The organism is Micromonospora noduli, assembly GCF_003264365.1.
In the GTDB taxonomy this organism is placed as follows: domain Bacteria; phylum Actinomycetota; class Actinomycetes; order Mycobacteriales; family Micromonosporaceae; genus Micromonospora; species Micromonospora noduli.
Genome location: NZ_PYAK01000017.1, coordinates 57,672 through 112,621, shown reverse-complemented (window position 1 = coordinate 112,621; position 54,950 = coordinate 57,672). Strand labels below are relative to the sequence as shown.

Sequence of the window (54,950 nt, the reverse complement as noted above, 5' to 3'; positions counted from 1 at the left end):
GGATGTAGCTCTGGAGAACTGGGAGGTCGGGCACAGATGGTGTAGCTGTCGACGGCGGCTCGTCGGCAAGAACCTCCATCGAGGCTTCATCATCCTCATCTGGGTGGTTGAAGACCCAAACGTCGTCCTCGGCGAGTTCGGCGAGGGGCTGCCACGCTTGTTGGGGGATTCGAACAAACTGGCTTAACGCGTCTCGCGGGTCGAGTCGCTTCACGTGGCTGGCTGCAGGACCTCTGTCCGTGTCGGTCAGATCGAAGGTCACCCTTTCCCCTTCGGCAAGGGTGACACGGACCCCTGACGGGCCGAGAATATCGGCATAGTGAACGAAAACGTTCTGCTTCGACTCATCGTCGAGGATCTTCCCATACCCCTTGAGGTGGTCGAACTGGGTGACCACACCGGCTCGGCGGTCCGCCGGGAACGACAAGGCTGTTACGTTCAAGCCCCGATTGGCGGTGGCAACCTTAACTTGGACATGCTCGCCGGTAACAAGACATCGATATCCCGTGCCAGGGATAACGGTCACATGGATGAAGGCAGTATCGCCGGAGGGGACAATCCTCACCTTGCCGAATCCGCGGTCATTGTTCCACCACTCAACCACGGCTGGTTGCGACTCCTCAGCCGTGCGTTGACGGGGTACCGGTGTAGCCTGCCCGAGGTCTTGCCTCGGTAGCCCGTCTTCCGCCCCGGATAGACCCAGGCGACGCGGTGGCATATTGCGGGGAGTAGGGCTGGTGCCGGGCTGCTCGGTCATTCTTGAACTACTCCTCAGGCCTCGATGGTTGCCATGCAGATCTGTGCGCAACGTGACGCGCTCACTCTCTCGTGGGGCCCCGGGATCGTGGGCACCACCGCTTCCGCTGCTGGCGGCCGGCTTCCCGGTGGGCGATGTGCACGGCCATTTGCTGCAACTCGTCGGTCGTTGTGCGCTCCCCGAGTTGTCGTAGGTGGACGGTCAGCCTACGACCGGACGCCAGACCGCTGCCTTACGTAGCCGGCTGCCGCAAGGTAGTCCCTCCGCAGATAAGCCGTTGGGATTGACTCCTAAGTCCTAACTGAAGTGACCTCGACGATGCGGCTGACGGAAGCGCGCGCGGCATTGCATCGAAGGCTGGCTAACACCTTCGGCCTACGGGGGAACAAGCTCGGCCGCCCTCGCTCGTCGGCTGCCGCCCCAGCCGACCCCGGACCGCCATACGGAGGCGACGCCGAGGGAGCCGAGCATCCCGACGTAGGCGTCTCCGAGGGGTTCCGAGAAGAGGGCTAGCAGACCGGGTGGGTTGCTCGGTTCGTAGAAGAAGTGGCGGTACTCGATTAGCTGCCCTTGCGCCGCCCTTGCAGCTCCAGATACGTCGCCGTTGTACACCATCTTGACCTCAGCTAGCCAGACTCGACCAGTACGGGTCAGCTCCATGTCGCGGGGGTGAACAGTGGTGACGGCAGTCCAACCTTCGCGCATCATCGCCGTGCCGTACGTCTCTAGCAGCGACTCGTGGTCCCGCGACTTCACCAGCTCTCGCGCCCGAATCTGTGCGCGGTGAGGGGTAGAGCTCTTCGGACTGAAGTGGCCACCAGAGCTGGTGGGCAACTCGACGAGCTGTGGGCGAACGTGCTTCGGAAGGCGCCCCATCGTTGCTACCTCCGCCTGGCCCAAGGAGGACAAACCCCACGGGTCGCCTCGCTGAGTGGGCAGCAGAACACCAGACTTCTTGAGCCTGTCGTAGAGCGAGTCAACGTTGTTCTTCCAGGCCGGTTCGTTCCCTGGCCGGCCAACTCTCGGTGCCCGGTCTTCGGCAGTGAACTCGGCCCCGAAGAGGTCCTCGACCCGCTGGTGTACCTCAGCCCGTCGCCCCTTGCCCCCCAGGTGCTGCAATGCCAGCAGGAGCCACTCGCGAAGTCTCTTCCCGTTGGTCTCGGCCACGCGATGATTCTGGCTTGGGTAGTTGGTGAGATGGAAGACGATGCCTCTGCCTGCCGCCTAGCAGACACTTTGTCGCGAAGCTCCGAGTTGACACTATTAGGGAGCCCTCTGCTGAGGGTGTCGAGGGGACGATCGGTCCTTCCGATTGGTGCGCTTTGTTGCTGCGGCCAAGGGAGCGTCCTCATGCGCTCCGTTCACGTCTTGTCTCCCACATGAACTCGCCGATGATCCGGATCAGCTTCTCTGCGCGGGCGTCATCGCCCATCGCGGCACCGGACAGCTTGCCGACCGCCGACTCTAGGTCGAACGCGGCATCAACGATCGACTCCCGCAGGTCCCGTGAGTCGAGGAATTGGTCCTTCGCATTGTTGTCCTGGCTGGAAACCGCGTCCCTCCCGGTCGTCGAGCTGGACTCACCCGCGATGGTCCGCCGCGTCCTCGACAGCCTCTGCGTACGCCTCGACGGCAAGCCCGCGGCTGCCTCCACCGTCCAGCGGAAGCGGGCGACCTTCTACAACGTGCTCGGGTACGCCGTCGAGCTGGAGCTGATCGCTTCCAACCCGGTCGACCGGGTTCAGTGGACTGCGCCCGAGGTCGCGCAATCGATCGACCGGCGGGTCGTGGCGAACCCAACCCAGGTCGCCACGCTGCTGGAGGCGGTGAAATCTCTCGGCAAACGCGCCGACAAGGTCACCGCGTTCTTCGGCTGCCTCTACTACGCGGGGATGCGTCCCTCGGAAGCCGCAGACCTATGGCGGGAGGACTGCGACCTTGCCGGCCGGTGCGCCGACTGCGGGGCCGACTTCGACGACCTGGCGGCGGTGAAGCCTTCCCGGTCCTGCGAACACGAGAAGATCGAATATCTCTGGGGTCGCCTGGTGCTCGCCGGTACCTCGTCGCGCGCCGGGTCGCACTGGACTGACGACGGCGGCCCCCACGAGCGGCGCGGACTCAAGCACCGGGGGAGGGCTGAGACTCGTATGGTCCCGATCCCGCCCCGGCTCGTCGAGCTGCTGTGCGCGCACGTCGAGAATCACGGGGTGGGGCCGGACGGGCGGTTCTTCCGGGGCCTGCACGGTGGGCCGCTCTCCGAGTCCGTCTACGACCGTTGGTGGAAGCTCGCCCGAGAGAAGGCGCTGACCGAATCGCAGGCTGCCTCGCCACTCGTCCGCCGGCCGTACGACCTGCGGCACGCGGCAGCCTCGCTCTGGCTGAATGCCGGCGTCCCGCCGACCGAGGTAGCCCGGCGCCTGGGCCACGGCGTCGCCGTGCTCCTCCGCGTCTACGCCAACTGCATCGACGGTGGCGACGACACCATGAACGACAAGATCGGCGACGCCCTCGCATGAACCCCTGCCAGTCAGGAAGTAGCCTCTCCGACCGGTCCGGGGTCGCTCTCGACCAGCTGTCGGGCTTCCGCAGCCACCTCTGCGTTCAACGCCGTCATGTCGGTGTCGATGAACTGGGCGAGTTCGTAGGAGTCATCGAGGCGCACCAACTCGCGAGCAATCGGGTTCCCCTCAGAGGTGATGTACCTGTATGCCCAACTCGTCAGGTCCGATGGGGTGATCGTTCCGGCCAGGAGCCGTCGTGCCATGACGCGGACCGCAGCCTCTTCGCCCTCCCTGCTTCCTTCCTGGCAGTAGGCCAGGGAAAGCTCTACCAGCGCGTCACGGAGCCAGCGGCGCAGCTCGTCACTCTCATCACCGAAGGTGGGCGAAATGCCGGCCAGGATGCGGAGGGTCGGGCTGTCTACGCCTGCGACGAGGCAGTCACAGGCGGCATCGATTACGTCAGTTGCAGGGAGGGAACCGACGCTCCAGAGGATGGCGGCGTCCTGGAGGTGAGCGAGCGTGTCCTTGCTGAGCATCGGTACATGGTCCGCCGCCAAGCCAGCGTTGTCTCCGCCATATCCGTCTGCTGTGAATCGACCTGGCGTCCCAGGGGATGATGTCGGCCATGGCCTCACCCGCACCGGACCGCACCCCGCCGGCCGGCGACCACTTCATCAAGATTTGGTTCAAGTTTGTGCCGCGGGAAGGTTGGCTTCCCTACGACACCGAGGGCCTGTGGGGTGTCGCTGCGGGCACGGACACGGCTCGCATTTGCAACGCTCCGTTCCTTCAAGACGGCGTTGCTGAGGGCGACCTGGTGCGCTTCACCGTGAGTCCGGACGGACTTTGCTGGGCAACCGGGCGGGTCGAGGCGTCGGGCAACTGCACCGTAAGAGTCCTGCCGGAGCCCCGTGGCCCACTCGGACCAAGCGCCCAAGCTGTCTACGACCGCCTGGCACCCTTCGGCATCGGCGGCGAGACGTTCAGCAAGGAACTCCCTCTCGTTGCTTTCACCGTGCCAGCGAGTGCAGATCTCTCCGGGATCAAGGCGACTTTGCAACGAGGCGAGGCGGATGGCTGGTGGAGCTTCGAGGTCGGCTGCGCGACCGACGACTGGGGAGCAGCCTGAACACGGGGCGTCGTCCTGGCGCCGTTGCCGTGGGCGTGGGCACATGGTGGGCGGCTGATCGGTCGGGGTCGCTGCGGCGGTGAGAAGGAGCAGCTCAGAGGCGCTGACCGGTGCAAGATCACTGACGCCCTGTAAATCCGTCGCGAAAGCTTCAGAGGTTCGAATCCTCTACCCGCCACCAGGTGCGGACACGGCCCCTGACCAGCAGAGATGCTGATCAGGGGCCGTTGTCCTTTGTCTGGCCGCCAACTCATCCGCGGCGGCGGCGACACCATGAACGACAAGATCGGCCACGCACTCGATGAGCGACCTCCTTTCAGCTGCTGATCTTGGCTGTGGTGTCGAAGGCGAGATGGCGAGCTTCGGCGATGACGTCTGCGTCGACGTCAGCTGTCGTTGTGCTGGTGTACGGGTGCTCTCAAGCCAACGTCGCAGGTCGTCACCCTCGTTGCCCTTGGTTGGCGAGATGCCGGCGAGAGGATCGCGAGGGTCGGACCGTGCACACCTGCGATCAGGCAGTCGCATGCGGCCGAGATCGCGCCGGCCGCCGTGCTCGGTCCGGGCGTTGCGGTGATCCTGTCGGTGGGTCTGCCACCAGGTTGGCGCTCGAGCTCGTGGCGGAGTTGACCTACGCCGGAGCGCGCTCCATCTGTCGCCGCCGATGTCAAGTGCGATGTTAGCTGCGCATCCACTGCTCGTGATCAGCGCCCATGTTGCTGTCCGCCCACTGAAATGAACCCGACGAAGGGCTGGCGGGATGGCGAGGAGCCGGTATGGTGGTCGATGGCCGGATTGGAGGCGCGGGTTCGTCGCCGGCTGTTGAGGTGTTGCTGACGGTGACCGTCGGAGAATGTGACGAGTGCCTACAGCTGGCCCCGAATTGCGGTGAAGGTCGTATTCAACGCTGCGTGAAGCGGTGAACCACCCCGCAAGCTTGTGATCTGGTCCGGTGCGTTGGGGGCCGTAGGCCGAACGGCGAGAAGTAACAGACGGTGGGGCCAGTAGGGCGGCCACCACTTCTCTGGCTGCCCGCGCTGTGGCACGATCGTGGAACCTCCATCAACGCTGTACATCTCCCGACAGGAGCGATCATGTCTGGTCGAAGGCTAGGCCGACTCGGTGGGTCTCTCCTCCTTGTTCTCGCTGCCGCCGCCATCGTTGCCTTCCCCGCCGGCCTCTTCGACGGCAGTGCCAGCGGAGCTCAGGCCATCGATCTCATCTGGACTGTCGTTCCGGAGAACACTGTCTTCGGCAGTGGTCGCTGACTGGTTCAGCTCATCCCCACTCAAGGGCGGTAACCGCAGGCGCCGTAGGGAGCGGTATGGCTCCGCGTGATCGATCGCGACGCCGTTCGGCGGATCGTGCCTGGTTCATCACCGCGCCGCTGGTGTTCTTCGCAGCGATCTGTTCCATGGTCACAGGGCTGGTGTCCTCCCAGCCCTTCGGTGAATGGCTTCTCGCGCTCCTGTTGTTGGTCGCCATGGCCGCCGTGGGCATGCCGGTCCTCAACTTTGTCGTCCGGCGGCAGTCGTTCGGCATGACCCTGACCGAGATTCCGCTGGTACTAGCGCTCTTTCTGCTGCCACCGCTGACCGTCGTCGCCATCTACACGGTGGCGTCCATGCTCACGCAGACGCGGCACCGGTTCGCGCCCGTCAAGTTCTGGTTCAACGTGGCCAAGGCGGCCGCCGGGACCTCTCTCGCCGTCCTCCTCCTTCAGGCGCTACCGCCCTCGAAGGAGGTGGACGACCCCGGTACCTGGCTGAGTCTTTTCGCGGCCGTGACCGCGGTGATCCTCGTCAGCCTTGCGGGCATCGTCGGCGTGCATACCCTCCTACAGGGCTGGCCGGCGGGACGGGACTCTCTTCGCACCGCACGCCCCGCCCTGCTCACTGCGGCGATCAACGTCTCGCTCGGTTTGATCATTCTGATCGCCGTCACGACCACCTGGTGGTCGTTGGTGCTGCTGATTGCACTCGGTGTGGCCCTGGTTCTGGTCTACCGCTCCTACGCGGAGTTCTTCCGGCAACACCGGACGCTGGCCGCGATGTACGACCTGACCCGCGCAATCGGGGAGCGCGGTCAGGACGGGACGCTCGTCGATGCTCTCCTGGGTCGGGTCAGGGCCCTGATGCAGGCCGAGTACGCGACTCTGTGGCTGCCCGCCCTGGGCCGCCACCCTGAGGTGTTACTCACCGCCAGGGTTGACGATCCGGGTCTGCTCGACGTCGTACGGACGCCGGCTTCCCTCCGCCAGCGAGCCGCTGGTGAGGGGCGGACCATCGCGGTGGGGCGCGCCTTCGACGAAGAGTCGAACGAGCGCCAGGCCCTGAGCCACGGCAAGATCAAGGATGTCATCGTCGTGCCGCTCCGGTCCGGCCAGGCGGTCATCGGCACCCTGGAGGTCGCCAACCGCCTCAGCGACGTCGGCCATTTCACCCGTGGTGACATCCCCATCTTCGAGACCGTGGCAGCGCACGCGGCCGTGGCCCTGGAGAATTCGCGGCTGGTCGACCGGCTCCGGCACGACGCGCACCACGACACGTTGACCCGACTGCCCAACCGGCGGCGGATCACCGGAGCGTTGGACGAGTCGGTCAAGATCCGCGCACCGGGCGAGGTGGTGGCGCTGCTGCTCTTCGACGTCGACGGGCTGCGCCAGGTCAACGAGTCCCTGGGGCACGCGGCCGGGGACAAGGTCCTCACCGAGGTCGCCAATCGGTTGCGGGCCAGTGCGCCGTCGTCGGCTCTGGTTGGCCGTGCAGGCGGGGACGAGTTCCTGGTGACGCTGCGGTTGGAGAGCGCTGAGGCGGCGCTCGAGTTGGCCGCCCAACTGCGCGACCAGATCCGCGACGAGATGGTCTTCGACGCGCTCACCCTCGACGTGGACACCGCCGTCGGGGTGGCCGTACACCCGGATCATGGCAGCGACGCGGCGACCCTGCTGCTCCGGGTCGACCTCGCCGCCACCGCGGCCAAGTCGGTGCCGGGCAGCGTGCAGCTGTTCAATCCCGCGCTGGAGTCCCGTTCGCTGCGCCGGTTGGGTCTGGCCGGCGACCTGCGCCGAGCACTGGACCAGGACGAGCTGGAGGTCTACTTCCAGCCCAAGGTGACCCTGCGGGACCGGCGCCTGGTGGGTGTGGAGTGTCTGGCCCGATGGGAGCACCCGGCGCACGGCACGGTAGCGCCCGAAGACTTCGTGGCGGTGGCCGAGCACACCGGCCAGTTGAGCCGGCTCACCGAGGTGGTCCTCCGGGAGGGCCTTCGGCGCAGCCGGGACTGGGCGCTGGCCGACCAACCGCTGCCCATCGCGGTCAACCTTTCGGCTCGTACGCTCATCGACCAGCACTTCCCGGACCGGGTCCAGGAGTTGTTGACCGAGTACAAGGTGCCGGCGCAGCGCCTCACCCTGGAGATCACCGAGTCGGGGGTGCTGGACGGCACGGACCGGCCGATCCCCACCCTGCAACGGCTGCGGGATCTCGGCGTACGGCTGTCGGTGGACGACTTCGGCACGGGTGACTCGTCCCTGGCGCACCTGCGCCGGCTGCCGGTGCACGAGGTGAAGGTGGACCGCTCCTTCGTGCAGGGCATGGCGACCGACCCGGGGGACCTGGCGATCGTCAACGCGGTGGTCACCCTCTCCCAGCAGTTCGGTCTGGCGGTGGTGGCCGAGGGGGTGGAGAGCGAGCTGACCCTGGAGCTTCTCCAGGACATCGGTTGTGAGATCGGGCAGGGCTTCCTGTTCAGCAGGCCGCTGCCGTACGAGCGGCTGGCTGCCTGGTTCGGTGCCCAGGTCGAGCCGGAGACGGTCGCCAACGGGGAGCTTCCGCGCCTGCGTGTCGTGCCCTGAGCAGGGCGCGGACGATCACCGGGGATCCGATTTCACCTGTCGAGCCGGGCCGTGTACTCTTACTCCTGCGCGCCCCACGGGGAGATCGCGCAGGCCCCCTTAGCTCAGTCGGCAGAGCGTCTCCATGGTAAGGAGAAGGTCTACGGTTCGATTCCGTAAGGGGGCTCGAGGGTTCAGCTGGACCCATCGCAGCGGTGTAGCTCAGATGGTAGAGCAAGCGGCTCATAATCGCTGTGTCGCCGGTTCAAGTCCGGCCACCGCTACTCTCGTCTTCCGGGCTCGTTGCCGGTGGTCGTAAGAAAATGGGCGCTTCTGGCGCCCACTTTGCATGTCCGCGCTGTCAGCGTCTAGGCTGGCGCGTCGTAGTTGTTTCCGTTAGCGAGGAAGGCACTCCGCCGTGGCGAAGGCTACCGATGTCCGGCCGAAGATCACTTTGGCGTGTGTGGAGTGCAAGGAGCGCAACTACATCACGCGCAAGAACCGGCGCAACGACCCCGACCGCATCGAGCTGAAGAAGTTCTGCCCGCGTGACGGTCGGCACACGGTCCACCGCGAGACCCGCTGACTGCTGGCCGGCCTCAGGGCCGGCCGTTGTCGAAGCTTTCCGATCGCCGATCTGACCGGTTTGGTGCGGCTCCGCCGCCGCCTACCGATCAGGTCGGCGATTGGGCTTTCCGTGTAGGTTCGCGGCATGCCTCTGGACCCTTCCTTCGTCGGCCGGACGTATCCGCCGACCGCCCCCTACCAGGTGGGCCGAGAAAAGATCCGCGAGTTTGCCAGTGCCATCGGCGCCACCGACCCGGCTCACCACGACCCGGAGGCCGCGCGGGCGCTGGGCCACCCCGACGTGGTGGCCCCGCCGACGTTTCCGGTGATCGTGACGATGGCCGCGAGCAGCCAGATCATCGAGGACCCGGCCCTGGGTGTCGACTACAGCCGCCTGGTGCACGGCGACCAGCGGTTCGCGTACACCCGGCCGGTGGTCGCCGGCGACGAGCTGGTCTGCACCAACACCATCGAGGACGTCAGCACCAGGGGTGGGCACGGCTTCCTGACCACGCGTACCGACGTGAGCACCGTCGGCGGGGAACCCGTGGTCGCGGTCTGGGCCAGGTATGTCATTCGCGGGGAGGCGTGAGATGGAGTTGCCAGCACAGACGTTTCAGGTGACCCGCGCGGACCTGGTCCGCTACGCCGGCGCCTCGGGTGACTTCAACCCGATCCACTGGAGCGACCGGGTGGCCACGAAGGTGGGCCTGCCCGGGGTGATCGCCCACGGCATGTTCACCATGGCGCTGGTCGGGCGGGCGGTCACCGGGTGGGCCGGGTCGCCGGACGCGGTGGTCGAGTACGGCGTGCGTTTCACCCGTCCGGTGGTGGTCCCCGACGACGACCAGGGGACCGAGATCGAGGTGACCGCGCGGGTCCGCGAGGTGACCGAGGACGGTCTCACCCGACTCGAGGTGACCGCCACCTGCCTGGGTGAGAAGGTGCTGTCACAGGCGCGGGCAACCATCCGGACGGCACGCTGAACCGGGCCCGCCACGCGTGGCGGAGAGACCGGTTGGGAAAGTCGGGCGGCTACCCGTACACTGGTCCGCCGTGGGGCAAGTGACCCCTGCTCGGTCGTCTGTGGCCGCGTGGGGCGAGTGTTGCCACATAGGGGTGTAGCTCAATTGGCAGAGCAGCGGTCTCCAAAACCGCAGGCTGCAGGTTCAAGTCCTGTCACCCCTGCGCCTCAGGCCTGACCGTTCCCGTGGGTCGCGCCGCCAGCTTGGCGGCGTCCGGCCCGTGGTGGTGGCATCGGCGGGGTGGCTCCGAGGCAATCGGGGCCCTCCGGGTGATCCACCGGCCGCGGCCCGTCGCGGGACGGTTGGGTCCGGCCGGCGTGACCAGCGCCGCGTACGCCACTCGGCGTGCGACCCCAGATTCCGCGACGGAGGGCGAAGTGGCCGACAACAAGCGGCGCGACGACGACGGCGACGATCGTCTGGACGACGAGGTCGTCGACGACGTGGCCGACGACGACGCCTCCGGCGCGGACGAGCCGGTTTCCCGGGGGGGCACCGCCACGCGGTCCCGTGCCCGGGCGGAGTCGGCGGACAGCCGGCCGACCACGCGGTCGGAAACGGGTCGGGTGGGCGTCTTCGGCCGCATCGCCCGGTTCTTCCGCGAGGTCGTAGCTGAACTGCGTAAGGTCATCTGGCCGACCCGCAAGGAGTTGCTGACCTACACCGCCGTGGTGGTGGCGTTCGTCGCGGTGATGCTGACGATCGTGGGTGTGCTGGACTTCGGCTTCGCCAAGGTCGTGTTGTTTGTCTTTGGCAACTCGGACTGACCGGCTGCCTCCAGCCATAGTGACGGAAGTGAGCGAGCGTGCCTGAGTACGACGAGACCGCCGGACCGGTGGACGAGCAGTCCACGGTCGCGACGGCGGCTGGTGACGAGTCGGTCGAGGCCGCCAGCGAGCCGGAGTTCCCTACGACCGAGCCCGCACCGGACGAGGACTACGACCCCGTCGCGGAGCTGAGGCAGAAGCTTCGCTACGCGCCGGGCGACTGGTACGTGGTGCACTCGTACGCCGGCTACGAGAACAAGGTCAAGACCAACCTCGAGACCCGGATCACGAGCCTCGACATGGAGGACTTCATCTACCAGGTCGAGGTGCCGACCCGGGAAGAGGTCGAGGTCAAGAACGGTAAGCGTTCGCAGATCCAGGCCAAGGTCTTCCCGGGCTACATCCTGGTCCGGATGGAGTTGACCGCCGAGTCCTACTCCTGTGTCCGGAACACCCCGGGTGTGACCGGCTTCGTCGGCGCGACCGACCGGGCAGACCGGCCCGCTCCGCTCTCGCTCGACGAGGTGCTGAAGTGGCTGGCGCCGGCGGTCGAGACCGAGCAGAAGAAGGCGAAGCCGGAGATCAAGGTCCTCGACTTCGAGGTGGGCGACTCCGTCACCGTCACCGACGGCGCGTTCGCGTCGCTGCCGGCCACGATCAGCGAGATCAACGCCGACCAGCAGAAGCTCAAGGTGCTGGTGTCGATCTTCGGTCGTGAGACTCCGGTGGAGCTCAACTTCAACCAGGTCGCCAAGATCTGATTGGTCGTCGGCGGCGGGCCCGGCCCGCCGCCGACGTCGGCGTACGCGCTCTCGCTCGACCTCGGCGGACGAGTGGGCTGCGGCCTGCGCTACTCTTGAATGTCGCCGCTGTCGCACCGCGCTGACCGTGCGCGCCCGAGGGCGGCGACAGCCGCATTTTCCCAGCTCCAAGCCCCAGGAAGTGACATGCCTCCGAAGAAGAAGCTCGTCAAGACGTTCACGCTTCAGTTGCCGGCGGGCCAGGCCACGCCGGCGCCGCCGGTCGGCCCCGCGCTCGGCCAGCACGGCGTGAACATCATGGAGTTCTGCAAGTCCTACAACGCGCAGACCGAGTCTCAGCGGGGCGACATCGTCCCCGCCGAGATCAGCGTGTTCGAGGACCGGTCCTTCACGTTCGTGCTGAAGACCCCGCCCGCTGCCCGGCTGCTGATCAAGGCTGCCGGTGTGCAGAAGGGTTCGGGTGTTCCGCAGTCCGAGAAGGTCGGCTCGGTCAGCCGCGCCCAGCTGCGTGAGATCGCCGAGAAGAAGATGGCCGACCTCAACGCCAACGACATCGCCCAGGCCGAGAAGATCATCGCCGGCACCGCCCGGTCGATGGGCATCACCGTCAACGACTGACGTCGGCCCCGGCCTTCGACCCAAACCGTGGGAGGGCTCGCGCCGAGCGGCCCGCCAGAGACCACAGGAGTAATCAGCAATGCAGCGCAGCAAGAGCTACCGCAAGGCCGCCGATGTCATCGACCGGTCGAAGCTCTACACCCCCACCGAGGCCGTGAAGCTGGCCAAGGAGACCACCAACGTCAAGTTCGACGCCACGGTCGAGGTCGCCATGCGCCTCGGCGTCGACCCCCGCAAGGCGGACCAGATGGTCCGCGGCGTGGTCAACCTGCCGCACGGCACCGGTAAGACCGCCCGCGTGATCGTGTTCGCCAGCGGCGCGAAGGCCGAAGAGGCCGCCGCCGCGGGTGCGGACGAGGTGGGCACCGATGAGCTGGTCGCCCGCATCCAGGGTGGTTGGCTCGACTTCGACGCGGCGATCGCCACGCCGGACCAGATGGCCAAGATCGGCCGGATCGCGCGGATCCTGGGCCCGCGCGGTCTCATGCCGAACCCGAAGACCGGCACGGTGACCATGGACGTCACCAAGGCGGTGCAGGACATCAAGGGCGGCAAGATCACCTTCCGGGTGGACAAGCACTCCAACCTGCACCTGATCATCGGCAAGGCCTCCTTCACGGAGACCCAGCTGGTGGACAACTACGCTGCGGTGCTCGACGAGGTGCTGCGTGCCAAGCCGTCCGCGGCCAAGGGCAAGTACCTGCGCAAGGTCATCCTGACCACCACGATGGGCCCGGGCGTCCCGGTCGACCCGAACCTGGTGAAGAACCTTCGGGAGGACCAGGCCGACGCCTGAGTCGACAGATCGCTCCGCCGGGGCGCCGCCACGACAGTGGCGGCGCCCCGGCGCGTTCCAGGTGTGGCAGGCTCGACGCCATGCGGCTGGAGAACGTCTGGTTGCGGTACCACCGGCGGGGGCCGTGGGTGCTGCAGGGCATCGACGTGCGGATCGGTCCCGGCGAGGTGGCGATCGTGCTGGGCCGCAACGGGGTGGGCAAGTCGACACTGCTCCAGGTGGCCGCGGGGGTCCTCCGCCCGGGCCGGGGCCGGGTCACCGACCGGCCGGCACGGGTGGGTTGGGTGCCGGAGCGTTTCCCCGCGGACCAACCGTTCACGGTGACCCGCTATCTGACCGGGATGGCCCGGGTGGCGGGGCTGGGCAGGGCTGCGGCCGACGAGGCGGTGACCTCCTGGACGGACCGGCTCGGGCTGGCCGCCTTCCGCTCGGTCCGGTTGCCGGAGCTGTCCAAGGGCACCGCGCAGAAGGTCGGCCTCGCCCAGGCGCTGCTGCGCCCACCGGGCCTGCTGGTGCTCGACGAGCCGTGGGAGGGGCTGGACGCCGCCACCCGTGAGTTGGTGCCCGAGCTGATCGCCGAGGTGCTCGCCGTCGACGGGTCCGTCCTGGTCAGCGACCACCGCGGCGAGACGGTCCGGCTTCCGGCCGCGCGCCGCTGGTTGGTGGCCGACGGCTCGCTCTCCGAGGAGACGTCGTCGACGGACGAGACGATCGCGGTGGTCGAGGTCGCGGTGCCGGCCGCGCGGGTCGCCGGCACCGTCGCCCGGTTGCGCGCCGAGGGCCACCAGGTGCTGCGGGTACGCTCCGACGCCTCCACCGCCGTATCCCAGGCCCTACCCGTCGAGCCGCCCCGGTCGGCCGGTGCCGCCCGACCCGCCGAGCCGCCGCTCGGGATGGCCGGGGAGCTGACAGCGGAGCAGCCGGAGGCCGCTGACGACGCGGTCGAGTCGGCAGCGGGGGAGACCCGGTGAGCGCCCTGGTCCGGATGCGGCTGGCTGGTTTCCTGCGAACCGGCCGGGCGTTGGCGCCGTTGCTCGCCGGCCTGATCACGCTCGGCACCCTGTACGGCGGTGGCCGGGCCCAGCCCGCGGAGGCGTACGGGGTCTCCGCGGTGGTGCTCTTCCCGGTGCTCGCCTGGCAGACCAAGATCCTGTTGGACGTCGAGCCGGACGTGCAACGTCGGCTGGCGCAGGTGACGGTCGGGGTGGCGCGGGAGCGGTCGGCCGGGCTGCTCGCCGCCGCGGTGGCGGCGCTGGTGACGGTGGCCGTCGCGCTGCTCTTTCCGTGGCTGGTCGGCGGGGTGTCCGGCCCGGTCGACCCGGGGGACCGGTCGATTCCGGTCGGGCTCGCCCTGGGATTGTGGGCACACCTGCTGGTCGTACCCGCTGCGGTTGCTCTTGGGGCGCTGGCCAGTCGGGCGTCGGTCGGTGGCGCCGGGTACGGCGTCGCGGTGCTGGCCCTCGGTGGGGTCGGCGCGGTGGTGTTCGGCCTGACCGGCTCGGTGGCTCCCTGGCTGGCACCGCCGATCATGGCGGCCGCTCGCACCACCGCCGGCGACGCGGCCGCGCTGACCCTGCTGGGGCTGAGCGGGTGGGCGCTGGCCTGGAGCGCCGCTGTCGTCGGCGGCTACCTGTGGCGCCGGCGGGCCCAGGGCTGACCGGCACCGGTACGGGTGACGTGGCTCACCGGGCGCGATTTGGTGCTGCTGGTCGGGGCGCGTACTCTTCAACCGTCATCCGTGTTCTCATGGATGAGGAACCACCCAGAGACCGCTGGTCACCGTGCTTCGGTACGGTCGAAGGTCCCGCGACAACGGGCGACCCGCGTAGGGCGGCAAGCGTAACTCGGCAGTGAGCATGGTCCGCCGACCATGACGATCCGCCGGCCCTCGCCCCGTGCGCCCTGCGCCGGGGCTTTTTCGTTGTCGCGCTGCCTCCGCCCCCGTTCCGGCTTCGGCCGAGATGGGGACCAGCCTCGAGTAACGAGAGAGGAGGGACATGGCGGACAAGCCGATCCGGGCCGACAAGGCCACGGCCGTCGCTGAGCTGACCGAGAGCTTCCGCAGCTCGGGCGCCACCGTGCTGACCGAGTACCGCGGTCTGACGGTTTCCCAGCTCACCCAGCTTCGGCGCTCGCTCGGCGCCGATACCAGCTACACGGTCGCGAAGAACACGCTGGCCAAGCGTGCTGCGACGGACGCGGGCATCACCGGCCTCGACGAGCTGTTCACCGGTCCTACCGCGCTGACTTTCGTTTCGGGCGACGTCGTCGAGGCGGCGAAGGGGCTTCGCGACTTCGCGAAGGCCAACCCGAAGCTCGTCATCAAGGGCGGTGTCTTCGAGGGCAAGGCCATCACCGCGGCCGAGGTCACGAAGCTCGCCGACCTGGAGTCCCGCGAGGTGCTGCTGGCCAAGCTGGCCGGCGCGATGAAGGGCAACCTGAGCAAGGCCGCGGCCCTGTTCCAGGCCCCGCTGTCGAAGACCGCCCGTCTGGCGGCTGCACTGCAGGACAAGCGCGAGAAGGAGGGCGCCGAGGCGGCCTGAGGCCCCCACGGCGCACCAGTTCTTACTTAACAGAATCAGGAAAGGACGCCAGATATGGCGAAGCTCAGCACCGACGAGCTGCTCGACGCGTTCAAGGAGATGACGCTGATCGAGCTCTCTGAGTTCGTGAAGCAGTTCGAGACGACCTTCGAGGTCACCGCTGCCGCTCCGGTCGCGATCGCCCAGGGTGGCGGCGGCGGCGGCGCTGCGGCCGAGGCCGAGCCGGAGCAGGACGAGTTCGACGTCATCCTCGAGGCTGACGGTGGCAAGAAGATCCAGGTCATCAAGGTCGTGCGTGAGCTGACCGGCCTGGGCCTCAAGGAGGCCAAGGACGCGGTCGAGTCCGCGCCGAAGGCCATCCTGGAGAAGGTCAACAAGGAGACCGCCGACAAGGCGAAGGCCAAGCTCGAGGGTGAGGGCGCCAAGGTCACCCTCAAGTGACCTGACGTTCCACCAACGCGTACCCGGCTCGTGAGCTGGGACACCATCGCGTCACGGCGGGCGGTGATCCGACACGGATCACCGCCCGCCGTGTTGGTGGATCTGGCTGCGACAGGTCCTGAGCTGGGCTCCAACCATGGGTACCCTTGACCCGAACGAGCGTGGCGGGTCGCCCTCCAGTGGGAAACAAGGGACAACCCGGATACCGGCCCTTGACGCGGCCCGGGGCTGCCAGGCACGCTGACACCAGCAAGACACCGCGCTTGCGACGGCCACGACGTGGGTATGACAGCGACGGCACCATCGGCCGCTGTAACCCGAGCGGCCCAGTGGGGAGTTGCGTTCTGAGCGGCCCGGCAGACCCCGGTTGACGGGGGCCGAGGCGCGCTCCGCAAACAACCTGCGGGGTGGGCTGGACAGCGGTTAGCCTCTCGGCTACACTGCTAGTTTGCGCTGCCTTCCGACTTGACCCCTGCTCGGAAATGTCCGTTTACGGATATTTCTGGTGGGGTCATTGGAGTGCACGCGTACCAGCCGTTCTGCAGCACCGGTCCTCGGAAGGACGCATCTTGGCAGCTTCCCGCCCTGCGAAGACCAGTCGTACGTCGAGCGCATTCGCTCCCCGCCGAGTTTCATTCGGCAGGATCACCGAACACCTCGAGGTCCCCAACCTCCTTGCCATTCAGAACGAGTCCTTCGACTGGCTCGTCGGCAACGAGGCTTGGCAGGGCCGGTCGGCGGACGACCCGCACGCACGATCGGGTCTCGCGGAGATCCTTGAAGAGATCAGTCCCATTGAGGACTTCTCCGGCACCATGTCGCTCTCCTTCTCAGCGCCGCGCTTCGACGAGGTCAAGGCCTCGATCGAGGAGTGCAAGGAGAAGGACCTGACCTACTGCGCTCCGCTCTTCGTGACCGCGGAGTTCACCAACAACACCACTGGCGAGATCAAGAGCCAGACGGTGTTCATGGGTGACTTCCCGATGATGACGCCCAAGGGCACCTTCGTCATCAACGGCACCGAGCGCGTCGTGGTCAGCCAGCTCGTCCGGTCTCCGGGCGTGTACTTCGACAAGCAGCCGGACAAGACCTCCGACCGCGACCTCTCCAGCGTCAAGGTCATCCCGAGTCGGGGTGCCTGGCTGGAGTTCGACATCGATAAGCGCGACACGGTCGGTGTACGTATCGACCGCAAGCGTCGGCAGGCCGTCACCGTCCTGCTCAAGGCCATCGGATGGTCGGCCGAGCGGATCCGTGAGAAGTTCGGCTGGTCCGAGCTGATGATGACCACGCTCGAGAAGGACCACATCGCCGGCGCCGACGAGGCTCTGCTCGACATCTACCGCAAGCTGCGCCCTGGCGAGCCGCCGACGCGCGAGAACGCCCAGACCCTGCTCGACAACCTCTTCTTCAACCCGAAGAGGTACGACGTCGCCAAGGTCGGGCGCTACAAGTTCAACAAGAAGCTCGAAGTTGGCGTGCCGATCACCACCGGCACGCTGACCGAGGACGACATCGTCGCCACCGTGGAGTACCTGTGCCGGCTGCACGCCGGTGAGGACGGCTACGAGGCCGACGACATCGACCACTTCGGCAACCGGCGCCTCCGTACCGTGGGCGAGCTGATCCAGAACCAGGTTCGGGTCGGCCTGTCCCGGATGGAGCGGGTCGTCCGCGAGCGGATGACCACGCAGGACGTCGAGGCGATCACCCCGCAGACCCTGATCAACATCCGCCCGGTGGTGGCGGCGATCAAGGAGTTCTTCGGGACGTCCCAGCTGTCCCAGTTCATGGACCAGACCAACCCGCTGGCGGGCCTGACCCACCGGCGTCGGCTGAGCGCGCTCGGCCCGGGTGGTCTGTCCCGGGAGCGGGCCGGCTTCGAGGTCCGCGACGTGCACCCGTCCCACTACGGCCGGATGTGCCCGATCGAGACGCCGGAAGGCCCGAACATCGGCCTGATCGGCGCGCTGTCCACCTTCGCCCGGGTCAACCCGTTCGGCTTCATCGAGACGCCGTACCGGAAGGTCGTCGAGGGTCGGGTCACCGACCAGATCGACTACCTGACCGCGGACGAGGAGGACCGGTTCGTCAAGGCCCAGGCCAACGCGCGCCTGAAGGCTGACGGCACGTTCGCCGAGGACCGGGTGCTCTGCCGTCGTAAGGGCGGCGAGACCGAGGACGTCGTCCCCGGTGCCGTCGACTACATGGACGTCTCGCCCCGGCAGATGACCTCGGTCGCGACCGCCATGATCCCGTTCCTTGAGCACGACGACGCCAACCGGGCACTGATGGGCGCGAACATGCAGCGCCAGGCGGTGCCGCTGGTCAAGGCCGAGGCGCCGCTCGTGGGTACGGGCATGGAGTACCGGGCCGCGGTCGACGCTGGCGACGTGGTGGTCGCCGAGGTCGGCGGTGTGATCGAGGATCTCTGCGCCGACTACGTCACCATCCACCAGGATGACGGCCACCGCCGGACGTACCTGCTGCACAAGTTCCGCCGCTCCAACGCCGGCTCCTGCGTCAACCAGAAGCCGGTCGTCTTCGAGGGCGACCGCGTCGAGGCCGGTCAGGTCATCGCCGACGGTCCGTGCACCGACGAGGGCGAGATGGCACTCGGACGCAACCTGCTGGTGGCGTTCATGTGCTGGGAGGGCCACAACTACGAGGACGCGATCATCCTGTCGCAGCGCCTCGTGCAGCAGGACGTGCTCACCTCGATCCACATCGAGGAGCACGAGGTCGACGCCCGGGACACCAAGCTCGGTCCGGAGGAGATCACCCGCGACATCCCGAACGTCAGCGAGGAAATGCTCGCTGACCTCGACGAGCGCGGCATCATCCGGATCGGCGCCGAGGTCGTCCCCGGTGACATCCTGGTCGGCAAGGTCACGCCCAAGGGTGAGACCGAGCTGACCCCGGAGGAGCGTCTGCTCCGCGCGATCTTCGGTGAGAAGGCGCGTGAGGTTCGGGACACCTCGCTGAAGGTGCCGCACGGCGAGACCGGCACGGTCATCGGTGTGCGTACGTTCTCCCGCGAGGACGGCGACGAGTTGCCGCCGGGTGTCAACGAGCTGGTCCGGGTCTACGTCGCCCAGAAGCGCAAGATCCAGGACGGCGACAAGCTCGCCGGCCGGCACGGCAACAAGGGTGTCATCTCGAAGATCCTGCCGATCGAGGACATGCCGTTCCTTGAGGACGGCACCCCGGTCGACATCGTGCTCAACCCGCTCGGCGTGCCGAGCCGGATGAACATCGGCCAGGTGCTGGAGACCCACCTTGGTTGGGTCGCCAAGACCGGTTGGAAGGTCGAGGGTGACGACGCCGACTGGAAGCGTCAGCTGCGCTCGATCGACGCGCACGAGTCCGAGGGCGACACCAACGTGGCCACCCCGGTCTTCGACGGTGCCCGCGAGGAGGAGATCTCCGGTCTGCTCGAGTCGACCCTGCCCAACCGGGACGGCAAGCAGCTGATCGGTCGTACCGGCAAGGCGCAGCTGTTCGATGGTCGTTCCGGTGAGCCGCTGCCGGACCCGATCGCTGTCGGCTACGTCTACATCCTGAAGCTCAACCACCTGGTCGACGACAAGATCCACGCTCGTTCGACCGGCCCGTACTCGATGATCACGCAGCAGCCGCTGGGTGGTAAGGCGCAGTTCGGTGGTCAGCGTTTCGGTGAGATGGAGTGCTGGGCGATGCAGGCGTACGGCGCTGCCTACGCCCTGCAGGAGCTGCTCACGATCAAGTCCGACGACGTGCTCGGCCGAGTGAAGGTCTACGAGGCCATCGTCAAGGGCGAGAACATCCCGGAGCCGGGCATCCCGGAGTCGTTCAAGGTGCTGCTCAAGGAGCTGCAGTCGCTGTGCCTCAACGTTGAGGTGCTCTCCAGCGACGGTGTGGCCCTGGAAATGCGCGAGACCGACGACGAGGTGTTCCGGGCCGCTGAGGAGCTGGGCATCGACCTGTCCCGGCGCGAGCCGAGCTCGGTCGAAGAGGTCTGAGGTGAGCGGTCGGGGGCCGGCTCGCCGGCCCCCGACCCCACCCGAGAATTAGCAGTACAGACGACGACATAGGGGACATAGTGCTCGACGTCAACTTCTTCGACGAGCTGCGCATTGGTCTCGCCACCGCCGACGACATCCGTCAGTGGTCGCACGGCGAGGTCAAGAAGCCTGAGACGATCAACTACCGCACCCTGAAGCCGGAAAAGGACGGGCTCTTCTGCGAGAAGATCTTCGGTCCGCAGCGGGACTGGGAGTGCTACTGCGGTAAGTACAAGCGCGTCCGGTTCAAGGGCATCATCTGTGAGCGCTGCGGCGTCGAGGTGACTCGCTCCAAGGTCCGTCGTGAGCGGATGGGGCACATCGAGCTCGCCGCTCCGGTGACCCACATCTGGTACTTCAAGGGCGTTCCGAGCCGGCTGGGTTACCTGCTGGACCTCGCTCCCAAGGACCTCGAAAAGATCATTTACTTCGCCTCGTACGTCGTGACGAGCGTTGACGCCGAGTCGCGTCACCGTGACCTCTCGACGATCGAGAACGAGATCCTGGCCGAGAAGCGGCAGTCCGAGAACAGCCGCGACTCGGAGATCGAGAAGCGGGCCGCCAAGCTCGAGGCCGACCTGGCCGAGCTGGAGGCCGAGGGTGCCAAGGCGGACGTCCGGCGCAAGGTCAAGGAGGGCGGAGAGCGCGAGATGCGCCAGATCCGCGACCGGGCCCAGCGCGAGATCGACCGCCTGGACGAGGTGCTGGACACCTTCCGCAAGCTGGAGCCGAAGCAGCTGGTCACCGACGAGCTGCTCTACCGCGAGCTGCGCGACCGGTTCGGTGAGTACTTCACCGGTTCCATGGGCGCCGAGGCGATCAAGGCGCTGGTCCAGAACATGGACCTCGACGCCGAGGCCGAGAGCCTGCGGGAGACCATCCGGTCCGGCAAGGGCCAGCGGAAGATCCGGGCGCTCAAGCGACTCAAGGTCGTCGCGGCGTTCCTGAACACCCGCAACTCGCCGCTCGGCATGGTGCTGGACTGCGTCCCGGTCATCCCGCCGGACCTGCGCCCGATGGTGCAGCTCGACGGTGGCCGCTTCGCGACCTCCGACCTGAACGACCTGTACCGCCGCGTGATCAACCGGAACAACCGCCTCAAGCGGCTGATCGACCTCGGCGCGCCCGAGATCATCGTCAACAACGAGAAGCGGATGCTCCAGGAGGCCGTCGACGCGCTGTTCGACAACGGCCGTCGCGGCCGGCCGGTCACCGGCCCGGGTAACCGCCCGCTCAAGTCGCTGTCCGACATGCTCAAGGGCAAGCAGGGCCGGTTCCGCCAGAACCTGCTGGGCAAGCGCGTCGACTACTCCGGCCGTTCGGTCATCGTGGTCGGCCCGAAGCTCAAGCTGCACCAGTGCGGTCTGCCCAAGCAGATGGCGCTGGAGCTGTTCAAGCCCTTCGTGATGAAGCGGCTGGTCGACCTCAACCACGCACAGAACATCAAGTCCGCCAAGCGGATGGTCGAGCGTCAGCGCCCGGTCGTGTGGGACGTGCTGGAAGAGGTCATCGGCGAGCACCCGGTGCTGCTCAACCGGGCGCCGACCCTGCACCGCCTGGGCATCCAGGCCTTCGAGCCGCAGCTGGTCGAGGGCAAGGCGATCCAGATCCACCCGCTGGTCTGCACCGCGTTCAACGCCGACTTCGATGGTGACCAGATGGCGGTGCACGTGCCGCTGTCCGCCGAGGCTCAGGCCGAGGCGCGGATCCTGATGCTGTCGTCGAACAACATCCTCAAGCCGGCCGACGGTAAGCCGGTCACCATGCCTACCCAGGACATGGTCATCGGTCTGTACCACCTCACCCACCTCACCGCCGGTGAGAAGGGCGAGGGCCGGGCGTTCAGCTCGGACGCCGAGGCGCGGATGGCCTTCGACAACGGCGAGCTGCACCTGCAGGCGCCGGTGAAGATCCGCCTGCGTGGCGTGGTCGGTGTCGACAACGGCAACGGCTCCGAGGCGTGGAGCGCCCCGGAGGGCTGGGTCGAGGGTGACCCGCTGACCGTGGAGACCACGCTGGGTCGGGTGCTGTTCAACGAGACGCTGCCGCAGGGCTACCGCTTCGTGAACTACGAGATCCGCAAGGGGCAGCTCTCCGCGATCGTCAACGACCTCGCCGAGCGCTTCCCCAAGGTGGCGCTGGCCGCCACCCTGGACGGGCTCAAGGAGGCCGGTTTCCACTGGGCCACCTGGTCCGGCGTGACGATCGGCATGGAGGACGTCATCGCTCCGCCGCGCAAGGCGGAGATCCTGGCGAAGTACGAGAAGGACGCCGACCAGATCGACAAGCAGTACCAGCGTGGTCTGATGACCGCCGAGGAGCGTCGCGGCGAGCTCATCGAGATCTGGACCAAGGCGACCAACGAGGTCGCCAAGGAGATGGACACCGCGCTGCCGCAGGAGAACCCGCTGTGGAAGATGATCAACTCGGGTGCTCGCGGTAACCTGCTCCAGCTCCGGCAGATCGCGGCGATCCGTGGTCTGGTGGCCAACCCCAAGGGCGAGATCATCCCGCGGCCGATCAAGGCCAGCTACCGGGAGGGTCTGTCCGTGCTGGAGTACTTCATCTCCACGCACGGTGCCCGTAAGGGTCTCGCCGACACCGCGCTTCGTACCGCCGACTCGGGTTACCTGACCCGTCGTCTGGTGGACGTCTCGCAGGACGTCATCATCCGCGAAGAGGACTGCGGCACCGACCGGGCGATCCCGATGCAGATCGGCGAGAAGCTGGACGGCAAGCTCGTCGTCCACACCCACGCCGAGACCAGCGTGCACGCCCGGACCCTCGCGGACGACATCAAGGGGCCGGACGGCACCGTGGTCGCCGAGCGCGGTCAGGACATCAACTCCATCGGGGTCGACAAGATCGTCGCCGCTGGTGTGGAGACCGTCCGGGTGCGCAGCGTGCTCACCTGCGAGTCGAAGCTGGGCGTCTGCGCGGCCTGCTACGGCCGGTCGCTGCCGACCGGTAAGTCGGTCGACATCGGCGAGGCGGTCGGCATCATCGCCGCCCAGTCCATCGGTGAGCCCGGTACGCAGCTGACGATGCGTACCTTCCACACCGGTGGTGTCGCGGGTGAGGACATCACCCAGGGTCTGCCGCGTGTTCAGGAAATCTTCGAGGCTCGGGTCCCGAAGGGTAAGGCGCCCATCGCTGACACCCCCGGTCGGATCCGGATCGAGGATGGCGAGCGCTCGCGCAAGATCATCGTGGTGCCGGACGACGGCAGCGAAGAGATCGTCTACGACAAGATCTCGAAGCGGGTCAAGCTCCGTACCCACGACGGCGGTCACGTCGCGGTCGGCGAGAAGCTGACCGAGGGCACCATCGACCCGCACGAGCTGCTGCGGATCATGGGTCCGCGGGCGGTCCAGGTCCACCTGACCAGTGAGGTCCAGGAGGTCTACCGCTCGCAGGGTGTGCTCATCCACGACAAGCACATCGAGATCATCATCCGCCAGATGCTAAAGCGGGTGACGGTCATCGACTCCGGCTCGACCGAGTTCCTGCCGGGTGTGCTCGTCGACCGGGCGCTGTTCGAGTCGGAGAACCGCCGGCTCGTCTCGGAGGGCGGCGAGCCCGCCGCTGGTCGTCCGGTGCTGATGGGTATCACCAAGGCCTCGCTGGCCACCGACTCCTGGCTCTCGGCGGCCTCCTTCCAGGAGACCACCCGGGTGCTGACCGACGCTGCGATCAACTCGCGCAGCGACTCGCTGGTCGGCCTCAAGGAGAACGTGATCATCGGAAAGCTCATCCCGGCCGGTACGGGCATCAGCAAGTACCGCAACGTCCGGGTGGAGCCGACCGAGGAGGCCAAGGCCAAGGTCTACTCGATGACCGGTTACCCGGAGACCGACTACGGGTTCGGGCCGGCCAGCGGGCAGGCCGTGCCGCTGGACGACTTCGACTTCGGGTCGTACCGCTAAGCACCAGTCACACGACGAGGCCCCCGGTGAAAGCCGGGGGCCTCGTCGTGTCCGTGCCCACCCACCCCCGGGCCGGGTTCGGCATGATGGGGGGATGATGACCGCACCCGGGCAGGTGTCCGTCGCCCAGCAGGGCGTGCGCCACCCGCTGGACCCGGACCCGGCCCGAGCCACGAAGGCACGGGCGGTCTTCGCGCTGGGCCTGCTCGGCATGCTGACCGGGCTGTTCATCGGTGGCGTGGTGCCGGCCACTGTGGCCCTGCAACTGGCCCGGCAGGCGCGCCGCGAGGCGTACGCCTCGGGGGGTTTCCTGACCGGCGGCGCCTGGCTGCGACGGGGGGAGTGGATGGCCTGGACCGGCCTGGTGCTGGTCGCGGTCAGCGTGGTGGCCGCGGTGGTCATCGGGGTGGTCCGGTTGGCCGGTGCCCCGTTCGGCCACGACTACCCGGCGAACATGGACTGAGCCACCGGTGGCCGCGCCCGGCGCGGGCGGCGGTGCTCGCGGCGGTAGCCTGGCCGGTGTCCACCGTGTGGCGGTGGCGGCCTTTCGACAGGAGGACCTCGTGACGGAACCGGCGCGGCCCCCTGCGGACGAACCGGCCGGCCCGCCGGACCCGTCGGCTCCGCCATCTCCGCCGAGTGACTGGGCGCGACCCGGTCCGAACGGCGAGCCGCACCCACCGGTGTCCACCCCGGGCCCGCCGTCCCCTGCGGCGCCGCCCCCCGGTTCGGGCCCGAACGGCTGGGGCACGACCGCGACGCCCGGCTCCGACCAGCCGTACCCGGTCTCCAGCGCACCGACCTCGACGCCGCAGGGCTGGGGCCCGCCCACCTCCGGGCCGGGCGTGCCGCCGGGCTGGGGCCCGCCAGCGGCTGGACCGGGAGTGCCGTACGGCTGGGGGCCGCCCTCGTCTGGGCCGACTGTGCCGCCTGGGTGGGGTCCGTCGTCGTCTGGGCCGAGTGTGCCGCCCGGGTGGGGTCCACCCTCTTCTGGGCAGCCTGCGCCGTACGGCTGGGGTCCGCCGTCGTCCGGGCCCGGGGCGCCGCCCGGGTGGGGTCCGCCGCCGCCGGGGCACGGCCCCGGGTGGGGTGGCATGCCCGGGCGTTCGGTACCGCCGCCCACCGACGACCAACGCCGGCCGCCGAAGCGGGTGGAGGCGGTTTCGGGTACGCCGTTCGGCGTGGTGCACCTGGACGTGGCACCGGTCACCTCCGGCCTGGCCATCGGGGCGCTGGTGGCGGGCATCGCGTCACTTCTGGTCTCACTGCTGGTGATCTGCTTCGGAGTGGCTTTCAAGAACGACGGCGGGGCCTGGGCCTCCGGGGCGTTCGCCGCGCTGGGTGTGCTGGCCGGCGGGGCGGCGGTCGTCATCGGGCTGCTCGCACGGAGGCAGATCCGGCGGCCGACCGCGCCCTCCGCGGTCCAGTTCACCGGCCGCGGGTTGGCGATGGCCGGGATCAGCTGCGGCGCGGCGGGGGCTCTGCTCAGCCTGCTGGGCCTGGGTCTTGCCCTGCTCCTCGCCCTGACGTGAGGGTCTTCACCGATAGATCCGGCACCTGACGGGGGTTTTCCGCGGAAGGCTTCCGGTCACCCCGGGGGCGATGGGTGCTTCTGCGGGGAAGCCGGTACACTTGTATTCGTAGGTGCCCATCGCGGGCGACAGGGCAGGACGAGATCCGGCCGGCGGGTGTGAGACAGTCGCCGGGCCATTCCGTTTTGACCTGGGCGGTTGTGGTAGGTACTCTTTCCCCTTGTGCCCGGGCATGCCCGGGCAACTCGTGCGTGCGCTGTTTCCGGCTAACGGGCGGCGGCACGACAAGCCAAAGATCCGGGGCGGGGCGACCCGCGCGCCGGTGACAAAACCCGGTACGAACGCGAGAGCGTCGCAACGGGGCCGTGACGAGGGCGACACGCCCGACCGCGGGTGCCGGGGTCTCCGCAAGGCGACCCTGGTCGGAATGTAGGAGAGCCGGTCATCAGGCCGGCTAACGAGCAGACGGCGCGGCCGCGGATGCGGCCGAAGGGAGCGGAGAAACCCGGTGCCCACGATCCAGCAGCTGGTCCGAAAGGGCCGCCAGGCGAAGACGACCAAGACCAAGACCCCGGCGCTGAAGGGTTCCCCTCAGCGGCGCGGCGTGTGCACCCGCGTGTACACCACCACCCCGAAGAAGCCGAACTCGGCGCTGCGCAAGGTCGCTCGCGTGAAGCTCAGCAGCCAGATCGAGGTGACCGCCTACATCCCCGGCGTCGGTCACAACCTGCAGGAGCACTCGATCGTGCTCGTTCGCGGCGGCCGGGTGAAGGACCTCCCCGGCGTGCGTTACAAGATCGTTCGCGGCTCGCTGGACACCCAGGGTGTCCGCAACCGCAAGCAGGCGCGCAGCCGTTACGGCGCGAAGAAGGAGAAGAGCTGACATGCCGCGTAAGGGACCCGCTCCGCGGCGGCCACTGGTCGCTGACCCGGTGTACAACTCGCCGCTGGTCACCCAGCTGGTGAACAAGATCCTGCTCCGCGGCAAGCGTCAGCTCGCCGAGTCCATCGTGTACGCGGCCCTCGAGGGCTGCCGCGAGAAGTCCGGCACCGACCCGGTCGTCACCCTCAAGCGGGCGATGGACAACGTCAAGCCGACCCTCGAGGTGCGCAGCCGTCGTGTCGGTGGCGCCACCTACCAGGTTCCGGTCGAGGTCCGCCCGACCCGGGCGACCACCCTGGGCCTGCGCTGGCTGGTCACGTACTCCCGCGCCCGGCGCGAGAAGACCATGGTCGAGCGGCTGATGAACGAGCTGCTGGACGCGAGCAACGGCCTCGGTGCCGCCGTCAAGCGGCGCGAGGACACGCACAAGATGGCCGAGTCGAACAAGGCCTTCGCGCACTACCGCTGGTAACACCCTGGTTCCGGCGCCTTCGGGCGCCGGAACCGCCACCAGTTGAGTCGAGACGACGATAAGTAGGGATTGAAGTGGCCGCCGCAGACGCGCTCGCCAAGGTACGCAACATCGGCATCATGGCGCACATCGATGCCGGTAAGACCACGACCACCGAGCGAATCCTGTTCTACACCGGCATCACGTACAAGATCGGTGAGGTCCACGAGGGCGCTGCCGTCATGGACTGGATGGAGCAGGAGCAGGAGCGTGGTATCACCATCACCTCCGCTGCTACCAAGTGTGAGTGGAAAGACCACACGATCCAGATCATCGACACGCCTGGCCACGTCGACTTCACGGTCGAGGTCGAGCGGTCGCTGCGGGTCCTGGATGGTGCGGTCGCGGTTTACGACGGTGTCGCCGGCGTGGAACCGCAGACGGAGAACGTCTGGCGGCAGGCCGACAAGTACAACGTCCCGCGTATGTGCTTCGTCAACAAGCTCGACCGGACCGGCGCCGACTTCTTCCGCTGCGTGCAGATGATGATCGACCGGCTGAACGCCACCCCGCTGGTGCTCCAGATCCCGATCGGGCTCGAGGGTGACCACATCGGTGTCGTCGACCTGATCGGCATGCGCGCGCTCACCTGGCGCGGGGAGACCCAGAAGGGTGAGGACTACGCGGTTGAGGAGATCCCGGCCGAGCTGGCCGACTCCGCGGCCGAGTGGCGCGAGAAGCTGATGGAGACCCTGGCCGACGTCGACGACTCGGTGATGGAGAAGTACCTGGAGGGCGAGGAGATCTCCGTCGAGGAGATCAAGGCCGCCATCCGGCGTGCCACCATCGCCGGCAAGGCCAACCCGGTGCTCTGCGGCTCGGCGTTCAAGAACAAGGGCGTTCAGCCCATGCTCGACGCCGTGGTCGACTTCCTGCCGTCGCCGCTGGACGTTCCGGCGATCGAGGGTACGGCCACCGACGGCGAGACCCCGCTGCTGCGTAAGCCGTCCAACTCGGAGCCCTTCTCCGGCCTGGCCTTCAAGATCCAGACGGACAAGCACCTGGGCAAGCTCACCTACGTGCGGGTCTACTCCGGCACGCTCGATTCCGGTTCCCAGGTGGTCAACTCCACCAAGGACCGCAAGGAGCGGATCGGCAAGATCTACCAGATGCACGCCAACAAGCGGGAAGAGCGTCCGTCGGCGCAGGCCGGCGACATCATCGCCGTGCAGGGTCTCAAGCAGACCACCACCGGCGACACTCTCTCCGACCCGGCGAACCCGGTGATCCTGGAGTCGATGACCTTCCCGGAGCCGGTCATCTCGGTGGCGATCGAGCCGAAGACCAAGTCCGACCAGGAGAAGCTGGGCACGGCCATCCAGCGCCTGGCCGAGGAGGACCCGACCTTCCGCGTCCAGCTGGACGAGGAGACCGGTCAGACGGTCATCTCCGGCATGGGTGAGCTGCACCTGGACATCCTGGTCGACCGGATGCGCCGCGAGTTCAACGTCGAGGCGAACGTCGGCAAGCCGCAGGTGGCGTACCGCGAGACCATCCGCCGCAAGGTGGACAAGGTCGAGTACACCCACAAGAAGCAGACCGGTGGTTCCGGCCAGTACGCCCGCGTGATCGTGAGCGTCGAGCCGCTTCCGCTGGACAACGACTCGCCGACCTACGAGTTCGCCAACGCCGTCAGCGGCGGCCGCATCCCCCGGGAGTTCATCCCCTCGGTGGACGCCGGTGCGCAGGACGCGCTGCAGTACGGCATCCTGGCGGGCTTCCCGCTGGTCGGCGTGAAGCTGACCCTGCTTGACGGCCAGTACCACGAGGTCGACTCGTCGGAAATGGCATTCAAGATCGCCGGCTCGATGGTGATGAAGGACGCGGCCCGCAAGGCCGATCCGGCACTGCTCGAGCCGATGATGGCCGTTGAAGTCACCACTCCTGAGGAGAACATGGGTGACGTCATCGGTGACCTCAACTCCCGCCGCGGCATCATCCAGGCGATGGAGGAGCGCAGCGGCGCCCGCATCGTCCGGGCCCTGGTGCCGTTGTCGGAGATGTTCGGCTACGTCGGCGACCTGCGGTCGAAGACCCAGGGCCGGGCTAGCTACAGCATGCAGTTCGACTCCTACGCCGAGGTTCCGCAGAGCGTCGCGAAGGAGATCATCGCCAAGGCAACGGGCGAGTAGCGCTCTGAGCAGGTGATTCGTGGTTGGTCGCGGGAGGTTTCACCCGCCCGCGGCCACCACGATCGGATCGCGTGAGACCGGGCCTGTAGGCTTCATCGCCGCAGAACCCACAAAGGCTCTCCGGCCGTCAGGCCGGAAAGGCTGTCGACAGAGTCCTAAGCGCCGACCGGCGCGCCGGGCGTACGAACCAAGAAGTCCACAGGAGGACACCAGTGGCGAAGGCTAAGTTCGAGCGGACTAAGCCGCACGTCAACATCGGCACCATTGGTCACATCGACCACGGTAAGACGACGCTGACGGCGGCCATCACCAAGGTCCTGCACGACCAGTACCCGGACCTGAACCCCTACACGCCGTTCGACGAGATCGACAAGGCGCCGGAGGAGAAGGCCCGCGGCATCACGATCTCGATCGCGCACGTCGAGTACCAGACCGAGTCGCGGCACTACGCGCACGTCGACTGCCCTGGGCACGCCGACTACATCAAGAACATGATCACCGGTGCCGCGCAGATGGACGGCGCGATCCTGGTGGTCGCGGCGACCGACGGCCCGATGCCGCAGACCCGCGAGCACGTGCTGCTGGCCCGTCAGGTCGGTGTGCCGTACATCGTCGTGGCGCTCAACAAGAGCGACATGGTCGATGACGAGGAGCTCCTGGAGCTCGTCGAGCTCGAGGTCCGTGAGCTGCTCTCCTCGCAGGAGTACCCGGGTGACGACCTGCCGGTCGTTCGGGTTTCGGCGCTGAAGGCCCTCGAGGGTGACCCCGAGTGGACCGGCAAGCTGCTGGACCTGATGACCGCTGTCGACACCTCGATCCCGCAGCCGGAGCGCGAGGTTGACAAGCCGTTCCTGATGCCGGTTGAGGACGTCTTCACGATCACCGGTCGTGGCACCGTCGTCACCGGTCGCGTGGAGCGCGGCGTTCTCCTGCCGAACGAGGATGTTGAGCTCGTCGGTATCAAGGAGAAGAGCTTCAAGACCAAGGTCACCGCGATCGAGATGTTCCGGAAGACCCTGGACGACGCCCGCGCAGGCGAGAACGTCGGCCTGCTGCTGCGTGGTACCAAGCGCGACGAGGTCGAGCGCGGCATGGTCGTCGTGAAGCCGGGCTCGAACACCCCGCACACGGAGTTCGAGGCGACGGTCTACATCCTCTCCAAGGAGGAGGGTGGCCGTCACACCCCGTTCTTCCAGAACTACCGCCCGCAGTTCTACTTCCGGACCACTGACGTCACCGGTGTCGTCACCCTCCCCGAGGGCACCGAGATGGTCATGCCGGGTGACAACACGTCCATGTCGGTGAAGCTGATCCAGCCCATCGCCATGGAGGAGAACCTCAAGTTCGCGATCCGCGAGGGTGGCCGCACCGTCGGCGCCGGGTTCGTCACCAAGATTAACAAGTGAACTAGGTAACCCCGATTAGACCCGCCGCCGGTCGTGCGGCATACTAGTCAGGTTGCGTAACGACAGTTCGTCGCCTGTGTTCGGCTTCCGCTGAACCTCCGGGTGGCGAGGCAGTCGAGCGTAGGGTGGTTGGCGGCCCAGTCGCCAACCACCCTCGCACGGCGTTCAGGTCGCGGTAATGCGATCGGCGCCTTGACCCCCCGTGCGGTCAGCACCACTCCGGTACCTAGGGGCGGAGCTCGGCCCGAGGGCGCGACACGCCCGACCGCGGGGGTCGGCGAAGTGGGCCTGTGCCAGCCGGTACAGGCGCCCGCAACACAGCGGCATCGAGAGAAGGAACAGAAGCCACCATGGCGGGACAGAAGATCCGCATCCGGCTCAAGGCCTATGACCACGAGGTCGTCGACTCCTCGGCTCGGAAGATCGTCGAGACGGTGACGCGCACCGGGGCGCAGGTCGCGGGCCCGGTGCCGCTGCCCACGGAGATCAACCGTTTCTGCGTTATCCGCTCGCCGCACAAGTACAAGGACTCGCGCGAGCACTTCGAGATGCGCACGCACAAGCGGCTGATCGACATCATCGACCCGACCCCGAAGACGGTCGACTCGCTCATGCGCCTCGACCTGCCGGCTGGCGTCGACATCGAGATCAAGCTGTAGGGACCGGACAAATGGACAGGCAAGTCAAGGGGATCCTGGGCGCCAAGCTCGGCATGACCCAGGTCTGGGAGAACAACCGTGTTGTTCCCGTGACCGTGGTCGAGGCCGGCCCGTGCGTCATCAGCCAGGTTCGTAGCGCCGAGAAGGACGGTTACTCCGCGGTCCAGCTCGCGTACGGCACCATCGACCCGCGCAAGGTCAAGAAGCCGATCAGCGGGCACTACGCCAAGGCGGACGTGGCGCCGCGCCGGCACATCGTCGAGCTGCGCACCACTGACGCTGGGGAATACTCGCTCGGCCAGGAAGTCACGGTCGAGGAGTTCCCGGCCGGCGTCACCATCGACGTCACCGGCAAGACCAAGGGCAAGGGCTACGCCGGCCCGATGAAGCGGCACGGCTTCCACGGCCTGGGCGCCGGGCACGGCGTCGAGCGCAAGCACCGCTCGCCCGGTTCCATCGGCGCCTGCGCCACTCCGGGTCGTGTCTTCAAGGGCACCCGGATGGCCGGTCGTATGGGTGGCGTTCGGTACACCGTGCAGAACCTCACCGTCCAGGCGGTCGACACCGAGAACAACCTGCTGCTCGTCCGGGGTGCCATTCCTGGTCCCAAGGGCGCGCTCGTTCTGGTCCGTACCGCGGCCAAGAGCAAGGTGAAGAAGGGCGGTGCGGCCAAGTGACCACCGTTGACGTGCGCACCGTCGAAGGCACCACCAGCGGCTCCGTGGAGCTGCCGGAGGACATCTTCGACGTGCAGGCCAACGTCGCGCTGATGCACCAGGTCGTGGTGGCCCAGCTCGCGGCGGCCCGACAGGGCACGCACAAGGCCAAGACCCGCGGCGAGGTCGCCGGTGGCGGCAAGAAGCCGTACAAGCAGAAGGGCACCGGTCGCGCCCGGCAGGGCTCGATCCGCGCGCCGCAGTTCGCCGGCGGTGGCGTCGTGCACGGTCCCGTGCCGCGCGACTACAGCCAGCGGACCCCGAAGAAGATGAAGGCCGCCGCTCTGCGGGGTGCCCTCTCCGACCGGGCCCGCGCCGGGCAGGTGCACGTCGTCGAGGCGTTCGTCTCGGGCGAGAAGCCGTCGACCAAGGCGGCCCTGGCCACGCTGACCAAGCTCACCGAGGCCCGTCGGGTCCTGGTCGTGCTGAGCAGCACCGACGAGCTGAACTGGGTGTCGCTGCGCAACGAGCCGCGCGTGCACCTGATCGAGTCCGGCCAGCTGAACACGTACGACGTGCTCGTGGCCGACGACGTGGTCTTCACCAAGGACGCCCTGGACGAGTTCCTGGGCGTGCCCGCCGAGACCACCGAGGAGGGTGGCAAGTGAGCACGATCGCCGACCCGCGCGACATCATCGTGGCGCCGGTCGTCTCGGAGAAGAGCTACAGCGAGCTGAACCGGAACTGGTACACCTTCCTGGTGCACCCGGACGCGAACAAGACCGAGATCAAGATCGCTATCCAGCAGATCTTCAACGTCCGCGTCCTGACGGTCAACACGCTCAACCGCCAGGGTAAGCGCAAGCGCACCAAGACCGGCTTCGGTCAGCGCAAGGCGACCAAGCGGGCGATCGTGAAGCTGGCTGACGGTGACCGCATCGAGGCCTTCGGCGGCCCGGTCAGCTGAGGGGTGTAGACAATGGCTATCCGTAAGTACAAGCCGACGACGCCGGGCCGACGTGGCTCGAGTGTCGCTGACTTCGCCGAGATCACCCGGTCCACGCCGGAAAAGTCGCTGCTGGCTCCGTTGCCGAAGAAGGGCGGGCGTAACGCCCACGGCCGGATCACCACGCGGCACCACGGTGGCGGTCACAAGCGTCAGTACCGTCTGATCGACTTCAAGCGGGTCGACAAGGACGGCGTGCCGGCGAAGGTCGCTCACATCGAGTACGACCCGAACCGCACGGCGCGCATCGCGCTGCTGCACTACGCCGACGGCGAGAAGCGGTACATCATCGCGCCGAAGGACATGAAGCAGGGCGACCGTGTCGAGTCCGGCCCGGGCGCCGACATCAAGCCGGGTAACAACCTGCCGCTGCGCAACATCCCGGTCGGTACCACGATTCACAACGTGGAGCTGCGTCCGGGTGGCGGGGCCAAGCTGGCCCGTTCCGCCGGCGTCGGCATCCAGCTGCTCGGCCGCGAGGGCGCGTACGCGACCCTGCGTATGCCGTCCGGCGAGATCCGGCGGGTGGACGTGCGCTGCCGCGCCAGCGTCGGCGAGATCGGCAACGCCGACCAGTCGAACATCAACTGGGGTAAGGCCGGCCGGATGCGGTGGAAGGGCAAGCGCCCGACCGTCCGTGGTGTCGCCATGAACCCGGTCGACCACCCGCACGGTGGTGGTGAGGGTAAGACCTCCGGTGGTCGCCACCCGGTCAACCCGCAGGGTAAGCCCGAGGGCCGCACCCGCCGTAAGGGCCAGCCGAGTGACCGGCTGATCGTCCGCCGCCGCTACGCCACGCGTAAGCGCGGCTGAGGGAGATAAGACATGCCTCGCAGCCTGAAGAAGGGCCCGTTCGTAGACGACCACCTGCTCAAGAAGGTGGAAGTTCAGAACGACAAGGGCTCCAAGAACGTGATCAAGACCTGGTCGCGGCGCTCGACGATCATCCCCGAGATGCTGGGGCACACGATCGCCGTGCATGACGGACGCAAGCACGTCCCGGTGTTCGTGACCGAGGCGATGGTCGGGCACAAGCTCGGCGAGTTCGCGCTGACCCGCACGTTCAAGGGTCACGAGAAGGACGACCGGAAGAGCCGTCGGCGCTGACGCCGCGGGCATACGGATAGAGGGAACAAGGGGTTACAGCGATGCCAGGAAAGGGCGACGCTCCGGTGCTTCCGGGCGCGCGGGCGGTTGCGCGGCACGTGCGCATCTCGCCGATGAAGGCGCGCCGGGTGGTCAACCTCGTCCGCGGCCTGCCCGCGAAGGAGGCGCTCACGGTGCTGCAGTTCGCGCCGCAGGCTGCGAGCGAGCAGGTGTACAAGGTGCTCGCTAGCGCGATCGCCAACGCGGAGAACAACGAGCGGCTGGACCCCGACGCGCTGCTCGTCAGCGAGGCCTTCGTGGACGAGGGCCCGACGATGAAGCGGTTCCAGCCGCGGGCGCAGGGTCGGGCGTACCGAATCCGCAAGCGCACCTGCCACATCACTGTGGCGGTCGAAGCGGTCGCGCCGGCAGCGCCGAGGAAGGCCGCGGCGAAGAAGGCCGCCCCGGCCACGGAGGCCGCACCGGCCGAAGCGCAGAGCAAGACGGAGGACGCCGAGTAATGGGTCAGAAGGTTCACCCCACTGGGTTCCGGCTCGGCATCTCGACCGACTGGAAGTCCCGCTGGTTCGCGGACAAGCTCTACAAGGACTACATCGGCGAGGATGTCAAGATCCGCCGCATGATGTCCAAGGGCCTCGAGCGTGCCGGGATTTCCAAGGTCGACATCGAGCGCACCCGCGACCGGGTCCGGGTCGACATCCACACCGCCCGGCCGGGCATTGTCATCGGCCGTAAGGGTGCGGAGGCCGACCGGATCCGCGGCGAGCTTGAGAAGCTCACCGGCAAGCAGGTTCAGCTGAACATCATCGAGGTGAAGAACCCCGAGTCGGACGCTCAGCTGGTCGCGCAGGGCGTGGCCGAGCAGCTGTCCAGCCGGGTCAGCTTCCGTCGGGCGATGCGCAAGGCCATGCAGTCGGCGATGAAGAACCCGGTCTGCAAGGGCATCCGGGTTCAGGTCTCGGGTCGCCTCGGCGGCGCCGAGATGAGCCGGACCGAGTTCTACCGTGAGGGCCGGGTTCCGCTGCACACGCTGCGGGCCAACATCGAGTACGGCTTCTTCGAGGCCCGTACCACGTTCGGTCGGATCGGTGTGAAGGTCTGGATCTACAAGGGCGACGCCGTCCCGGGCCGGGAAGCTCCGGCCGAGGCCGGTCCGTCCCGCCCGCGTCGTGGTGAGCGCGGCGACCGTCCCGAGCGTCCGCGCCGTGGCCGGTCGGGTTCGTCCGGCACCACGGCTGGTGGCACCGAGGCCGGTCGGGCTGCTGCGACCACCATCGCGCAGCAGGCCGAGACGCCGAGCGGCGAGCCGGTCGACAGCGCAGCTGTCGCCGCCACTGCTGCTCCGGCAGAAACGCAGCAGGAGGGCTGACAGATGCTGATGCCGCGCAAGCCCCCGAAGGGCTTCCGCAAGCCGCACCACCCGGACCGCAGTGGCGCGTCCAAGGGTGGTAACCGGGTGGTGTTCGGCGAGTTCGGGATCCAGGCTCTCGAGCCGGCGTACGTGACGAACCGGCAGATCGAGTCGGCACGTATCGCGATGACTCGCCACATCAAGCGTGGTGGCAAGGTCTGGATCACGATCTTCCCGGACCAGGCCCTCACCAAGAAGCCTGCCGAGACCCGGATGGGTTCCGGTAAGGGTTCGCCCGAGTGGTGGGTCGCCAACGTCAAGCCGGGGCGGGTTCTCTTCGAGATGTCCTTCCCCAACGAGCAGACCGCGCGAGAGGCCATGCGTCGCGCGATCCACAAGCTCCCGATGAAGTGCCGCATTGTTACGCGCGAAGTGGGTGAATCCTGATGGCAGCGGGCGTTAAGGCGACCGAGCTGCGTGAGCTCTCCGAAGAGGAGCTGGTCACGAAGCTGCGGGAGGCCAAGGCGGAGCTGTTCAACCTCCGCGTGCAGGCCGCAACCGGGCAGCTGGACAACAACCGGCGGTTGCAGGTCATCCGTCGGGAGATCGCCCGGATCTACACGATCATGCGCGAGCGCGAGCTGGGGCTCTCGGCCGCGCCGACTGAGGTGACTGCATCATGACCGAAGACACCGCCACCGCCACCGCGCGGTCCCGCCGCAAGGTCCGTGAGGGCCTGGTGGTCAGCGACAAGATGGACAAGACCGTCGTGGTCGAGGTCGAGGACCGGGTTCGGCACGCTCTGTACGGCAAGATCATGCGCCGTACGAGCAAGCTGAAGGTGCACGACGAGCAGAACGCCGCTGGCACCGGTGACCGGGTTCTCATCATGGAGACCCGGCCGCTGAGCGCCACCAAGCGTTGGCGGATCGTGGAGATCCTGGAAAAGGCCAAGTAGCGAAGGCTCGAGCTCGCCCGGCGTTGCGTCGGGCGTAGGTTCCGCCAGGCTCCGGCCGCTACGGCGGCCGGAGAACCGGCAGACATAGGAGATAGACGTGATTCAGCAGGAGTCGCGACTGCGCGTCGCCGACAACACGGGTGCTCGGGAGATCCTGTGCATCCGGGTTCTCGGTGGCTCGGGTCGGCGCTACGCGAGCATCGGCGACGTCATCGTGGCCACGGTCAAGGACGCGATCCCGGGTGCTGGTGTGAAGAAGGGCGACGTCGTCAAGGCTGTCGTCGTTCGCACCGCCAAGGAGAAGCGGCGTCCGGACGGCTCGTACATCCGCTTCGACGAGAACGCCGCCGTCATCATCAAGGACGGCGGGGACCCGCGTGGAACCCGTATCTTCGGCCCGGTGGGCCGGGAGCTGCGGGACAAGCGGTTCATGAAGATTATTTCCCTCGCGCCGGAGGTGTTGTGACCGTGAAGGTCAAGAAGGGCGACACGGTCGTCGTCATCGCCGGCAAGGACAAGGGTGCCAAGGGCAAGGTCATTCAGGCCTACCCGCGGCAGGACAAGGTCCTGGTCGAGGGCGTGAACCGGGTCAAGAAGCACACCCGCATCAGCACCACCCAGCGTGGCGCCAAGACCGGCGGCATCGTCACTCAGGAGGCCCCGATCCACGTCTCGAACGTGCAGGTCCTGGACTCCGACGGCAAGCCGACCCGCGTCGGTTACCGGATCGACGACAACGGCCAGAAGGTCCGCATCGCGCGTAGCACCGGTAAGGACCTGTGATGACCACGGCTACCGAAAAGACCCTGCCGCGCCTCAAGGAGCGGTACCGCAACGAGATCGTGGCCCAGCTGCGTGAGCAGCGCAGCTACGGCAACCCCATGCAGGTGCCGCGGCTGGTCAAGATCGTCGTCAACATGGGTGTCGGCGAGGCTGCTCGCGACGCCAAGCTGATCGACGGCGCGGTCCGCGACCTCGCCACGATCACCGGCCAGAAGCCGCAGGTGCGGCGGGCGACCAAGTCCATCGCGCAGTTCAAGCTCCGCGAGGGCATGCCGATCGGCGCGAAGGTCACCCTTCGCGGCGACCGGATGTGGGAGTTCATGGACCGGCTGCTCTCCATCGCGCTGCCGCGTATCCGCGACTTCCGCGGCCTGGACGGGCGCAAGCTGGACGGGCACGGCAACTACACGTTCGGTCTGACCGAGCAGTCGGTGTTCCACGAGATCGACCAGGACCGGATCGATCGCCAGCGGGGCATGGACATCACGGTGGTCACGACCGCCACGACCGACGACGAGGGCCGGGCGCTGCTCAAGCTCCTGGGCTTCCCGTTCAAGGAGAACTGAGATGGCCAAGAAGGCGCTGATCATCAAGGCGGCCGCGAAGCCGAAGTTCTCGGTTCGCGCGTACACCCGCTGCCAGCGGTGCGGGCGTCCGAAGGCGGTCTACCGCAAGTTCGGGCTCTGCCGGGTCTGCATCCGGGAGATGGCTCACCGCGGTGAGCTGCCGGGCGTGTCCAAGGCTTCCTGGTAAGGGCGACCGCGTCCCGGCCGTCGGCCGGGAACTCCTGCACCGATTAGGTATTGCTCTTCGCCGTAGGCCCGGGGCTGATGCCCCGGGAACCCCGGCGAGAAAGGCTGACGAAATCCATGACGATGACCGACCCGATCGCAGACATGCTCACGCGTCTGCGTAACGCCAACCAGGCGTACCACGATCAGGTGAAGATGCCCTACTCCAAGATCAAGGCGAACATCGCCGAGGTCCTGAAGGCCGAGGGTTACATCGCCACCTGGTCGGTCGAGGAGCCCGAGGAGGGCGCCGTCGGCAAGCGACTGGTCGTCGAGCTGAAGTACGGCCAGAACCGCGAGCGGAGCCTGGCCGGCATCAAGCGCGTGTCCAAGCCCGGTCTCCGGGTGTACGCCAAGTCGGACGGGCTCCCGCGGGTGCTCGGTGGGCTGGGCGTGGCGATCATTTCGACGTCCCAGGGGCTGCTGACCGACCGGCAGGCCCGCAAGCGGAGTGTTGGCGGGGAAGTCCTCGCCTTCGTCTGGTAACGGGAGACAGGTAGAAATGTCGCGAATTGGACGTAAGTCGATCCCGGTGCCAGCCGGCGTCGACATCACGATCGACGGGCAGACCGTCAAGGTCAAGGGCCCCAAGGGCCAGCTCCAGCACACCCTCGCCGAGCCGATCACGGTCGAGCGGGCCGAGGATGGGCAGCTGAGCGTCAACCGGCCGAACGACGAGCGCAAGGCCAAGGAACTCCACGGCCTGAGCCGTACGCTGGTTGCCAACATGATCGTCGGGGTCACCGAGGGCTACCGCAAGAGCCTGGAGATCGCCGGCACCGGTTACCGGGTCACCGCCAAGGGTTCGGACCTCGAGTTCGCGCTCGGGTTCTCGCACCCGGTGGTCGTCCCCGCCCCGGCGGGCATCACCTTCACGGTGGAGCGGCCGACCCTGTTCCACGTGGCTGGCATCGACAAGCAGCAGGTCGGTGAGGTCGCCGCCAACATCCGGAAGATCCGCCCGCCGGAGCCCTACAAGGGCAAGGGCGTCAAGTACCAGGGCGAGGTCATCCGCCGCAAGGCTGGAAAGGCAGGTAAGAAGTGAGCGCCACGCTGCTCAAGCGCCGCCGCGGTGTCGCCGCCAAGCGCGCCGTTGGGCGTGCGCGTCGACACTTCCGCGTCCGCAAGAACGTCAGCGGTACGGCCGAGCGTCCGCGCCTGGTCGTCACCCGCTCGCTGCGGCACATGGTCGCCCAGGTCGTCGACGACACCAAGGGTCACACCCTGGCGTCGGCGTCGACCCTGGACGCCTCGCTGCGCGGTGCGGAGGGCGACAAGAGCGCCCTGGCTGGCAAGGTGGGCGCGCTGCTCGCCGAGCGGGCCAAGGCCGCCGGCGTCTCCAAGGTCGTCTTCGACCGCGGCGGCAACCGGTACGCGGGGCGAGTCGCCGCGCTTGCCGACGCTGCCCGCGAAGCCGGGCTCGAGTTCTAACAACCCCGTCACGAGAGAGAAGGAAGGCTGCTGATGCCAGGTCAACAGCGCCGTGGCGGCGGGTCCGGTGGCAACGAGGGTGGTCGCCGCGACAACCGCCGTGAGGGCGGCCGCGGAAACGCGCCCGTCGAGAAGACCCCGCACCTTGAGCGGGTCGTCGCGATCAACCGCGTCGCCAAGGTCGTGAAGGGTGGTCGTCGCTTCAGCTTCACCGCCCTGGTGATCGTGGGCGACGGCGACGGCACGGTCGGCGTGGGCTACGGAAAGGCCAAGGAGGTGCCCGCGGCCATCGCCAAGGGTGTCGAGGAGGCCAAGAAGCACTTCTTCAAGGTCCCGCGGATCGGTCAGTCGATCCCGCACCCGGTGACGGGTGAGGACGCCGCTGGTGTGGTGCTGCTCAAGCCGGCCTCGGCCGGTACGGGTGTCATCGCCGGTGGACCGGTGCGTGCCGTGCTGGAGTGCGCTGGGATCCACGACGTGCTCTCCAAGAGCCTCGGTTCGTCGAACCCGATCAACATCGTGCACGCCACCGTGGCGGCCCTGAAGGGGCTTGAGTCCCCCGAGCAGGTCGCGGCGCGTCGTGGTCTGCCGGTGGAGGACGTCGCGCCGGCCGCCATGCTGGCGTCGCGTGCGGGGGTGGCGCACTGATGGCACGCCTGAAGGTCACCCAGCTCCGGTCCGGTATCGGGACCAAGCACAACCAGCGTGAGTCGCTGCGTTCGCTCGGTCTCAAGCGGATCAACGACGTGGTGGTCAAGGAGGACCGGCCCGAGATCCGCGGCATGATCTTCACTGTGAGCCACCTCGTGAAGGTCGAGGAGGTCGAGTAATGACGATCAAGGTGCATCACCTGCGCCCGGCGCCCGGTTCCAAGACCGCGAAGACCCGTGTGGGTCGCGGTGAGGGTTCCAAGGGCAAGACCGCTGGTCGCGGTACCAAGGGTTCCAAGGCCCGCAAGAACATCTCGGCGGCGTTCGAGGGTGGGCAGATGCCCATCCACATGCGCCTGCCGAAGATGAAGGGCTTCAAGAACAAGTTCAAGGTGGTCTTCCAGGTGGTCAACCTGGACCGACTCGCTGAGCTGTTCCCGAATGGTGGTCAGGTCGGCCCGCTGGAGCTCGTCGAGTCCGGCGCGGTCCGCAAGGGTCACCCGGTCAAGGTCCTCGGCACCGGGGACCTCGGCGGTGTGGCGCTCCAGGTGTCCGCGCACGCGTTCAGTGCGTCGGCCAAGGAGAAGATCGCTGCTGCCGGTGGCTCCACCACCGAGCTGTAAGGCGTACGACCATGGCGCCCGTCCAGTTGAGAGCAACTGGCGGGCGCCATGGTCTGCCTGGGGCCTGAGCGCCCGGTAACATCGGAATCGATTTATGTAGTCGGGCGCATCTGCCCGGACCGGGGTGAGGCTGTTAGAGTCCCATCCCAGCCATGGATTGCGGGCACTCGCCCGTGATCCACCCCGACCCGCCAGGGATCACCGGCGGCCCGCCTCGCGCAGGAGGAAGAAGTTGCTGTCCGCCTTTCTCAGTGCGTTCCGTACGCCTGACCTGCGCAAGAAGCTGCTGTTCACAGTAGGCATCATCGCGGTCTACCGGCTGGGTGCAACGCTCCCCAGCCCGGGCGTCTCGTACGGCAACGTGCAGAAGTGCCTCGACACCATCCAGGGTGACACCACCGGGGTGGTGAACCTTCTCAACCTCTTCTCCGGCGGAGCGCTGCTACAGCTCTCGGTCTTCGCGCTGGGCATCATGCCCTACATCACCGCGTCGATCATCCTGCAGCTGCTGACCGTCGTGATCCCACGCCTGGAGCAGCTCCGCAAGGAGGGCCAGGCCGGTCAGGCGAAGATCACCCAGTACACCCGCTACCTGACCCTCGGTCTCGGTGTGCTGCAGGCCTCGGCGTTCGTGGCGCTGGCCCGCTCGGGTCAGCTGTTCCAGAACCGCTGCGACCAGTTCCCGATCATCCCCACCGGCACCGGCATCCCGGACTGGCTGACCCTGGCCATCCTGGTGATGACGATGACCGCCGGCACCGGCATGGTCATGTGGCTCGGTGAGCTGATCACCGACCGCGGCGTCGGCAACGGCATGTCCGTCCTGATCTTCACCTCGATCGCGGCGCGGCTGCCCAGCGAGGGCTGGCAGATCAAGACCAGCAAGGGCTGGGACATGTTCGCCCTGGTCATCGCGCTGGTCCTGGTGGTCATCACCGCTGTCACCTTCATCGAGCAGGCGCAGCGCCGGATCCCGGTGCAGTACGCCAAGCGGATGATCGGCCGGCGGATGTACGGCGGCACCTCGACCTACATCCCGCTCAAGGTCAACCAGGCGGGTGTGATCCCGGTCATCTTCGGCTCGTCGCTGCTCTACCTGCCGCAGTTGGCGCTGCAGTTCTTCGACCAGACCGACCCGGGCAAGACCCAGTCGTGGATCCAGAACAACCTGGTCAACCCGAGCAGCCCGATCTACATCTCGGTCTACTTCCTGCTGATCATCTTCTTCACGTACTTCTACGTCTCGATCACGTTCAACCCGACCGAGGTCGCGGACAACATGAAGAAGTACGGCGGGTTCGTGCCGGGTATCCGCCCGGGCAAGCCGACCGCCGACTACCTGGACTTCATCCTCAGCCGGATCACCCTGCCGGGCGCGCTCTACCTCGGCGTCATCTCGATCCTGCCGAACTTCTTCTTCATCTGGCTGGACAACCAGCAGTACCAGAACTTCCCGTTCGGCGGCACCGCTGTGCTCATCATGGTCGGCGTCGGTCTGGAGACCGTGAAGCAGATCGAGAGCCAACTCATGCAGCGGAACTACGAAGGGTTCCTGCGGTAGATGAGACTCGTTCTGGTTGGCCCGCCGGGCGCGGGCAAGGGCACGCAGGCCGAGTTCATCGCCGCGCACCTCTCGGTGCCGAAGATTTCGACCGGAGACATCTTCCGGTCGAACGTCACCCAGGGCACGCCGCTCGGTGTCGAGGCGAAGCGGTACATGGACGCGGGCGAGCTGGTTCCGGACGAGGTCACCATCAACATGGTCCGGGACCGGCTGGCCGAGCCCGACGCCAGCGAGGGTTTCCTGCTCGACGGCTTCCCGCGGACGACTCCGCAGGCGGCCGCTCTGGACAAGCTCCTGGCCGATCTGGGCACCGCCCTGGATCTGGTCCTGGAGCTGGTCGTCGACGACGACGAGGTGATCCGGCGGCTCTCCGGCAGGCGTACCTGCCGGGGCTGCGGCAAGATCTGGCACGTCGAGTTCGACGCCACCACCCGGCCCGGCATCTGTGACCGGTGCGGCGCCGAGCTGTTCCAGCGCGACGACGACAAGCCGGAAACGATCGCCACGCGGCTTCGTGAGTACAGCGAGAAGACCGCACCCCTGGTCGACTACTACGGCGCTCAGGGCAAGCTGGTCGGGATCGACGCCACCGGGCCGGTGGAGGACGTCACCACCCGGGCCATCGACGCGTTGCGGTCGTACGGCGGCTGAGGTCCGGCCGGGCCACGGCGGATAGAGTGCGAACAGCGGGGTACGCGTTATGTGCCCCGCTGTTCGGCAACGAAAGGTAAACGCTCCATGCGTCGTCCCCAGCTGGACATCCAGCTGAAGACCCCTGACCAGATCGAGAAGATGCGGGCCGCCGGGCTGGTGGTGGCCGAGGCGCTGCGCCGGATGCGGGAGGCTGTCGCCCCCGGTGTGAGCACCGCCGATCTGGACGCCATCGCCGAGGCGACCATCCGCGAGGCGGGCGGCGTTCCGTCGTTCAAGGGCTACCACGGTTTTCCGGCGTCGATCTGCTCCTCGGTCAACGAGCAGATCGTGCACGCCATCCCGTCGCCGAAGCAGGTGCTCCAGGCCGGTGACCTGATCTCCATCGACTGCGGCGCGGTGCTGGACGGGTGGCACGGCGACTCCGCGATCACGGTCGGGGTCGGTGACGTCGACCCGGCGCTGCTGAAGATGGCCGAGGTCGCCGAGGACGCGATGTGGGCCGGCATCGCCGCCGCGGCGCGTGGCGCGGCCAGCGGCAAGGGCCGCCTCACCGACATCTCGCACGCCGTGGAGACCGCTGTCCGCAAGGGCGGCCGGTACGGCATCGTCGACGGCTACGGCGGGCACGGCATCGGCACCGAGATGCACCAGGACCCACACGTGCTCAACCACGGTCGGCCGGGCAAGGGTCCGCGACTGGTCCCCGGGATGGCCCTGGCCATCGAGCCGATGATCACCATGGCGTCCCCTCGTACGGCTGAGTTGGCCGACGGGTGGACGGTCGTCACCCGGGACGGCTCGGTGGCCGCGCACGTCGAACACTCGATGGCGCTGCTGCCGGACGGCGTCTGGGTGCTCACCGCGTTCGACGGTGGCCGGGCGCGCCTGGGGGACCTGGTGACCGCCCGCCAGCCCGCCGCCACAAAAACCCCCTGATCCCGCCTCGGCCGCCCTTCCGGCCGTCGATCATGAAGTTATAGCCCCGACACGCCGGTGAGGCGGGCAACAACTTCATGATCGACCGGGTGTCGGCGTTCCGGCGGGAGTGGCACGACGGTGGCATGCTTGCCGGCATGGACGGGCGCGACGGGATGCGAGCCGCGGATTCGGACCGTTCGGCGGTGGCCGACCGGTTGCGGGTCGCCCTCGACGAGGGCCGACTGGATCTGCACGAGTACGACGAGCGGTTGCAGCGGGCCTACGCGGCACGCACGTACGCCGACCTTGAGGCGCTGCTCACCGACCTGCCGCCGGTGACGCCGGCGCAGCGGTCGGGCCTGGCGCCGGTTGCCGGGTCGACGGTGAGCCTGCTGGGCGACCAGCTCGATCCGGCCCCCAGCAGGGGCGTCACCGCACGCTGGATGGCCGAGGTGTGGTTCCCGTACCTGCGGGTGATCGCCATCGTGGTGACCATCTGGGCGGTGACGTCGGTGCTCAGCCAGGACCTGCTCTACTTCTGGCCGGCCTGGGTGGCGGGGCCGTGGGGCGCGGTGCTGGTGGTCCGCACGGTCAGCGGGCTGGCCGCGAAGGAGCCCCAACGCCAGGCCGTCAAGCGCCAACGCCGCCGAGAGCGCAAGCAGGCAAAGCGCGCCCTCAAATCGGACGACCAGCCCCCAACAACCCCCTGACCCCCGACCCCCGACCGCACCCCCCGACCCCTGTTGATCATGAAGTTATTGCCGCCGATGCGGGCGTGTCGTGACAATAACTTCATGATCAACAGGGCCGAGGGCGGGGCCGTTTGGGTTGCCGCGCCGTGGGGTGGGTGGTCGGTTTGGCGGGGGACTGCAGGCCGGCGTACACTTTCAGATCGGCGCACAGCGTCCACTCCGGCATGCCCACCCTGCGCTTCGGTGGGAGCTGGAGCCGCGGCTGGCGCGGGCTTCTGATTCTGATCAGATTTCCGTGTAAGACGTTGTGGGCCGCCCGGAGCAATCGACGTCAGGACAGCGGAGGACATGCCGAAAAAAGACGGAGCCATTGAGATCGAGGGTCGGGTCATCGAGCCCCTGCCGAACGCCATGTTCCGGGTGGAGCTCGCGAACGGCCACAAGGTGTTGGCTCACATCAGCGGCAAGATGCGGCAGCACTACATCCGCATTCTTCCGGAGGACCGGGTCGTCGTCGAACTCTCGCCGTACGACCTGACCCGCGGGCGCATCGTCTACCGCTACAAGTAGTCCTGACGGCGGCCGGGAAGTCCCGTGTCCGTCTTCGACGTCCGGCGTCGCGCAGAGCGCGTAGCCGGGCCAGATGGGAAGTAAGGCAACCGTGAAGGTCAAGCCGAGCGTCAAGAGGATCTGCCAGAAGTGCCGGGTTATCCGCCGGCACGGCCGGGTCATGGTCATCTGCAGCGACCCGCGCCACAAGCAGCGCCAGGGCTGACTCAGCCCGTCCGGCCGGAGCACGGCCGGGTGGCGTTGGTCCAGGCAGATCCCCAGCGACACACACATCACACATGCTCGTCCCAGCCGCGAGCGGTACGCGAGACGTACCTCTGCGTGGCTGACCCCCGGTCGGAGGCCGGGGCCCGCTCGGGCAGCGACCGATCCCGGTCGCCGGCGCTCACCGCGTCGGAAAGACGGGACGGCCGGTAGCGGGGTGGGACGGGTCCACACCTCCGCCACACATCACGAGGAGTACGCCCGCACATGGCACGTCTAGTCGGCGTGGATCTCCCCCGCGAAAAGCGGTTGGAGATCGCGCTCACCTACATCTTCGGGGTCGGTCGCACCCGCGCCCTGGAGACACTCGCCGCCACCGGCATCTCGCCGGACAAGCGCGCTCGGGACCTCACGGACGAGGAGCTCGTGCAGCTCCGCGACCACATCGAGGGCAACTACAAGGTTGAAGGCGACCTGCGCCGCGAGGTCGCCGCTGACATCCGCCGCAAGGTTGAGATCGGCTGCTACGCCGGCATCCGGCACCGCCGGGGCCTGCCCGTGCGTGGCCAGCGGACCAAGACCAACGCCCGGACCCGCAAGGGCCCGAAGCGGACCGTCGCCGGCAAGAAGAAGCCCGGCAAGAAGTAGTTCTTAACCGGATGACGGGGTCGGCCGCCGCCGAGGTGGGTCAGGCCGCAACCCAATCCGGAAAGTCAACTAGGAGCGCACAGACTTATGCCACCGAAGGCTCGTGCCGGAGCCGCTGTAAAGAAGGTCCGGCGCAAGGAACGCAAGAACGTCGCCCACGGGCAGGCGCACATCAAGAGCACGTTCAACAACACCATCGTGTCCATCACGGACCCGACCGGTGCGGTCATCTCCTGGGCCTCCGCTGGCCAGGTCGGCTTCAAGGGCTCCCGCAAGTCGACTCCGTTCGCTGCGCAGCTGGCCGCCGAGGCTGCCGCGCGTCGCGCCATGGAGCACGGCATGCGCAAGGTCGACGTGTTCGTCAAGGGCCCCGGCTCCGGCCGGGAAACCGCCATTCGTTCGCTGCAGGCCGTGGGCCTTGAGGTCGGGCAGATCGCCGACGTCACCCCGCAGCCGCACAACGGATGCCGTCCGCCGAAGCGTCGCCGGGTCTGAGAGGTAGAGAGAGATGGCTCGTTACACCGGTGCAGACTGCCGCCGTTGCCGGCGGGAGAAGATGAAGCTGTTCCTCAAGGGCAGCAAGTGCGATGGTCCGAAGTGCCCGTTCGAGTCCCGGCCGTTCCCGCCCGGGCAGCACGGCCGCGGCCGCACCAAGGAGACGGAGTACCTGCTCCAGCTCCGTGAGAAGCAGAAGGCCCGCCGGGTTTACGGCGTGCTGGAGAAGCAGTTCCGCGGTTACTACGAGGAAGCCGTTGGCAAGCAGGCCAAGACCGGTGAGGTCCTCCTGCAGATCCTCGAGTCGCGGCTGGACAACGTCGTTTACCGGGCCGGCTACGCCCACTCGCGGGACATGGCCCGCCAGCTGGTCAAGCACGGTCACTTCACGGTGAACGGCAAGAAGGTCGACATCCCGTCGTACCGCGTCAAGGAGCACGACATCATCGAGGTTCGGGGCAAGAGCAAGGAGCTCACCCCGTTCATCGTCGCGCAGGCTCAGGCCGGCTCGCGGGCGGTTCCGGCGTGGCTTGAGGCCATCCCGAGCCAGATGAAGGTGCTCGTGCACTCCCTCCCGGCCCGGCAGGTCATCGACACGCAGGTCCAGGAGCAGTTGATCGTCGAGCTCTACTCCAAGTAGTCCGAGCTCGTTCGGTGGCCCGCCCCTCGGGGCGGGCCACCGGAACAGTTTGTGTCGTGGGCGTCAAATAGCGGGCGCCCCGGAAGAGAAGAGAAAAGATGCTCATCAGCCAGCGACCCTCCCTCTCCGAGGAGTCGATCAACGAGACCCGGTCCCGGTTCGCCATCGAGCCGCTGGAGCCGGGCTTCGGCTACACCCTGGGTAACTCGCTGCGGCGTACGCTGCTGTCGTCGATCCCGGGCGCGGCCGTCACCTCGATCAAGATCGACGGTGTGCTGCACGAGTTCACCACGATCCCCGGTGTCAAGGAGGACGTGGTCGAGCTCGTCATGAACATCAAGGAGCTGTGCGTCAGCTCCGAGCACGACGAGCCGGTCAGCATGTACCTGCGTAAGCAGGGCCCGGGCGACGTGACCGCGGGCGACATCCAGCCCCCGGCCGGCGTCTCGGTGCACAACCCGGATCTCAAGCTCGCCACCCTGAACGGCAAGGGCCGGCTCGACATGGAGCTGACCGTCGAGCGGGGCCGGGGCTACGTGACGGCGGCGCAGAACAAGCAGTCCGGCGCCGAGATCGGCCGGATCCCGGTCGACTCGATCTACTCGCCGGTGCTGAAGGTGACGTACCGCGTCGAGGCGACCCGTGTCGAGCAGCGCACCGACTTCGACCGGTTGATCATCGACGTCGAGACCAAGCCGTCGATGGGTCCGCGTACCGCGCTGGCCTCCGCCGGTTCGACGCTGGTGGAGCTGTTCGGGCTCGCCCGGGAGCTGGACGAGACCGCCGAGGGCATCGACATCGGGCCGTCCCCGCAGGACGCCCAGCTGGCGGCGGACCTCGCTCTGCCGATCGAGGAGCTGGACCTCACCGTCCGCTCCTACAACTGCCTCAAGCGCGAGGGCATCAACTCCGTTGGTGAGCTCATCGGGCGTACCGAGGCCGACCTCCTCGACATTCGCAACTTCGGTCAGAAGTCGATCGACGAGGTCAAGATGAAGCTCGCCGGGATGGGTCTCGGGCTGAAGGACTCGGCTCCGAACTTCGACCCGGCGCACGTCGTGGACACCTTCGGCGAGGCCGACTACGACACCGACGACTACCGCGAGACCGAGCAGCTCTAGTCCGCGCTGCCGCCACAACTGAGGAGCACCAAAAATGCCCACGCCCACCAAGGGCCCCCGCCTCGGCGGCAGCCCCTCGCACGAGCGGCTGATGCTGGCCAACCTGGCGACCGCGCTGTTCCAGCACGGGAAGATCCAGACCACCGAGACGAAGGCCCGGCGGCTGCGCCCGCTGGCCGAGCAGCTCATCACCAAGGCCAAGCGCGGTGACCTCGCATCGCGGCGTCGGGTGCTGGGTGTCGTCAAGGACAAGGACGTGGTCTACGCCCTGTTCGACCAGATCGCGCCCCGGTACTCCAACCGCCCCGGCGGTTACACCCGGATCGTGAAGACCGGTCCGCGCAAGGGTGACAACGCGCCGATGGCCATCATCGAGCTGGTGGAGGAGCTTCAGGTCGCCGAGCCGAAGGCGAACAAGAAGACCGCCGCCCGCAAGGCCGCGCAGCAGGACAAGGTCGAGGCGCTCGCCCCGGCCGAGGATGCCCCGAAGTCGGCTCCGGCCGACCAGGACTCCGAGGCGCCGGTGTCGGCGTCCGGTGACACCGACGCCGCCCGCGAGGACAGCGACGAGGCCACCGAGAACAAGGCCTGATCAAGGGCATTGTCGGGCCCGGCACCCCATCGGGGTGTCGGGCCCGACCCGTAACAGGAGGTACGAGGTGGACGAGCGGATCCGGCTGCGGCTGGACGTCTCGTACGACGGCACCGACTTCTCCGGCTGGGCGGCCCAGCCGACCAGGCGCACCGTCGCGGGGGTGCTCGTCGAGACCCTGGACCTGGTCCTGGGCGCCGGTACGGCCACCGGGCTGACGGTGGCCGGGCGGACCGACGCGGGAGTGCACGCCACGGGGCAGGTGTGCCACATGGACCTGCCCGTGGACGTGTGGCGGCAGCACGAGGGACGGCTGCTGCGTCGCCTGGCCCGGCTGCTCCCCACCGACGTGCGGGTACGGGCGATGACCGAGGTACCGGCAGACTTCGACGCCCGGTTCTCGGCCACCTTCCGGCGCTACGAGTACCGGGTCACCGATGCGCCCTTCGGTGCCGAGCCGTTGCGCCGCCACGAGGTCCTGGCCTGGCCGAAGCCGTTGGACCTGGCCGCGCTGAACGCCGCCGCGACCGGGCTGGTGGGGGAGCACGACTTCGCCGCGTACTGCCGGCGCAAGGAGCACGCGACCACGCTGCGCGAGGTGACACGGCTGGACTGGCGTCGCGACCCGGACGGCATCCTGGTCGCCACCGTGCAGGCCGACGCGTTCTGCCAGGCGATGGTGCGCAGCCTGGTGGGAGCCATGCTGGTGGCCGGGGACGGCCGCCGCCCGGTCGAGTGGCCGGGCACACTGCTCACCCAGCGGGAGCGGTCCAGCGAGGTGACAGTGGCCCCCGCCCGCGGGCTGACCCTGGTCGCCGTCGGCTACCCGGCGGATCCAGCCGAGTACGCCCACCGCGCCACCCTCACCCGCCGGCTGCGGGTCCCGATCGAGGGTTGACCGTCCGCACTGTCAGTTGCCCGGCAGATCGCCCTGGTTGGCGTTGCTGCCGGTAGGTGCCGTCGTCGGTTGCGCGGCGGTGCCACCGTCGGCCCGGCTCTGCAGCACGCCCCGGCTGAGGTGCAGCTCGATCATGTCGAACAGGATCTCGCGGACCTTGGCGTCACCCGCCTTGACCGCCGCCCCGTCCTTGCGGACCACCAGCGCGTACGCCAGGTAGTGGCCACGGACCTGCCAGCCGACGCGTGCCGGAGCGCTGGCCAGGACATCTGTGCCGTCGGCGTCGTCGGCGGTGAGGCCACGGAAACGGCCCTGCCGATCGTCGAGCAGTTGCCGGAGCCGGTCTCGGGCTCGTTCCGCGCTGACCTTGTCGGTGAGGTTGAACAGGCCGGCGGTGACCAGGTGGCTGTCGTCGGGCGTACTCAGCGTGGCCCGGACGACCTGGTTGCAGCCGAGCCGGACCAGCAGGTCGGCCACCTCGTCGGTGGAGGCGACGGCACAACTGCCGCTGGACTGGGTCTTGAGCACCTGGTAGCTCGGCTGACCGTCGGTGAGCTTCAGCTCCTTGCCGGGGAAGAGCTCCTTGGCGGTGAGCGGGGCCTGGTCGGTGTCCCGGGAGTCGAGGGCCAGCCGTTCCGCCGGTGCCGACGTCGGGGCGGCGTTCGGCTGGTACGTCGGGTTGCTCTGCGGCTGCTCGCCGCGGTCGATGAGCAGCGCGGCGGCGCCGAGGCCGCAGAGGGCGAGCAGCACCAGGACGGCTGCACCGCCGATCAGTACCTGCCAGAGTCGGCCGCCGCCGCGCCGGGTGGGCGGCTCCGCCGACGTCGCCGAGGTGTAGACCTGGCTGCGCGGCGGGGCGGGCGGGATGTCGCCACGTGTCGGCAGCGGCTGCGACGCATCGGCGCGGGCGGCCGGACCGGGCTGCGGCACATTGGCACGAGCCGGCGCCGGCTGCGACGAGGGCAGCGAGAGCTGGTTCGGCCGGGGCAGCGACGGCGTGGGGAAGCGCGACGGAGAGGGTCCGGCCGCCGGGGGCGGACCGGCGGCGAGCACCGACAGGTCGGACCCGGGCTCCGGGTACTCCTCGAAAGCGTCCTCATCGGACTGGTACCGATACACCATGTCGCCCAGAGTAGGAGCCATTGTCCCTTTAGGGGGTAATATCGGGGAAATGTGCGTGTGGGCCGTGTCAGGTCCGCCCCGGACCGGTGCGAGAATTGCCGGGTGACCGGCGACCACTACTTCACCGCTCAGCCCACCAGCGACGCCCCGGCGCGCGAGGTCGAGTTCTCCGTCGCCGACCGCGACTACCGGCTCTCCTCGGCGGGCGGGGTGTTCTCCGCCAGCCGGCTCGACCCGGGCACCGCGGTGCTGCTGCGCAAGGCCGAGCTGCCCGCCGCCGACACCGCCGGCGACCTGCTCGACCTCGGCTGCGGGTTCGGGCCGATCAGCTGCGTGCTGGCCGACCTCGCGCCCACCACCACCATCTGGGCCGTCGACGTCAACGCCCGGGCCCGCGAGCTGACCGCCGCCAATGCGGCCCGGGTCGGCGCCGCCGACCGGGTCCGGGTCAGCGCGCCGGACGACGTTCCGGACGACGTCCGCTTCGCCCAGATCTGGTCGAACCCGCCCATCCGGATCGGCAAGGACGGGCTGCACGACCTGTTGCTGCGCTGGCTGCCCCGACTCGCCCCGGACGGCGTCGGCTGGTTGGTCGTCGCCCGGCACCTCGGCGGCGACTCGCTGCAACGCTGGCTCACCGAGCAGAGCTGGCAGGTCGAGCGGTACGCCAGCCAAAAGGGCTTCCGGGTGCTGCGCGTCACCCGGTAATTGGATGTACCCCCCGACCCTCACTGGGGCAGGATCCCGGCGTGGGATACGTGGACGTGGCAGCGGTCGGGCACATCCTGCCCGACGGTCGGGAACTCTTCGCCGACGTGTCGTTCCGGGTCGGGGAGGGCAGCAAGGTTGCCCTGGTCGGGCCGAACGGCGCGGGAAAGACGACGCTGCTGAGGATGGTCGCCGGCGACCTGCCGGTGCGCAGCGGCGTCGTCGCGCGCGCCGGCGGGCTGGGTGTGATGCGTCAGTTCATCGGCATGATCGGTGACGAGTCGACCCTCGCCGACCTGGCGTTGTCGCTGGCCCCGCCGGCGCTTCGCGATGCCGGCCGGCGGCTCGGCGAGACCGAGGCGGCCATGCGGGCTGCCGAGGCCCTCGGCAAGTTCAGCAACGCCGCGGGCAAGGCCCAGCTGGCGTACGCCGATGCGCTCGGCGCCTGGGGCGAGGCCGGCGGGTACGACGCCGAGGTGCTCTTCGACACCGTCGCGACCATCGTGCTCGGCCAGCCGTGGGACGCCGTACGGGACCGTCCGGTGCGTACCCTCTCCGGTGGCCAGCAGAAGCGCTTCGCCCTTGAGTTGCTGCTGCGCGGCCCGGACGAGGTGCTGCTGCTCGACGAACCGGACAACTTCCTCGACGTGCCCGGTAAACGCTGGCTGGAGGCGCGACTGCGCGAGTCGACGAAGTCGGTGCTCTACGTCTCGCACGACCGCGAGCTGCTGGCCCAGAGCGCCGACCGGGTGGTCGCCGTCGAGGGTGGCAGCGCCTGGGTGCACCCGGGCGGCTTCGCCAGCTGGCACGAGGCCCGGGTGGCTCGGCACGCCCGCCTCGACGAGCTGCGCCGGCGCTGGGACGAGGAGCACCAGAAGCTGCGCGAGCTGATGCTGATGTACAAGCAGAAGGCCGCGTACAACGACGGGTTGGCCTCGCGGTACCAGGCCGCGCAGACCCGGTTGCGCAAGTTCGAGGAGGCCGGGCCGCCGCCCGTACCGCCGAAGGACCAGGACATCCGGATGCGGCTCAGCGGCGGGCGGACCGGCAAGCGCGCGGTCGTCTGCGAGCAGCTGGAGCTCGACGGCCTGACATTCCCCTTCGACCTGGAGATCTGGTACGGCGACCGGGTGGCGGTGCTCGGTGCCAACGGCACCGGCAAGTCGCACTTCCTGCGACTGTTGGCCCGTGGCGGCACCGACCCGGACCCGGCGAACGGGCCGGTCGACGGCGCGGGCGCGCTCGCTCCGGTGGCGCACGAGGGGACGGCTCGCCTCGGTGCCCGGGTCCGCCCCGGGCACTTCTCCCAGACCCACGACCGGCCGGAGCTGATGTCGAAGACGCTCGTCGAGATCCTCTGGCGGGGTGACGAGCACCGCACCGGGATGGACCGGCACGCGGCGATCGGTGTGCTCAGTCGCTACGAGCTGGCCGCGCAGGGCGACCAGCGCTTCGGCACGCTCTCCGGCGGGCAGCAGGCCCGGTTCCTGGTGCTGCTGCTGGAGCTGTCCGGGGCGACCCTGCTGCTGCTCGACGAGCCCACCGACAACCTTGACCTGGCCAGCGCGGAAGCGCTCGAAGCGGGCCTGACCGCCTTCGAGGGGACGGTGATCGCGGTTACCCACGATCGTTGGTTCACCCGCTCGTTCGACCGGTTCGTGCTGTTCCGAGGCGACAGCGAGGTGGTGGAGACCCCGGAACCGGTCTGGGACGTGGGGTGATCCCCGCCGACCTGCCCGACCGGCTGTGCGGCGTCGACGGGGTGGTCGCCGTGGCGCTCGGCGGTAGTCGGGCACGCGGCGAGCAGCGCCCGGACTCCGACTGGGACCTGGGTCTCTACTACCGGGGTGAGCTGGACGTGCCGGCGCTGCGTGCGGTCGCCGCGACGGTCGCCGACGACACCGACGTCGCGCTCACCGCCCCCGGTGGTTGGGGTCCCTGGGTCGACGGGGGTGGTTGGCTGCGGATCGGCGGGGCCGCCGTGGACTGGATCTACCGGGACCTCGACCGCGTGCACCGCGTCTGGGCGGACTGTCGGGCCGGCCGGTACGAGGTCGGGGTGCAGGCCGGGCACCCACTCGGGTTCTACTCGTCCGCCTACGTCGGCGAGGTGGCGTTGTGTCAGGTGTTGGCGGACCCGACCGGCCAGCTGACCCGGCTGAAGGAGCAGACCCGGGACTATCCGCCCGCGCTGGCCGACGCGCTGGTCGCTGGCGGCTGGGAGGCCGGTTTTCTGCTCACCGGCGCGGCCAAGGCCGCCGTCGGCGGAGACAGCGGGTACGTCGCCGGCTGCCTGTTCCGGACGGTCGGGGTGCTCGCCCAGGTGCTGCACGCCCGGACGGGCCGGTGGCTGGTCAACGAGAAGGGGATGATCGCCGCCGCTGGGCGACTGCCCGGTGCTCCGCCGAACTTCACCCAGCGGGCGCAGGCGTTGCTCGGAGCCGTCGGCCGTAGTCCCGCCGAGCTGGTCGCGACCATCGACGCCGCCCGCGAGCTGGTCACCGAGGTGGTCGGCTGAGCCGCCGCCGAGGTGGTCCGCGCCGGGCGGGCATAGGGTGGATCTCGTGACTGAGATGACCTATCGCCGGCTGGGCGACTCCGGGCTCGTGGTGTCCGTGGTCGGCATCGGCTGCAACAACTTCGGCCGCAAACTCGACCTCGACGGCACCCGGGCGGTGGTGGACGCCGCGCTGGACGCCGGGATCACCCTCTTCGACACCGCCGACATCTACGGCGAGCCGCAGGGCGGTTCCGAGGAGCTGCTCGGGCAGGCGCTCAAGGGACGTCGGGACGACGTGGTGGTGGCCACCAAGTTCGGCATGGACATGAACGGCCTCAACGGGCCGGACTACGGCGCGCGTGGTGCGCGGCGCTACATCGCCCGCGCTGTGGAGGCGTCGCTGCGCCGGCTCGGCACCGACCACATCGACCTGTACCAGATGCACGAGCCCGACCCGGGCACCCCGATCGACGAGACCCTCGCCGCCCTGGACGACCTGGTCCGGGACGGAAAGGTCCGCTACCTGGGCAACTCGAACTTCGCCGGCTGGCAGATCGCCGACGCTGACTGGGTCGCCTCGTCCAACGGTCGGTCCCGCTTCATCAGCGCCCAGAACCACTACAGCCTGCTGGAGCGCTCGGTGGAGGCCGAGGTGATCCCGGCGTGCGAGCGGTTCGGCCTCGGCATGCTGCCGTTCTTCCCGCTAGCCAACGGTCTGCTCACCGGCAAGTACAAGCGCGAGGCTCAGCCGCCCGCCGGCAGCCGGCTCTCCGGCGGTGGCCGGTACGCGGAGCGGCTCGCCGCTGCCGACTGGGACACCATCGAGGCGATCGAGGCGTACGCGGCCGAGCGGGGTCTGACGATGCTCCAGGTGGCCATCGGCGGTCTGGCCGCCCAGCCGGCGGTGACCTCGGTGATCGCCGGTGCCACCACGCCCGAGCAGGTACGTGCCAACGCCGCCGCCGGCACCTGGGAGCCCAGCGACGACGATCTGGTGGCGCTGCGCGCCGTCCTCTGAGGGGCCTGATCCACTCGCGTTCCTTGAAGTCGGGGTGACCTGCGGTCCGGGAAGCCCCGACTTCCAGGATGCCGAGTCGATCACAGTCGATCAGACGACGCCGGGCCGGGCCGCTCGTCGCGGCCCGGCCCGGTCTCGTTGAATGCTGTGTGGTCAGTCGGTGCGGCGGCGGCCGAAGAGCATGGCCACCCCCATCGCCGCAGCGACGAGCACGAGACCGGCCGCGGCGAACGGCCACCAACCGGTGCCCGCCCCGCCGTCCGCTGGCTTGATCACCGCGACCGGCGCGGGCGCCGGCGGTGACTGTGCCGCCTTCGCCTGCACCGTGGCGGTGGCCTTGCTCTGAAGCGGAGCGGGGGAGTTCACCGACACCTTCCACGTCCCGGTGGAGAGCACCGGGCCGCTGCTGTAGAAACCCTGC

The 54,950-nt window shown here is 68.2% G+C and carries 65 protein-coding genes and 3 tRNA genes (2 of these 68 cut by a window edge); 63 read left to right on the top strand and 5 right to left on the bottom strand.

What is annotated here, in order from left to right; genetic code table 11:
- A protein-coding gene (locus tag GUI43_RS15945) for a DUF3825 domain-containing protein (RefSeq protein WP_170158737.1) crosses the window boundary here: on the bottom strand, positions 1-604 show its start. The gene continues 617 nt to the left of window position 1, outside the view; only the first 604 of its 1,221 coding nucleotides appear in the window; its start codon is at positions 602-604; its stop codon lies off the left edge, out of view.
- 528 nt (positions 605-1,132) lie between these two features.
- A complete protein-coding gene (locus tag GUI43_RS15940; RefSeq protein ID WP_112699138.1) occupies positions 1,133-1,924 on the bottom strand; it encodes a hypothetical protein in 792 nt (263 codons plus the stop codon).
- A gap of 368 nt (positions 1,925-2,292) precedes the next feature.
- Between GUI43_RS15940 and GUI43_RS15935 the strand changes: the two genes are divergently transcribed.
- On the top strand, positions 2,293-3,273 hold the full coding sequence (locus GUI43_RS15935; RefSeq protein ID WP_249037763.1) for a tyrosine-type recombinase/integrase: 981 nt from the start codon (positions 2,293-2,295) through the stop codon (positions 3,271-3,273).
- Positions 3,274-3,284: 11 nt separating this feature from the next.
- On the opposite strand, the gene GUI43_RS15930 is transcribed toward GUI43_RS15935, so the two are convergent.
- A complete protein-coding gene (locus GUI43_RS15930; RefSeq protein WP_112699137.1) occupies positions 3,285-3,794 on the bottom strand; it encodes a hypothetical protein in 510 nt (169 codons plus the stop codon).
- An 89-nt stretch (positions 3,795-3,883) separates the two neighbouring features.
- Here GUI43_RS15930 and GUI43_RS15925 point away from each other — a divergent pair, with 89 nt between their 5' ends.
- From GUI43_RS15925 to truA, 58 genes are all read left to right on the top strand, one after another.
- Positions 3,884-4,387 (top strand): DUF4265 domain-containing protein, encoded by a 504-nt coding sequence (locus GUI43_RS15925; RefSeq protein ID WP_112699143.1) that lies wholly within the window; start codon positions 3,884-3,886, stop codon positions 4,385-4,387.
- Positions 4,388-5,478: 1,091 nt separating this feature from the next.
- The gene (locus GUI43_RS33880; RefSeq protein WP_170158736.1) at positions 5,479-5,652 is read left to right on the top strand and encodes a hypothetical protein; all 174 of its coding nucleotides are present in this window, start codon (positions 5,479-5,481) and stop codon (positions 5,650-5,652) included.
- 56 nt (positions 5,653-5,708) lie between these two features.
- Positions 5,709-8,240 (top strand): putative bifunctional diguanylate cyclase/phosphodiesterase, encoded by a 2,532-nt coding sequence (locus GUI43_RS15920; protein ID WP_112584796.1) that lies wholly within the window; start codon positions 5,709-5,711, stop codon positions 8,238-8,240.
- Positions 8,241-8,333: 93 nt separating this feature from the next.
- Positions 8,334-8,406: transfer RNA gene (locus GUI43_RS15915), tRNA-Thr, on the top strand.
- A 24-nt stretch (positions 8,407-8,430) separates the two neighbouring features.
- Positions 8,431-8,503, top strand: a tRNA-Met gene (locus tag GUI43_RS15910).
- A 134-nt stretch (positions 8,504-8,637) separates the two neighbouring features.
- Positions 8,638-8,805, top strand: a complete 168-nt coding sequence (gene rpmG / locus GUI43_RS15905; protein ID WP_007073056.1) for a 50S ribosomal protein L33 — start codon at positions 8,638-8,640, stop codon at positions 8,803-8,805.
- A 126-nt stretch (positions 8,806-8,931) separates the two neighbouring features.
- Positions 8,932-9,378 (top strand): MaoC family dehydratase N-terminal domain-containing protein, encoded by a 447-nt coding sequence (locus GUI43_RS15900; protein WP_091402433.1) that lies wholly within the window; start codon positions 8,932-8,934, stop codon positions 9,376-9,378.
- Position 9,379: 1 nt separating this feature from the next.
- The gene (locus GUI43_RS15895; RefSeq protein ID WP_112601263.1) at positions 9,380-9,772 is read left to right on the top strand and encodes a MaoC family dehydratase; all 393 of its coding nucleotides are present in this window, start codon (positions 9,380-9,382) and stop codon (positions 9,770-9,772) included.
- 129 nt (positions 9,773-9,901) lie between these two features.
- Positions 9,902-9,974 (top strand) — tRNA-Trp (locus GUI43_RS15890).
- A 214-nt stretch (positions 9,975-10,188) separates the two neighbouring features.
- Positions 10,189-10,578 (top strand): preprotein translocase subunit SecE, encoded by a 390-nt coding sequence (gene secE, locus GUI43_RS15885; RefSeq protein WP_091403530.1) that lies wholly within the window; start codon positions 10,189-10,191, stop codon positions 10,576-10,578.
- Positions 10,579-10,616: 38 nt separating this feature from the next.
- Positions 10,617-11,339, top strand: a complete 723-nt coding sequence (nusG, locus tag GUI43_RS15880; RefSeq protein ID WP_112584800.1) for a transcription termination/antitermination protein NusG — start codon at positions 10,617-10,619, stop codon at positions 11,337-11,339.
- A gap of 186 nt (positions 11,340-11,525) precedes the next feature.
- Complete coding sequence (gene rplK, locus GUI43_RS15875) at positions 11,526-11,957, top strand: 50S ribosomal protein L11 (protein ID WP_091402426.1); 432 nt, start codon at positions 11,526-11,528, stop codon at positions 11,955-11,957.
- Between the two features lie 79 nt (positions 11,958-12,036).
- Complete coding sequence (gene rplA, locus GUI43_RS15870; RefSeq protein ID WP_112584802.1) at positions 12,037-12,753, top strand: 50S ribosomal protein L1; 717 nt, start codon at positions 12,037-12,039, stop codon at positions 12,751-12,753.
- 80 nt (positions 12,754-12,833) lie between these two features.
- Positions 12,834-13,724, top strand: coding sequence for an ABC transporter ATP-binding protein (locus tag GUI43_RS15865; protein ID WP_112699136.1), 891 nt, complete (start codon positions 12,834-12,836; stop codon positions 13,722-13,724).
- Complete coding sequence (locus GUI43_RS15860) at positions 13,721-14,410, top strand: hypothetical protein (protein WP_091402419.1); 690 nt, start codon at positions 13,721-13,723, stop codon at positions 14,408-14,410. The genes GUI43_RS15865 and GUI43_RS15860 overlap by 4 nt, the downstream gene beginning before the upstream one ends.
- A 340-nt stretch (positions 14,411-14,750) precedes the next feature.
- On the top strand, positions 14,751-15,296 hold the full coding sequence (gene rplJ / locus GUI43_RS15855) for a 50S ribosomal protein L10 (RefSeq protein ID WP_112584808.1): 546 nt from the start codon (positions 14,751-14,753) through the stop codon (positions 15,294-15,296).
- A gap of 54 nt (positions 15,297-15,350) precedes the next feature.
- On the top strand, positions 15,351-15,737 hold the full coding sequence (rplL, locus tag GUI43_RS15850) for a 50S ribosomal protein L7/L12 (RefSeq protein ID WP_091402415.1): 387 nt from the start codon (positions 15,351-15,353) through the stop codon (positions 15,735-15,737).
- Positions 15,738-16,306: 569 nt separating this feature from the next.
- Positions 16,307-19,738 (top strand): DNA-directed RNA polymerase subunit beta, encoded by a 3,432-nt coding sequence (gene rpoB / locus GUI43_RS15845; RefSeq protein WP_091402413.1) that lies wholly within the window; start codon positions 16,307-16,309, stop codon positions 19,736-19,738.
- 80 nt (positions 19,739-19,818) lie between these two features.
- Positions 19,819-23,706, top strand: coding sequence for a DNA-directed RNA polymerase subunit beta' (locus tag GUI43_RS15840; RefSeq protein WP_091402411.1), 3,888 nt, complete (start codon positions 19,819-19,821; stop codon positions 23,704-23,706).
- Between the two features lie 94 nt (positions 23,707-23,800).
- Complete coding sequence (locus GUI43_RS15835; RefSeq protein WP_112584810.1) at positions 23,801-24,169, top strand: hypothetical protein; 369 nt, start codon at positions 23,801-23,803, stop codon at positions 24,167-24,169.
- 688 nt (positions 24,170-24,857) lie between these two features.
- Positions 24,858-25,238: a hypothetical protein gene (locus GUI43_RS15830; RefSeq protein WP_091402407.1), complete on the top strand. Its 381-nt coding sequence runs from the start codon at positions 24,858-24,860 to the stop codon at positions 25,236-25,238.
- A 508-nt stretch (positions 25,239-25,746) separates the two neighbouring features.
- Positions 25,747-26,121, top strand: coding sequence for a 30S ribosomal protein S12 (gene rpsL, locus GUI43_RS15825; protein WP_007465318.1), 375 nt, complete (start codon positions 25,747-25,749; stop codon positions 26,119-26,121).
- 1 nt (position 26,122) lies between these two features.
- Positions 26,123-26,593: a 30S ribosomal protein S7 gene (gene rpsG / locus GUI43_RS15820; RefSeq protein ID WP_007465317.1), complete on the top strand. Its 471-nt coding sequence runs from the start codon at positions 26,123-26,125 to the stop codon at positions 26,591-26,593.
- A 74-nt stretch (positions 26,594-26,667) separates the two neighbouring features.
- Positions 26,668-28,764: an elongation factor G gene (gene fusA, locus GUI43_RS15815; RefSeq protein ID WP_112699135.1), complete on the top strand. Its 2,097-nt coding sequence runs from the start codon at positions 26,668-26,670 to the stop codon at positions 28,762-28,764.
- Positions 28,765-28,976: 212 nt separating this feature from the next.
- The gene (gene tuf / locus GUI43_RS15810; RefSeq protein WP_030489585.1) at positions 28,977-30,170 is read left to right on the top strand and encodes an elongation factor Tu; all 1,194 of its coding nucleotides are present in this window, start codon (positions 28,977-28,979) and stop codon (positions 30,168-30,170) included.
- Positions 30,171-30,520: 350 nt separating this feature from the next.
- On the top strand, positions 30,521-30,829 hold the full coding sequence (rpsJ, locus tag GUI43_RS15805; RefSeq protein WP_007073037.1) for a 30S ribosomal protein S10: 309 nt from the start codon (positions 30,521-30,523) through the stop codon (positions 30,827-30,829).
- Between the two features lie 11 nt (positions 30,830-30,840).
- On the top strand, positions 30,841-31,506 hold the full coding sequence (rplC, locus tag GUI43_RS15800; protein WP_091402403.1) for a 50S ribosomal protein L3: 666 nt from the start codon (positions 30,841-30,843) through the stop codon (positions 31,504-31,506).
- Entirely contained in the window at positions 31,503-32,153 is a 651-nt protein-coding gene (gene rplD / locus GUI43_RS15795; protein ID WP_030489587.1) for a 50S ribosomal protein L4, read from the top strand. Before rplC ends, rplD begins: the two co-directional genes overlap by 4 nt.
- A complete protein-coding gene (gene rplW, locus GUI43_RS15790) occupies positions 32,150-32,452 on the top strand; it encodes a 50S ribosomal protein L23 (RefSeq protein WP_007465304.1) in 303 nt (100 codons plus the stop codon). Before rplD ends, rplW begins: the two co-directional genes overlap by 4 nt.
- A gap of 12 nt (positions 32,453-32,464) precedes the next feature.
- Positions 32,465-33,304: a 50S ribosomal protein L2 gene (gene rplB, locus GUI43_RS15785; RefSeq protein ID WP_088950237.1), complete on the top strand. Its 840-nt coding sequence runs from the start codon at positions 32,465-32,467 to the stop codon at positions 33,302-33,304.
- Positions 33,305-33,316: 12 nt separating this feature from the next.
- Positions 33,317-33,598 carry a 30S ribosomal protein S19 gene (gene rpsS / locus GUI43_RS15780; protein ID WP_007465299.1) on the top strand — a complete coding sequence of 94 codons (282 nt, stop codon included), beginning with the start codon at positions 33,317-33,319 and terminating at the stop codon, positions 33,596-33,598.
- A gap of 41 nt (positions 33,599-33,639) precedes the next feature.
- Positions 33,640-34,098 (top strand): 50S ribosomal protein L22, encoded by a 459-nt coding sequence (gene rplV, locus GUI43_RS15775; RefSeq protein WP_007465297.1) that lies wholly within the window; start codon positions 33,640-33,642, stop codon positions 34,096-34,098.
- A complete protein-coding gene (gene rpsC / locus GUI43_RS15770; protein WP_091402401.1) occupies positions 34,098-34,967 on the top strand; it encodes a 30S ribosomal protein S3 in 870 nt (289 codons plus the stop codon). Before rplV ends, rpsC begins: the two co-directional genes overlap by 1 nt.
- Before the next feature lie 3 nt (positions 34,968-34,970).
- The gene (gene rplP / locus GUI43_RS15765) at positions 34,971-35,396 is read left to right on the top strand and encodes a 50S ribosomal protein L16 (RefSeq protein WP_053653940.1); all 426 of its coding nucleotides are present in this window, start codon (positions 34,971-34,973) and stop codon (positions 35,394-35,396) included.
- Positions 35,396-35,632: a 50S ribosomal protein L29 gene (rpmC, locus tag GUI43_RS15760; RefSeq protein WP_007465283.1), complete on the top strand. Its 237-nt coding sequence runs from the start codon at positions 35,396-35,398 to the stop codon at positions 35,630-35,632. Before rplP ends, rpmC begins: the two co-directional genes overlap by 1 nt.
- Positions 35,629-35,907, top strand: coding sequence for a 30S ribosomal protein S17 (rpsQ, locus tag GUI43_RS15755; protein ID WP_112584814.1), 279 nt, complete (start codon positions 35,629-35,631; stop codon positions 35,905-35,907). Before rpmC ends, rpsQ begins: the two co-directional genes overlap by 4 nt.
- A 97-nt stretch (positions 35,908-36,004) precedes the next feature.
- Positions 36,005-36,373 carry a 50S ribosomal protein L14 gene (gene rplN / locus GUI43_RS15750; protein WP_007073026.1) on the top strand — a complete coding sequence of 123 codons (369 nt, stop codon included), beginning with the start codon at positions 36,005-36,007 and terminating at the stop codon, positions 36,371-36,373.
- On the top strand, positions 36,370-36,690 hold the full coding sequence (gene rplX, locus GUI43_RS15745) for a 50S ribosomal protein L24 (RefSeq protein WP_172899047.1): 321 nt from the start codon (positions 36,370-36,372) through the stop codon (positions 36,688-36,690). Before rplN ends, rplX begins: the two co-directional genes overlap by 4 nt.
- Positions 36,690-37,256, top strand: a complete 567-nt coding sequence (gene rplE / locus GUI43_RS15740; protein WP_091402385.1) for a 50S ribosomal protein L5 — start codon at positions 36,690-36,692, stop codon at positions 37,254-37,256. The genes rplX and rplE overlap by 1 nt, the downstream gene beginning before the upstream one ends.
- A 1-nt stretch (position 37,257) precedes the next feature.
- Positions 37,258-37,443 (top strand): type Z 30S ribosomal protein S14, encoded by a 186-nt coding sequence (locus GUI43_RS15735; RefSeq protein WP_007465272.1) that lies wholly within the window; start codon positions 37,258-37,260, stop codon positions 37,441-37,443.
- A 116-nt stretch (positions 37,444-37,559) separates the two neighbouring features.
- On the top strand, positions 37,560-37,967 hold the full coding sequence (gene rpsH, locus GUI43_RS15730; protein WP_007465270.1) for a 30S ribosomal protein S8: 408 nt from the start codon (positions 37,560-37,562) through the stop codon (positions 37,965-37,967).
- Positions 37,968-37,983: 16 nt separating this feature from the next.
- Positions 37,984-38,526, top strand: coding sequence for a 50S ribosomal protein L6 (gene rplF / locus GUI43_RS15725; protein WP_091402383.1), 543 nt, complete (start codon positions 37,984-37,986; stop codon positions 38,524-38,526).
- Positions 38,523-38,912, top strand: a complete 390-nt coding sequence (gene rplR / locus GUI43_RS15720) for a 50S ribosomal protein L18 (RefSeq protein WP_091402381.1) — start codon at positions 38,523-38,525, stop codon at positions 38,910-38,912. Before rplF ends, rplR begins: the two co-directional genes overlap by 4 nt.
- A 33-nt stretch (positions 38,913-38,945) precedes the next feature.
- On the top strand, positions 38,946-39,560 hold the full coding sequence (gene rpsE, locus GUI43_RS15715; RefSeq protein WP_074314587.1) for a 30S ribosomal protein S5: 615 nt from the start codon (positions 38,946-38,948) through the stop codon (positions 39,558-39,560).
- Positions 39,560-39,742, top strand: coding sequence for a 50S ribosomal protein L30 (gene rpmD / locus GUI43_RS15710; RefSeq protein ID WP_007465262.1), 183 nt, complete (start codon positions 39,560-39,562; stop codon positions 39,740-39,742). Before rpsE ends, rpmD begins: the two co-directional genes overlap by 1 nt.
- Entirely contained in the window at positions 39,742-40,185 is a 444-nt protein-coding gene (gene rplO / locus GUI43_RS15705) for a 50S ribosomal protein L15 (protein ID WP_112584816.1), read from the top strand. The genes rpmD and rplO overlap by 1 nt, the downstream gene beginning before the upstream one ends.
- Before the next feature lie 232 nt (positions 40,186-40,417).
- Positions 40,418-41,746: a preprotein translocase subunit SecY gene (secY, locus tag GUI43_RS15700; RefSeq protein WP_112584818.1), complete on the top strand. Its 1,329-nt coding sequence runs from the start codon at positions 40,418-40,420 to the stop codon at positions 41,744-41,746.
- On the top strand, positions 41,747-42,400 hold the full coding sequence (locus GUI43_RS15695) for an adenylate kinase (protein ID WP_088950228.1): 654 nt from the start codon (positions 41,747-41,749) through the stop codon (positions 42,398-42,400). It abuts the gene before it with no gap.
- An 87-nt stretch (positions 42,401-42,487) separates the two neighbouring features.
- Complete coding sequence (gene map / locus GUI43_RS15690; protein ID WP_091402377.1) at positions 42,488-43,339, top strand: type I methionyl aminopeptidase; 852 nt, start codon at positions 42,488-42,490, stop codon at positions 43,337-43,339.
- 137 nt (positions 43,340-43,476) lie between these two features.
- Positions 43,477-44,031, top strand: a complete 555-nt coding sequence (locus GUI43_RS15685; RefSeq protein WP_112584909.1) for a DUF1707 SHOCT-like domain-containing protein — start codon at positions 43,477-43,479, stop codon at positions 44,029-44,031.
- 330 nt (positions 44,032-44,361) lie between these two features.
- Entirely contained in the window at positions 44,362-44,583 is a 222-nt protein-coding gene (gene infA, locus GUI43_RS15680; RefSeq protein ID WP_007073013.1) for a translation initiation factor IF-1, read from the top strand.
- A 91-nt stretch (positions 44,584-44,674) separates the two neighbouring features.
- Complete coding sequence (rpmJ, locus tag GUI43_RS15675) at positions 44,675-44,788, top strand: 50S ribosomal protein L36 (RefSeq protein WP_088952025.1); 114 nt, start codon at positions 44,675-44,677, stop codon at positions 44,786-44,788.
- 266 nt (positions 44,789-45,054) lie between these two features.
- The gene (gene rpsM / locus GUI43_RS15670) at positions 45,055-45,435 is read left to right on the top strand and encodes a 30S ribosomal protein S13 (protein ID WP_030329917.1); all 381 of its coding nucleotides are present in this window, start codon (positions 45,055-45,057) and stop codon (positions 45,433-45,435) included.
- An 87-nt stretch (positions 45,436-45,522) separates the two neighbouring features.
- Positions 45,523-45,930 (top strand): 30S ribosomal protein S11, encoded by a 408-nt coding sequence (gene rpsK / locus GUI43_RS15665; RefSeq protein ID WP_030329919.1) that lies wholly within the window; start codon positions 45,523-45,525, stop codon positions 45,928-45,930.
- 13 nt (positions 45,931-45,943) lie between these two features.
- Complete coding sequence (gene rpsD / locus GUI43_RS15660; protein WP_112584822.1) at positions 45,944-46,570, top strand: 30S ribosomal protein S4; 627 nt, start codon at positions 45,944-45,946, stop codon at positions 46,568-46,570.
- A gap of 98 nt (positions 46,571-46,668) precedes the next feature.
- Positions 46,669-47,691, top strand: coding sequence for a DNA-directed RNA polymerase subunit alpha (locus tag GUI43_RS15655; RefSeq protein ID WP_007465227.1), 1,023 nt, complete (start codon positions 46,669-46,671; stop codon positions 47,689-47,691).
- 34 nt (positions 47,692-47,725) lie between these two features.
- Positions 47,726-48,283, top strand: coding sequence for a 50S ribosomal protein L17 (rplQ, locus tag GUI43_RS15650; RefSeq protein WP_112699134.1), 558 nt, complete (start codon positions 47,726-47,728; stop codon positions 48,281-48,283).
- Between the two features lie 67 nt (positions 48,284-48,350).
- Positions 48,351-49,181, top strand: coding sequence for a tRNA pseudouridine(38-40) synthase TruA (gene truA, locus GUI43_RS15645; protein WP_112699133.1), 831 nt, complete (start codon positions 48,351-48,353; stop codon positions 49,179-49,181).
- A gap of 12 nt (positions 49,182-49,193) precedes the next feature.
- On the opposite strand, the gene GUI43_RS15640 is transcribed toward truA, so the two are convergent.
- Complete coding sequence (locus tag GUI43_RS15640; protein ID WP_249037762.1) at positions 49,194-50,303, bottom strand: hypothetical protein; 1,110 nt, start codon at positions 50,301-50,303, stop codon at positions 49,194-49,196.
- A gap of 102 nt (positions 50,304-50,405) precedes the next feature.
- Here GUI43_RS15640 and GUI43_RS15635 point away from each other — a divergent pair, with 102 nt between their 5' ends.
- From GUI43_RS15635 to GUI43_RS15620, 4 genes are read left to right on the top strand one after another with little or no spacing between them, the layout of a single operon-like run.
- Positions 50,406-51,011, top strand: coding sequence for a class I SAM-dependent methyltransferase (locus GUI43_RS15635; RefSeq protein WP_112584830.1), 606 nt, complete (start codon positions 50,406-50,408; stop codon positions 51,009-51,011).
- Between the two features lie 41 nt (positions 51,012-51,052).
- Positions 51,053-52,732, top strand: coding sequence for an ABC-F family ATP-binding cassette domain-containing protein (locus tag GUI43_RS15630; protein ID WP_112699131.1), 1,680 nt, complete (start codon positions 51,053-51,055; stop codon positions 52,730-52,732).
- A complete protein-coding gene (locus tag GUI43_RS15625; protein ID WP_112699130.1) occupies positions 52,729-53,529 on the top strand; it encodes a nucleotidyltransferase domain-containing protein in 801 nt (266 codons plus the stop codon). The genes GUI43_RS15630 and GUI43_RS15625 overlap by 4 nt, the downstream gene beginning before the upstream one ends.
- Before the next feature lie 37 nt (positions 53,530-53,566).
- Positions 53,567-54,529, top strand: a complete 963-nt coding sequence (locus GUI43_RS15620) for an aldo/keto reductase (RefSeq protein ID WP_181541888.1) — start codon at positions 53,567-53,569, stop codon at positions 54,527-54,529.
- 153 nt (positions 54,530-54,682) lie between these two features.
- Here GUI43_RS15620 and GUI43_RS15615 read toward each other — a convergent pair whose 3' ends face one another.
- Positions 54,683-54,950, bottom strand: partial view of a hypothetical protein gene (locus GUI43_RS15615; RefSeq protein ID WP_112699142.1) — the final stretch only. It continues 278 nt past the right edge of the window; the window shows 268 of its 546 coding nt (coding positions 279-546); the start codon falls outside the window, past its right edge; its stop codon occupies positions 54,683-54,685.

What these genes read in the sequence shown, in the direction of transcription:
- GUI43_RS15930 (WP_112699137.1), bottom strand. Translation starts at nt 3,794, where the DNA reads ATGCTCAGCAAGGACACGCTCGCTCACCTCCAGGACGCCGCCATCCTC.
- GUI43_RS15925 (WP_112699143.1), top strand. Translation starts at nt 3,884, where the DNA reads ATGGCCTCACCCGCACCGGACCGCACCCCGCCGGCCGGCGACCACTTC.
- GUI43_RS33880 (WP_170158736.1), top strand. Translation starts at nt 5,479, where the DNA reads ATGTCTGGTCGAAGGCTAGGCCGACTCGGTGGGTCTCTCCTCCTTGTT.
- GUI43_RS15920 (WP_112584796.1), top strand. Translation starts at nt 5,709, where the DNA reads ATGGCTCCGCGTGATCGATCGCGACGCCGTTCGGCGGATCGTGCCTGG.
- GUI43_RS15900 (WP_091402433.1), top strand. Translation starts at nt 8,932, where the DNA reads ATGCCTCTGGACCCTTCCTTCGTCGGCCGGACGTATCCGCCGACCGCC.
- GUI43_RS15895 (WP_112601263.1), top strand. Translation starts at nt 9,380, where the DNA reads ATGGAGTTGCCAGCACAGACGTTTCAGGTGACCCGCGCGGACCTGGTC.
- rplK (WP_091402426.1), top strand. Translation starts at nt 11,526, where the DNA reads ATGCCTCCGAAGAAGAAGCTCGTCAAGACGTTCACGCTTCAGTTGCCG.
- rplA (WP_112584802.1), top strand. Translation starts at nt 12,037, where the DNA reads ATGCAGCGCAGCAAGAGCTACCGCAAGGCCGCCGATGTCATCGACCGG.
- GUI43_RS15865 (WP_112699136.1), top strand. Translation starts at nt 12,834, where the DNA reads ATGCGGCTGGAGAACGTCTGGTTGCGGTACCACCGGCGGGGGCCGTGG.
- rplJ (WP_112584808.1), top strand. Translation starts at nt 14,751, where the DNA reads ATGGCGGACAAGCCGATCCGGGCCGACAAGGCCACGGCCGTCGCTGAG.
- rplL (WP_091402415.1), top strand. Translation starts at nt 15,351, where the DNA reads ATGGCGAAGCTCAGCACCGACGAGCTGCTCGACGCGTTCAAGGAGATG.
- GUI43_RS15835 (WP_112584810.1), top strand. Translation starts at nt 23,801, where the DNA reads ATGATGACCGCACCCGGGCAGGTGTCCGTCGCCCAGCAGGGCGTGCGC.
- rpsG (WP_007465317.1), top strand. Translation starts at nt 26,123, where the DNA reads ATGCCGCGTAAGGGACCCGCTCCGCGGCGGCCACTGGTCGCTGACCCG.
- rpsJ (WP_007073037.1), top strand. Translation starts at nt 30,521, where the DNA reads ATGGCGGGACAGAAGATCCGCATCCGGCTCAAGGCCTATGACCACGAG.
- rplC (WP_091402403.1), top strand. Translation starts at nt 30,841, where the DNA reads ATGGACAGGCAAGTCAAGGGGATCCTGGGCGCCAAGCTCGGCATGACC.
- rplB (WP_088950237.1), top strand. Translation starts at nt 32,465, where the DNA reads ATGGCTATCCGTAAGTACAAGCCGACGACGCCGGGCCGACGTGGCTCG.
- rpsS (WP_007465299.1), top strand. Translation starts at nt 33,317, where the DNA reads ATGCCTCGCAGCCTGAAGAAGGGCCCGTTCGTAGACGACCACCTGCTC.
- rplV (WP_007465297.1), top strand. Translation starts at nt 33,640, where the DNA reads ATGCCAGGAAAGGGCGACGCTCCGGTGCTTCCGGGCGCGCGGGCGGTT.
- rpsC (WP_091402401.1), top strand. Translation starts at nt 34,098, where the DNA reads ATGGGTCAGAAGGTTCACCCCACTGGGTTCCGGCTCGGCATCTCGACC.
- rplP (WP_053653940.1), top strand. Translation starts at nt 34,971, where the DNA reads ATGCTGATGCCGCGCAAGCCCCCGAAGGGCTTCCGCAAGCCGCACCAC.
- rpmC (WP_007465283.1), top strand. Translation starts at nt 35,396, where the DNA reads ATGGCAGCGGGCGTTAAGGCGACCGAGCTGCGTGAGCTCTCCGAAGAG.
- rpsQ (WP_112584814.1), top strand. Translation starts at nt 35,629, where the DNA reads ATGACCGAAGACACCGCCACCGCCACCGCGCGGTCCCGCCGCAAGGTC.
- rplE (WP_091402385.1), top strand. Translation starts at nt 36,690, where the DNA reads ATGACCACGGCTACCGAAAAGACCCTGCCGCGCCTCAAGGAGCGGTAC.
- GUI43_RS15735 (WP_007465272.1), top strand. Translation starts at nt 37,258, where the DNA reads ATGGCCAAGAAGGCGCTGATCATCAAGGCGGCCGCGAAGCCGAAGTTC.
- rpsH (WP_007465270.1), top strand. Translation starts at nt 37,560, where the DNA reads ATGACGATGACCGACCCGATCGCAGACATGCTCACGCGTCTGCGTAAC.
- rplF (WP_091402383.1), top strand. Translation starts at nt 37,984, where the DNA reads ATGTCGCGAATTGGACGTAAGTCGATCCCGGTGCCAGCCGGCGTCGAC.
- rpsE (WP_074314587.1), top strand. Translation starts at nt 38,946, where the DNA reads ATGCCAGGTCAACAGCGCCGTGGCGGCGGGTCCGGTGGCAACGAGGGT.
- rpmD (WP_007465262.1), top strand. Translation starts at nt 39,560, where the DNA reads ATGGCACGCCTGAAGGTCACCCAGCTCCGGTCCGGTATCGGGACCAAG.
- rplO (WP_112584816.1), top strand. Translation starts at nt 39,742, where the DNA reads ATGACGATCAAGGTGCATCACCTGCGCCCGGCGCCCGGTTCCAAGACC.
- GUI43_RS15695 (WP_088950228.1), top strand. Translation starts at nt 41,747, where the DNA reads ATGAGACTCGTTCTGGTTGGCCCGCCGGGCGCGGGCAAGGGCACGCAG.
- map (WP_091402377.1), top strand. Translation starts at nt 42,488, where the DNA reads ATGCGTCGTCCCCAGCTGGACATCCAGCTGAAGACCCCTGACCAGATC.
- GUI43_RS15685 (WP_112584909.1), top strand. Translation starts at nt 43,477, where the DNA reads ATGGACGGGCGCGACGGGATGCGAGCCGCGGATTCGGACCGTTCGGCG.
- infA (WP_007073013.1), top strand. Translation starts at nt 44,362, where the DNA reads ATGCCGAAAAAAGACGGAGCCATTGAGATCGAGGGTCGGGTCATCGAG.
- rpsM (WP_030329917.1), top strand. Translation starts at nt 45,055, where the DNA reads ATGGCACGTCTAGTCGGCGTGGATCTCCCCCGCGAAAAGCGGTTGGAG.
- rpsK (WP_030329919.1), top strand. Translation starts at nt 45,523, where the DNA reads ATGCCACCGAAGGCTCGTGCCGGAGCCGCTGTAAAGAAGGTCCGGCGC.
- rpsD (WP_112584822.1), top strand. Translation starts at nt 45,944, where the DNA reads ATGGCTCGTTACACCGGTGCAGACTGCCGCCGTTGCCGGCGGGAGAAG.
- GUI43_RS15655 (WP_007465227.1), top strand. Translation starts at nt 46,669, where the DNA reads ATGCTCATCAGCCAGCGACCCTCCCTCTCCGAGGAGTCGATCAACGAG.
- rplQ (WP_112699134.1), top strand. Translation starts at nt 47,726, where the DNA reads ATGCCCACGCCCACCAAGGGCCCCCGCCTCGGCGGCAGCCCCTCGCAC.
- GUI43_RS15640 (WP_249037762.1), bottom strand. Translation starts at nt 50,303, where the DNA reads ATGGTGTATCGGTACCAGTCCGATGAGGACGCTTTCGAGGAGTACCCG.